Genomic DNA, 42586 nt, shown 5'->3' with positions numbered 1-42586 from the left:
TTTCGGCCGCCGCCCACGCGGCGGCCGAAAACCAGGTCGGCGGACGAAGGCCGAGAGCAGAGCCTTCTTTTATCTATGACAGCACTAATTGAGACACGAGGAGAACCCCATGTTCGCTTTCCGGGAGGCTTCGGCCATGCTGCTGGCCTTCGGAGCCGCGCTGTCGGGGTGTTCGGCGGACGAACAGGCCCTGACGGCCCCGTCGACGCCCGTCGCCGCCCGCACGCCCGCCTCCGACATGACCCTGGACCAGTATCTGCAAAGCCATGCCGTGTCGGTCCAGGCGCTGACGCCTGCGGACGACAGCACGCTGCGCGTCTCGCTGCAGCAGCCGTCCGGATGGCTTGCCTACGACGGCCAGCAAATACCCAACACCTACGTGGTTCTCACCAATAGGCGGGCGATCGACCAGAGCTTCGCGCCGAACGCGGTCGTCATCGTCCACAAGCTGAACGGGGACTTCGATCAGAGGGCGGCCATTCTGCGCGGCTTCGTGGACACGGAGAAATACAAGGACTTCAGAAGATCGAACGCGTCCTTGGACGATTTCGACGGCCACCCCTCTGCGGTCATCGAGGGCTCCTACAACGACGACAAGGGCCGGGCGCTCCACGTGCTCAACCGGTACACCATCGCAGGCTCCGGCGACCGCCAGTTCATCGTCTTGCTCTCCGTCACCACCACCGAGGGGCAGGCAGGCCAGCTTGCGGGCGACCTCAAAGCGCTGGACCAAGGACTGCGGGTCGGCGTGCGATGATCCGTGGCGGCAGGATATTTGTGGTTGTGGACGCCGAGGAGGGCAGGCGCCTGCCCCGGCTGTGTGCTCCTTCCTGCCGCACAGGAACGCCGAGAGACAAGTAGGTTCGTCGATATGGCCGCCTCTTCCATGCCGGACAGCCTCCGCGCGTACTTGACGCAGTTGCTGTGGCAGTTGGCGCCGTCGCTGGCGGTGTATTTCGGACTGCGGGCCTTCGGAGTCGCGGCGTATATCGCGATCCTTGCCGCTGTGGTGTTCGGAATAGCGCAGGCGGTGGCCGACGTCGCCCGCGGCAAGGCCGTGGACGGCTTCGTCGTAGTCGGTTTCGTCTTCTTCGGCGCGGTCGCGATCCTCATTCTTCTGACGAAGAACCCCAGGTACGGACAGCTCGCCAGCCTCGTGCCCGGAGTCGTCGGCGCGCTCGCGCTCCTCGTCAGCGCGCTCATCGGGAAGCCGCTGACACAGGCCGTCACCGCCAATTACAACCCTGGTCTCGCCCTGGGCGAGCTGCCCGGCAGGGGATGGGGCCCGGAAGACGTGGTGCGCTACACGGCGATGCACCGCAAGTCGAGCCTGGTGTGCGGCCTCCTGCTCGCGGCGCAGATGGGTCTTTTCGTCTTCGTCCTGCGCACGTGCTCGGTCGACGTCACGCAGCTGGTCTTCGATGTTCTCGGCGGGGGTTTCTCTTTTCTCATCGTCGTCTACGCGGTCCGGCAGGTTCGGCATTTCATCAAGACGACCGATGTCGCCCCGGCTTCGGGGCCGGGCCGAGAAGCAACCGCAGCGGCTCGTCATTCGCCCGCCTGGGACAACTCGACGGGCCCGCGCGTGCTCTAACGCCCGGCGGGGGCACAGGAGCCGTGGAAGCCGTGCGGCACGCGCGCCGGGAGGTGGACCGTCGCGACGGTCTCCAGCGTGCCCGCGTCGAGGATTTCCAGGTCGCTGCGGCCGGTGGCGCGGTCGTAGACGAGCCCCATCAGCACGCCCTCGTCTTCGCCCGCGTCCGGGCTCGCGGGCTCGAACACGAACTCGCCCGCCGCTTTGCCGGGGCCGAACGAGCGGGCCTGGGTCGTGCCGTTCGCCACGTCGTGTTTGAGGATGGCGCCGCTCGGGCCGTCGTCGGGGTCGAGAAGGGGGCGCGCGGTGTAGCCGCCGGGGAGCGTGCCGTCGAAGTCGCAGCCGTCGATGGTGTCGAGCTCCTTGGTGAGCTCGGTGCGGACGGGGCCGGGGTTCTGTTCGAGGAACTGGTTGCTCATGGCCGGACGGTTCATACTCTATTGATTGAGTAGACACTCAAATAACAGAGTATCAATCATTCGGTGACAAGATGCGATGTCCAAGGTCGCGGTGATTGGAGGTCGTGATGGCGCTGCGGCACGCCGTGCTCGCCGCGCTGCTCGACGTCGATGCGTCCGCATACCGGCTGACTAAAGTCTTCGACGCCTCGGTCTCGAATTTCTGGGCGGCGGTCCCGCAGCAGATCTACGCGGAGCTGCCCAAGCTCGAGGAGGCGGGGTTCGTCGCCGGGGTCGAAGTCGTCCAGCGCGACCGCCCGAACAAGCGGGTGTACTCGATCACCGGGGAGGGCCGCGCCGAGCTCTCCCGCTTCCTCCAGTCGGCGGGCAAGCCGGGCGTGGTGCGCGACGACCTCGTCGTCAAGGTTTACGCGCTCGGGGACGACCCGCAGGACGTCGAGGCGGTCGCGCGGCAGCTCGACGCGCGCGCGGCCGGCGCGCGCGAGAAGGCCGAGCTGTTCGCGCAGTTGTGCGCGGGCATGCTGGCGGGCCGCGCCGAGACGGTCTATTTGGCGGAGGCCGCCCGCGTGGGGCCGTATCTGACCTGTCGGCGGGGCCTCGAGTTCGAACGGGAGAACGCGCGGTCGTGCGCCTGGGCGGCGAAGGTTTTGCGGGCGCGGTCGCGGGGCGAGTCCATCCCTCGGCCGCCGGACGGCGCGGGCGGCGCTACGCGGGAGTGAGCCGGATGATGGGAATGGTGCGGCCCGCGGTTTTCGCGCGGTCGCGGTAGTCGGCGAAGAGCGGCCAGACGCGGTCGGCGAGCGCCCAGAGCCGGTCCCGCTCGGCGAGGTCGGCGACCTCGTGGGCGAGCATGGGGGTCCCGTCGCCGGATTTGGCGATGGCGACGTGCGGGTCCTTGCGGATGTTGTGGTACCAGCCGGGATGGCTGTCGCGCCCGTAGCTGGAGGCGATGACCACGACCGCGTCGCCGTCGTGGAAGTAGAACACCGGGTTGACGCGCGTGGCCCCGCTCTTCGCGCCGGTCGTGGTCAGCAGCGCGGTCGGCATCGCCACTCCCGAGGTCAAGCGCCCCCCGCTGGCCCGGAGGAGCCACGGGTCGATCTTCGGGGAGAGGTTGATGCTGGCCCATCTGCCCGGCTTGGTGCGAAGGATCGGGGCGTAGAGCCGGGACCAGAAGCCGGGGGCGGTCGGGTCGACGCGGGGGAGGGGCTGCGTGGGGGGCATGTGGTTCTCCGATCTCGGACGCGCGCGGCGGGACACAGCCCGTCGAATGCTCAAATAATAGACTAGTCGATGGGGCGGCGCGGGTTTTCCTGGCCCGCGCCGGTGGTTCGTCCGCCACGGACGGCCGCGCCGTCGAGCAGGATGTCGACCAGGCGCTCGGGCAGGTCCTCGGGGATCGGGTCGTCGGTGAGCAGGACGCGGGCGTGCAGAGGCGCCATCAGCGCCTCCAGCACGATTCGCGGGTCGGTTTCGGCGGGCAGGTCCCCGCGCGCGACCGCGCGGTCGACGACGGGCGAGAGCGCCCTGATCCGGCTCTGCCAGAACGCCGTGCGGGCGGTGTTGTACGCGTCGTCGGCTTTCAGCGTCGCCGCGTGGAGCGCGGTCCTCCCGACCGGGGAGTCCAGGTAGGCGGCCCCAGCACGGGTGAGGGCCAAGAAGTCGTCTCGCGTCGACCCGGTGTCGGCGGGGGGGATCGCGTCGGAGCTGCGCGCCGTCATGGCGTCGAAGAGCAGGTTCTCCCGCGTGGTCCAGCGCCGGTAGATCGTGGTCGCGTGGACCCCGCAGCGGCGTGCCACGCCCGCGACCGTCATATTCGCGACCCCGTTTTCGACCAGCTCCTGGAATGCCGCGTCCAGCACGACCCGGCGGACGTGCTCCCCTCTGCGGTGGGGAGCTGGAGATGCCACCCGTCAATTCTATCGCAACTTCTCTTGCGTACTTGTCCGTGCGCGTTGTAGTATCGCAACTGAAGTTGCGATAGCGGGGTGGGCGTGCCGCGAGCTTCGTCGGGGAGGGGGCGTGGACGGGTCGTCGTCGCGGCAGTCGCCGCACACGAGGGGTGGTGACGACTCGTCCACGTTCGTCGGCGGGGACATCGTCGACAACGCGATGCTCGAACGCTATCCGAATCGGCTCAACCCCGGCGTGTTCTGGATGAGCGCCGTCGCGCTCTGCCGCTGAGCCGTCCCGGCCCGGCCGGCTAGATCTTGATCGCGGGCATCAGCCGGGTGAGGCTCCAGAGCCGGTCCCGACGTGCGGAGAGCGAGGTGACCGCCAGTCCGCCGACCAGGATGCAGGCGAGCGTGATGACCGCCTGCCAGAGCCGGAAATCGACGCCGCCCAAGATGAGCTGGCGCAGCCCGTCCACGCCGTAGGTCATCGGGTCGTAGTGGTGCAGGGCCTGGAACGGCTTCGACGTGGTCTCCACGGGATACATGCCGCCCGCGCTGACGAGCTGCAGCATGAGCAGGGCCATGATGAGCACCCGGCCGACGGCGGGCCCGACGAACGCGTTGACCGCCTGCGTCGCGGCGACGAAGGCGAAGGAGACCAGGACCATGAACGCCAGCATCGCGACAGGGTGCGCAGCGTGCATCCCGAGGGCGAAGCGCACCACGCAATACAGGATGACCGCCTGGAAGATCCCGATCGTCGCGGCGGGCAGGTAGCTGGCGAGCGCCACGCGCAGGGCAGGCACCTCCGCCGCGACCGCCCGGCTTTGCAGCGGGCGCAGCACCATCCACAGCACGAGCGCGCCGAAGAACAGGGCGAGGGTGACGAAGAACGGCGCCATGCCGGTGCCGAAGTTGGGGGCCGCGTTCTTATGCGTGGCTTGCAGGTGGACGGGGCCGCCGATGGTGTCGGCGATCGAGTCTTTCTGCTGCGAGGTCCAGTCGGGGACTTTGCCCGCCCCCTCGGCGAGCTTCGTCGCGAGCTCGGAGGACCCCGCCCGCAGCTGCGCGGTGCCGGACTGCAGCTGCTTGGCGCCGTCGCGCAGCGCGACGAGCTTGTTCGTGAGCTCCTGCCCCTTGCTGCCGATCTGGTCGAGGCCGGAGTGCAACGGGCTGCCCGGCGAGCGCAGCGCCTCGGTCATCGCGATCGCCGCGTTCTCCCCGTCGGTGAGCTGCTGGCGGATCTGCGGGGTGAGCTGGTGCTCGCGGAGCTGGTTCTGGACGTCGCGCAGGGCGTCGGCGGAGTCGCGCGCGGCGGGGTCGTCGCTCGCCCGGAGCCGGTCGATCACCGACGCGAGCGAGGCGGCCGCCGCGTCCTGCGCCTTCGCGATGCCGCCGATCTGGTCGTTGGCCTGCCGCAGCGCGGCCGTGCCCTGTTGCAGCTGGTCGGTGTTCCCGCCGAGCGACGCGGTCGCCTTGGTGACGGCGAGCAGCGGCTCGGCGGCGGCGGCGATCCCGTCGGAGAGCTGCTTGGCCCCGTCGTCGACCTGCGCCGAGCCGCCCGCGAGCAGCTGGGCTCCGTCGGCTGCCTGTTTGATCCCCGCGCCCGAGGAGACGACAACGGACAGCACCTGGTTGACCGCCTGCCCGGAGATCCGGGTGGAGACGGCGCCGAGCACCTGGTCGACGGCGGTGCGCCCGATGCTGGAGGAGATGTAGTTGTTCGCGTCGTTGTACACGGCCACCAGGTCCGCCTTCTTCGGCTGCCCGGTCAGCGGCGAGGCGATCGCCTCGCTGAAATTCGGCGGCAGCTCCAGCATGAAGTAGTACTTGCCGTGGTCGACCCCGTCGCGCGCCTCCGCCTCGCTCACGACGTGCCAGTCGAGGCTGTGGTCGTCGGTCAGGCTCTTGGCGACCTCGGCCCCGGCGTCCACCCGCTGCCCGGAGACGATGGCGCCCCGGTCGGCGTTGACCAGCGCCACGGGCATTTTGTTCACATGGCCGAAGGGGTCCCAGTACGCCCACAGGTACAGCGCGCCGTACACCAGCGGCAACAAGGCGAGCACCACGACAGCCGCGCGGGTCAGCCTGCTGCGGCCAAAACGTTTGATCTCCGAGCCGAATGCGAGCCCAGCCAGCATGGTCAGTCCTTTCCGGTCAGGATGCGATGGTCGTGCAGATTGTGCTCGGGGGCGGCCTCGCCGAGCGGGTTGGTCACGCCGACGACGACGGTGCGCCGTTTGGCGATCTCGCCGAGCCGGTCTGCCGCGACGGCGCGCCGCCCGTTGTCGCGGACCTGTTCGAGGTCGCCGACCACCAGGATCGGGCGGTCGGGCAAGAGGGCGAGGGAGACGCGCAGCAGGAACAGCTCCAAATCGGTCAGATCGGTGACATAGGCGGCCGCCGGGGGCACGGGGACCTCGCCGAACACATCGGCCAGCACGGCTTCGGCGGCGCCGAGCGGCGCGGAGGAGTACCACGGCGCGAGCCATCGGCGTTGCTCGGCGAGCACGGTCCGCACGGTCACCGCCCCTTCCAGCTCGTCGATGTCGGCGAAGGCCGCGATCGAGGAGTGCTTGCGGATCGTGCCCGATCGCGTGTCGCCGAGCACGGACAGCGTGCCGCGATGGGGCTTGAGCCGCCCCGCGAGGGTCAGCAAGAGCGCGCTCTGCCCGGTCCCGCCGGGCATCTGGACAGCGTGGAAGCCGGGGCCGAGCTCGAGGTCGACTCCCGAGAACAGGGGTCCGTGCTCGCCGTCAACGCCCAGCCCCGAGGCCGCGATCAGCGGCGGTTCGGAGGTGGGCGGGTCTGCTTCTCGCGGCGCGTCGTCGGGCCGATCGTCTGACTCCATGACCGCACAGTCTAGAGGCTCCCGAACGGCGGCAGGCGGGCGTTTGGTCAGATGTACATCGCGGGGTCGATGTAGGTCGTCGGATCCACCCCGGGCTCGCGCTGCTTCTCGGTGCGGGGGCGCACGACGGCGGGGATGCCGGTCGCGGTCGAATCCGGGGGCACGTCGCGGGTGACCACGGCGTTCGCTCCGATGGCGCTGTCGTCGCCGATGCGCAGCGGGCCGAGGACTTTCGCCCCGGCCCCGACGGTGACCCGGTTGCCGATCGTGGGATGGCGCTTGCCCGCGTTCAGGGACCGCCCGCCGAGCGTGACGCCGTGGTACACCATGACGTCGTCGCCGATCTCGGTGGTCTCCCCGATGACAACGCCCATGCCGTGGTCGATGAAGAACCTGCGCCCGATGGTCGCCCCCGGATGGATCTCGATGCCGGTGAAGAACCGGGCGGTCTGGGACAGCACCCTGGCGGGCCCGCGCAGGGCGGGTCTGGCCCACAGGCGGTGGGCGAGCCGGTAGGACCAGATCGCGTGCAGGCCCGAGTACACGAGGGCGTTCTCGAAGTCGCCGCGCGCCGCGGGGTCGTGGCCGCGCGCGTTCTGCAAGTCCTCGCGGAGCGTGGACCAGATGGAAGCCGTATCGCGCAGTGTGGACAGGACGGACATCGCGGCGGTCAGTCCCGGAGGTGCTCGAAGAGCGGGGTGGAGATGTAGCGCTCGCCGAAGTCGGGGACGACCGCGACGATGAGCTTCCCGGCGTTCTCCTCGCGCTTCGCGAGTTCGAGCGCGGCCCAGACGTTCGCGCCCGCCGAGATGCCCCCGAGGATGCCCTCTTCGGTGCCCAGCGCCCTGGCGACCCGGATCGCGTCGTCGAACCCGACGTCGACGATCTCGTCGTAGACGCCCCGGTCGAGCACCTCGGGGACGAAGTTCGCGCCGATCCCTTGGATCTTGTGGGGGCCAGCTTCGCCGCCGTTGAGGATCGGGGAGTCCTTGGGCTCGACGCCGACGATCCGCACGCCGGGCTTGCGGGCCTTGAGGGCCTGCCCGACTCCGGTCAGCGTTCCGCCGGTCCCGATGCCCGCCACGAAGACGTCGACGGCCCCGTCGGTGTCGGCCCAGATCTCCTCGGCAGTGGTGGCGCGGTGGATCGCCGGGTTGGCGGGATTGGCGAACTGGTCGGCCGCCACGGCGTTGTGGGTGTCGGCGATGATCTGTTTGGCCTTCGCCACGGCCCCGGCCATGCCCTCCGAGCCGGGGGTCAGCACGATCTCGGCCCCGAACGCGCGCAGGATCACCCGGCGCTCGACGGACATCGTGTCCGGCATCGTGAGGATCACCTTGTACCCTCGGGCGGCGCCGACCATCGCGAGCGCGATGCCGGTGTTGCCGCTGGTGGCCTCGACGATGGTGCCGCCGGGGCGCAGCTCTCCCGAGCGCTCCGCCGCGTCGATGATCGCCACCCCGATGCGGTCTTTGACGCTGTTGGCGGGGTTGTAGAACTCGAGTTTGACCACGACTTCGGCGACCAGCCCGGCGGTCAACCGGTTCAGCCGGACGAGGGGCGTGCGCCCGACCAGATCGCTGACGTTCTCGTAGATGTTGCTCATCGCTGACCCTTCTCGTGGAGCGGCGTCACCAGTGCCTCGCCTGACTCACAGTACGGTACTTGCCGCCGCGCTGTTCCCTGCGCCCGCCGCCGGGGCGGAGGCCCGGTCCGGGGAAAAAGATCAACGTGGCCGCCCGCGCGGCGGCCCGTGCCGAAGAAATCTCACAGATTCGAGATCGAGCCTGGACGAAGCCGCGGGGCGGCGGTCCTGCCCAGCGCTAGACCCGTGTCTCGTCGAGCTGGGCGGCGGACAAGGGGGCCAGGATGTCGTGCGCGGGGCGGCGGTAGGTCTCGATCAACGGCGGCAGGCCCTTGAGCGGCCAACCGAGGCGCAGCACGATCTGCGGGTGCAGCCCGCCGGTCACGCGCTCGCGGATCTGGTCCCTGGTGTCCCGCAGCTCCAAGGCCTCCGAGAGCGGACAGGCGGCGAGCCCGCTCGAAGCCGCTTCGAGCAGCACCGCGCTCATCGCCTCGCCCGCGCGCAATTGCGCCGAGCGGTCGTCCTCCGTCGTGCTCAAGGTCAAAAGCTCGCCCCCGGCTTTCTCCGCCCCCTGCGGCGAAGCCCCCCAAAGCCACGGGTTGGAGAACCGGCGGCCCGGTATGCCGCCCGCTCCGGGCGTGACCGGCGGGGTGTTCGCGGCGGGCACGCCCTCGTCCGCGAAATGCTTGCCGCTCCACCGGGCGAGCTCGCATCGGTAAGAGGGGTCGTTCAGATGCCGTTGCGCGGCCCGCAGCGTGGCGGCGACCAGCTCGCCGCAGCCTGCCTCGTCGGCGACTTGCAGCACGGCCCCGTGCGCCGCCGCGCGGCGGGCGAGCGATTCGAGCAGGAAGGCGTCGACCGGCTCGGGCGAATAGGCGCGGCGGTCTGAGCGGCGCGCCGAGATGGCGGCGCTGAGCCCGACCTCGACCGAGGTCGGCTGGTGGCGGTGGAGCGTGATCGTCGCGAGGTGGTCCGGCTTCGCGGGATTGGGCAGCCTGCGAGTCTCCGAGCTCCAGCCGAGCGCGGCGAACGCGACTTGGCAGTGGTGCAGCGCTGCTCCGCAGCTGAGCAGCAGGTCCCGGCCGTCGGGGTCGGCTTCGACGAGCCGCCGCGCGGGGTCCGCGTCGAGGCGCACGCTTTCTCGGCCTGCGCGCCACAGCCAGGGCTGCGTGTTGTGCACGGACGGGGCCCGCGCGGCAAGGGACACGGCGGTTGTGACGGTGTGCTCGTCGGGGAAGGTCCGGCTCATCGCGAACTCCTTTGCTGGGTCGACAGTTCCAAGCTGCCGGCCTCCCTGCCGTTGCCCTAGGGGCGAAGGTCTTCGGCCAGGGGGACTTTCGGCCATTCCCTGTGCCGCCCGCCGCCGGGGCCGCTCAACGGGGCAGCGGGGCGCTCCACACGAGGCGGGCGCCGCCGTTCGGCCCTGGGCCCGCCGTGAAATCGCCGCCCAGTTCGGCGGCGCGCTCGGCCAAGTTGCGCAAACCGCTTCGGGCGACGCCCTCGGGGATCCCGTCGCCGTTGTCCAGCACGTCGACCACGAAGTTGTCGTCGACCGAGACGGCGACCGAGAGCTCTGTGGCGTTGGCGTGGCGGACCGCGTTGCTCACCGCCTCGCGCACGACGGCCTCGGCGTGCTGGGCGATCTCGGCGGGAGTCACGTCCAACGGCCCGGTCATCCGCACGGCGACGCGGATGGCGGCGTCGTCGGTGAGCGCGGCGACGACGTCGCGCAGCACTTTCCGCAAAGACGCCTCTGCCTGATTGGAGGAGTGCAGGTCGAAGATGGCCGTCCGGATGTCCTGGATGACGTTGTGCAGCTGGTCGATGTGCTCGGCCAGCCGCGTCGCCACGGCGGGGAGCTTCTCGGACCGGCGGTGGGTGCCCTGCATGCCGAGGCCGATGGCGAACAGCTGCTGGATGACGTGGTCGTGCAGGTCGCGGGCGATCCGGTCCCGGTCGGCGAGCACGTCCAGCTCGTGCTTGGCCGAGCGGATCTCCGCCTGCTCCAAGGCGAGGGCGGCCTGGTCGGCGAACGAGGCGACGCTGCCCAGCTGGTCGTCGTCGAACGTCGCGCCGCCTTTGCCCCGGACCAGGAGCAGCACTCCTGCGACGGCCTTGGCGCTGCGCAACGGCAGCACCAGCGCCGGGCCGAATGCCACGTCCGTCTTGGCGCTGAGGTCGAGGGCCAGCTGCGAGACGTTGCGCGGGGTGTGGTCGCGGAACACCGCGCCCGAGGTGGAGCCCGCGACGGGGATGGCCGCGCCTGCCGTCGACCGCTCGTCCAGCCCGGCGCAGACGACCACGCGGAGCTCTGCGGCCTCCTCGGGCTCGGCGGCGATGTCGTCGGGAAGCGCGATCAAGGCGTAGTCCGCGTCCACGAGGCCCGCCGCCCGGACCGCGATCAGGCGCAACGCCGTCGTCGGGTCCGTGCCGCGCAACAGCTCGGCGGTGATCTCGGCCGTCGCCTGCAGCCGCTGCTGGCGGCTGCGGGCCTGCTCGTAGAGCCGCGCGTTCTCCACCGCGATGCCCGCCGCGCCCGCCAACGTCCGCACGACGACCTCGTCGTCCTCGGTGAACTGCTGGCCGCCGCGCTTCTCCGCGAGGTACAGCCTGCCGAACACTTTTCCGCGCACCTGCACGGGGACGCCGAGGAAGGATCGCATCGGCGGATGGTTCGGCGGGAATCCGATCGACGCGGGATGGTCCGCGATGTTCTCAAGGCGCAGGGGCTTCGCCTCGTCGATCACCACGCCGAGCACGCCGTGGCCGGTGGGCAGCGGCCCGATGAGCTTGCGGGTGGTCTCGTCGATGCCCTCGTGCACGAATTCGGTGAGCGACCCGTCCCTGCCGAGCACCCCGAGCGCTCCGTAGTGCGCGTCTACCAGTGTGATCGCGGCCTGGACGATTTTGCGCAGCGTCGCGTCGAGCTCGAGGCCGGAGCTCACCGCGACCACCGCGTCGAGGAGCCCGTCCATACGGTTCTGCGTTTCGGCGACGATCTGCTCGATCCGCCCTTGGATCTCGGCGAGCAGTTCGCGAAGCTGCGCTTGTGCGAGCCCTTCGGTCGCCCGGCGTTCGGTCACGGCTTCATTATCGCTCGTGTCCGACGCGCCGCGCAGTCACTCCGTGGCCAGGCGGTGGCGCTCCCGCTCGTGCAGGCTGGTGACCAGGACGGCGGCCTGGGTGCGGCGCTCCAGGTCGAGTTTGACCAGCAGCCGCGACACGTAGTTCTTGATGGTCTTCTCGGCGAGGAACATGCGCTCCGCGATCTGCCGGTTCGTCAGCCCCTCGCCGATGAGCTCGAGGAGCGTGCGCTCCTGCTCGCTGAGCCCGGCGAGCGGCGAATGCTGGTCGGCGGGGGCCCGCAGCCGGTTCATGAGCGCCGAAGCGGCCCGGTTGTCGAGCATGGACTTCCCGGATCCGACGGTGCGCACGGCGGCGATGAGCTCCATGCCCTTGATGTCTTTGATCACGTAGCCGCCCGCCCCGGCCAGGATGGCGTCGAGCATGGCGTGCTCGTCGGTGTAGGAGGTGAGCATGAGGCAGTTCAGGCCGGGCAGTTTGGAGCGCAGCTCCCGGCACAGCTCGACGCCGTTGCCGTCGGGCAGGCGCATGTCGAGCACGGCGACGTCCGGCTGGGCGGCGGGTATCCGGGCCAGCGCCTCGGCGACGGAGGCGGCCTGGCCGACGACGGTCAGCCCCTCGTCCTCCTCCAGCAGGTCTGCGACGCCGCGGCGCACCACTTCGTGGTCGTCGACGAGGAACACAGTGATCATGCGCTCGCTCCCTTCAGGGTCGAGTTCCAGTGTGGCGCCTCGGGCGGGTCTTGGCCATCATGCCTTGTCCTTCCGGGAGGCGTGCGGCCGGACGACGAGGACCGGGCAGTGCGCGTGATGGATGAGCGCGCGTCCGGTCGAGCCGAGCAGCGCGCCGACGAGCTCGCCCCGGCCCCTGCTGCCGACGACGACGAGCTGGGCCTTCTTGGAGTGCCGGACGAGGGTGTCCTTCGGCGACCAGCTGACGATCTCGCGACGCACCTGGACGTCCGGGTATTTCTCCTGCCAGCCCGCGAGCCGCTCGGCGAGGATCTCCTCGTGCCGGTTCTTCGCGTCGTCCCAGTCCGCGAGATACTCGGTCCCGTAGGTGTAGATGGTCGGCGAGGGCAGCTCCGCCCAGGCGTGCATCGCGACGAGCTCGGCCCCGAGGAACGAAGCCTCCTCGAAGGCCCACGCGACGGCCTCTTCGCTGCTCGGCGAGCCGTCGACGCCGACGACCACAGGCCCGTCGGCGTGGGAAGCCCCGCCCTCTTCCGCCTCTCGCACGACCACCACCGGGCTGTGCGCCCGCGCCGCGAGGTCGATGGCGACCGATCCGGCGAGCAATTCGGCGAAACCGCCCGTGCCCCTCGCCCCGACGACGGTGAGCAGAGCCTCTTTGGACAGCTCGACGAGCGTCGCCGCAGGCGGCCCGGACAGCTGTTTGCTGTGGATCTCTGCCTTCGGCGCGATGGCGCGGGCTGTGCGCTCGGCCTCGGCGAGGAAGGCCGTGGTGCTGTTCTCCATGGCGTCGAAGAAGCTCTGCGAGAAGCCGAGGTTGTAGCCGAACGCGATGCCGGTGTAGTCCACCGAGTGGGCGAGGCAGAGCGGCGCGTTGCGCCGCACGGCCTCAGCCGCGGCCCAGGCGACCGCCTGGAGGGCTGTGGCCGACCCGTCGACTCCGGCGACGATGCTGCGGGGTTCGTGCGCGGTGCTCATTGCTGATCTCTTCCTTCCGGGGTTGACGAGGCCGGTCGGCGCCTGGCCGCCTGCGTTCATGCGGGGAGTTCGCTGCTTTCGAGGTTGAGGAGCTTCACGGCGGTCACGCCGGGAATCGAGTCGACGAGCGCGGTGACGACCATGGGGTCCTCGGCGGCGCTGATACGGCCTTCGACTGCGACGGTCCCGTTGTTGATCTCGACGGCCCACTGCTGGGCCCCGGCGTAATGCGACAACCGGGCGCGCACGTCGCGCAAGATCGCCCGCTCGTCGCGGGAGAGCGCTTTGAGCAGGTCGCGGCGGGTGACGATCCCGACGACATAGCGGTCTTGCAGGACCGGGACGCAGCGCGCGCCCTCTTCGGCGAGCAAGGCCGCCAGCTCCGAGGCCGGGCTCCACAGGCTCGCGCCCGCGCTCTGGACCCGCATCGCGGATTCCACGGTCGAGGCGACCGGGTGGTCGCTGAGGGAGGCCTGCACGCGCATCAGCTCGTCCTCGCCGACCATGCCGACGAGGTGCTTGTCCTTGTCGACCACGGGCAGGCTGGTGAATCCCCGCGCGGCCAACACGGCGGTCGCCTCGTGGATCGACGTGTCCGGCGTGACGGTGACGACCGGACTGCTCATGATGTCGCGGGCCCGCATCTCGCTCTCCTCGTCGCTGGTGTTCCGCCCGATCGTTTCGGACACCTTCGACGCTATGCCGCGCGAGAACTCCGGAATATGGCCGAAAGTCCTCAGCCCGCCGGGACTTCGGGCACCGACAAGCCCAGTCCGGCCCGCTAGGCCCGGGCGGGCCTGGCCGTCGGCCCGCTCGCCGCGAGGGATTTCAGCCCCGTCTCACAGCCTGCCGAGCAGCTCCGTCTTCTTCGCGGCGAACTCTTCGTCGGTGAGGACGCCGCGCTGGTGCAGCCCGGCGAGCGACTCGATGGCCGCGATGATGGCGCCGTGGTCTCCAGGCGCAGGGGGAGCAGGCTCGGGCGGCTGCGGCTGCGGCTGCGGCGGTGACTGCGGCGCGAAGTGCGGCGCGAAGTGCGGCGCGGGGTCGGCGAGGTGCTGCGGGGCGGGAGCCGGAGCGGAGGCCTCGGCCGCGTGTTGCGCGCCGAGCTCGCGCAGGCTCGACACGTCGAAGGTGCCGAACTGGCTGGTGAAGCTGACCGTGCCCGTGCTGCCGCCCTGTTGCTGCTGCACGCCGCCGATCTGATGGTCGCCGGTGTCGAAAATCCTTGTCGCCCCGCCCGCCTGGACCGCCAGCCGCCGGGCGCCCGGGAAGATCGCGTAGCGCGCGTCGTTCTGCCCGCCTGTCGAGCTCGGGACGCCGAGATCGGCGGGCCACCAGTTGGCCGAGGCGAACGCGCCCGGAGCGGCTGCGGGGAACACCGTGGTGCTCGCGAGCAGTTGGGACAGCTCGCCGCACAGCGAATCGACGCGCGCTTTGAGCGTGTAGTTGAACATGTCCCCGACCATCGTCATGCCGCCCTGCATCCATTGCCCGGACCCGCCGAGCTCGGGGATGGCGAACTGCGCCATAGTGCCGCCGCCCGCGTTGACGGCGAGCAGCATGGCCAGCACTGCCTCGCGGCTGAGCCCGTGGCGGTTGGCGATGTCGGCGATGGCGTTCTCGGCCGCGGGGGTGACCGTTGCCTGCATGGTCTGCACCTTTCGTCGCGTTGATGCTACGCCGAGACTGCGCAGCCCGCGCGGAGTCCGGCAGCCGAGCGCTCAGGCGGGCGGTTCGGGCAGCGACCATCGTCCGCCGAGCCGGGGTCGGAGATAGCAGCGGTAGTACAGCGCGCCGAGCACGAGCATCCCCGCGCTCATCGCGACGGGCGTCCAATTCGCCCGGACGGCGCTCCAGGCGATGAGCGCCATCGCGGCAATGACGACCAGCGGGGGCAGCGGCCACCACGGCATCGAGTATCCGCCGTTCCTCGGCTGCTTCCGCACGAGCAGCGCGGCGGCTGCCACGACGGTGTACAGGGGGATCAGGCTCGTCCCGGTGGCGACGACGAGCCAGGGCAGCGGCACCGCCGCCGCGATCGAGGCGGCCGCCCCGCCCACCGCCAGCGTCGCCGCCACCGGCGTGCGCGTGCGGCGCGACACCCGGGAAAGCGCCGCGTCCATGCCGAGCGGCCAGCTTCCGTCGCGCGCGGAGCTGAACAAGAGCCGGGCCATTTGCAGGACCAGGGCGATGACGGCGTTGATGATGGCGACCGCGACGCCGAGGCTGACCACGACGCTCGCCGTATGCCCGGCCCGGGTTTCGAGGACGTAGCTCATCGGGGCGGCGCTGTGGAGCAGGTCCGCCATCGACGGCGCGCCGACGACGACCGCCGCGAGCGGGGCGACCTCGATCACGACAGCCGCGGCGAGGCACGCCAGGACGATTTTCCCGATGACCCGGCTCGCGTCCCTGGTCTCTTCGGCGTAGTAGACGGCGGAGCCGTAGCCGTTGTAGGAGAACAGCGCCACCGGTATCGCCGCGACCACCATGACGAGCCGCGCGTCTGCGATTGCCGCCCCGTCCGCCATGGTCGCGCGCAGGAATTCCCCCGGGCCGCGCGCCGGGTGGGCGAAGCCGACGACGGTCAGGACCGCGATGGCGGCCACCTCCACGAGGAGGAATGCCCCGGTGACCCATGCGTTGGCCCGGATGTGGGCCAACGCGAGGACGGTCGTCGCCGCGATGACCGCGACGCCGATCCATTTCCCGCCCAATCCGGGGACGGCCACACCGAGGTAGTCGCCCGCGCCGAGCGCCACGACGGCGATGACGAGCAGCCCGGTCGACATCGTCAGCACGAACGCGGCGAAGCCTGCGGTCCGGCCCAGCAGTCGAGCCGCCCAGGTGTACTCGCCGCCCGCGATGGGGTAACGGGCGGCGAGCTCGGCGTAGCACAGGCCGACCGCGACGCAGAGCCCGGCGGCGGCGAGCATCACGAGAACGGAAGCCCCGCCCGCCGCGAGCAGGACCGAGGGCACGATGACGAACACGCTCGACGCGGGGGTGATCGCGGAGAGCGTGATGAGCACCGCGTCGCGCGCGGTCAAGCTCCGAGACAGCTCCTGGACGTAGGCTTCTGGCGCGACCGGGCCGGAGGCGGCGCCACGAGCGTTGCCTATTTCTTCATTCATAATGAAATCTTTGACTATAAGTGCTGCTTGTATAGATTTTTCTCGAAAACATTATGTTAATCTCGAATCAGATAAAGGAGATGCGATGGCGCGAAGGAAAAACCAAGAAGAAGCCCGCGGGGCTTTGCTCGCCGCCGCGCTCGCCGCAGTCGGCACATCGGGTCCGGACGGATTGCAGATCAGGGACGTGGCCCGGGCGGCCAACGTCACCACGGGAACGGTGCACTACTACTTCGACGACCGGGCGACGTTGCTCCGCGCCGTGCACGCGGCGGCTTCCGACCGTTTCTTCGCCGCGCGCCTCGAGCTGGCCACTTCCATCGCGGACGGCAGGGAGAAGATCGAAGCGCTCATCGAGTCGGGCCTTCCGTCCGCGGGCGGGGACCCGTTGGTCGCCTCGTTGTACCGATTGGCCGCCTATCGGGCTTCGAGCGCGGAGCACGGGGAGCTGCTCGGCGCGCTGCACGACAAACAGGTCGCCGTCTACGCGGTCGCGCTTGAGGCAGGCGTCGCCCAGGGCGTGTTCGCGCCCATCGCCCCGACGCTCACCATCGCCCGCCACCTCGTCGCGCTCGAAGACGCGTACGGGTTGCACATTGTCGGCGGCAATCGAACGTTGACCAGGGCCGACGCGATCGAGCTGATCTCCGCGTACGCGCGGATGGCGACCCGATGCGCGGACATCCATCGCCGCGACCACGAGGGGGCGGCGCTATGACGGCCCCGCCCGCCGGTCCCGCAGGCTTCTCGCCGACGGGCAGGCCCCGTGCCCGAGCGCTCGGCTGGGCGCCGGAGGGCGTCCCCGGGCCGTGGAACGCGATCACCGACGTCCCGGGGGTCGAAGTCGGCTACCGCACCTTGGTCTCGGGGTCCGGTCCCCTCGTCGTCGGCGAGGGCCCGGTGCGCACCGGCGTCACCGCCATCTTCCCCCGTGGACGGGACGGGACAGGCCGTCCCGTGGCGGCGGGCCTGCACACGCTCAACGGCAACGGCGAGATGACCGGAGCCGCGTGGATCGGGGAGACGGGACAGGCGGCGCTGCCGATCACGATCTCCAGCACGCACGCGGTCGGAGCCTGCCACACCGGGACGATCCGGTGGATCAACCGGCGCCACCCGGCTTTGGCGCGCGAGTGGTTGTTGCCGGTGTGCGCGGAGACCTGGGACGGCTACTTGCACGATATCAACGGCGAGCATGTCTCGCCGGACGACGCTGTCGCGGCGCTCGACGGGGCGGCGCGCGGACCGCTCGAAGAAGGATCGGTGGGCGGCGGCACGGGCATGAACTGCTATGGCTTCAAGGGCGGCAGCGGGACGGCCTCGCGCCTGGTGCCGTTCGGCGGGGCGGACTACACGGTCGGCGTGTTCCTGCAGGCCAACTTCGGCTCGCGGCACGAGCTCGTGATCCGTGGCCGGAACGTCGGCACGCTGCTGGACGTCCCCAACCCGATGGAGGAGGGCGACTGGGCCCATGGCGCGGCGAGCGCTCCGGGGGGAGCCGGGTCGGTGATCGTTGTCGTCGCGACAGACGCGCCGTTGACGGGGCACCAATGCGCGGCCCTCGCCCGTCGGGTGCCGCTCGGCCTGGCCCGCACCGGAACCTCGGGCAGCGTGTTCTCCGGCGATCTGTTCCTCGCGTTCTCGGTGGCGAACGACCGCCCCTCGGACACCGGTTTCCCGACCGGCAGCCCGAGCGAGGCGGAGCTGGTCGCGTCGGTCGCCCTGCCGTGGAACCGGATCGACGCGCTGCACGCGGCCACGGTGCAGGCCGTCGAGGAGGCGGTGCTCAACGCCTTGGTCGCGGCCGACACCATGGTCGGGCGCGACGGGCACGTCTCGTACGGGCTCCCGGTTGGCGAGGTGGGCGCGCTCTTGGGCTCCGGCGGGGGAGCCTGAGCGGGGCGATCAGTCCTGCTCGCCCCGCAGGCCGAGCGACTCGGCCTTGGCGATGAGCGCTGTGGCGCGGTGCAGCCGGGGCAGGTCGCTGCCGTCCGCGGGCTTGCCGCCGCTGCTGTTGAACTGCTCGACGAACTCTTCGGCCCACCGCACGTCTTCGGCGGACGGGCTGAGGCCCGCGTTGATGGCCGGGGCTTGGGCGGGGTCGAGCGCGAGCTTGCCGGTCATGCCCATCGTCTTGGTGAGGGCGACAGCCTCGGCGAGCCCGTCCGCGCCGCGCGTCGGCCCGTCGATCGGGCCCGGCAGATGCGCCGCGCGGGAGGCGACGACCAGCTGGGAGCGGCTGTACGCCAAGGCGAGCGGATCGTTCGCCGCCCCGATGTCGAGCGTGTAGTCGTTCACGCCGAACGCGATCCGGAAACACGGCCTGGCCCCGGCGATGTCGTGCACGCGGGCGAGGCCGCGCGCGGTCTCGACGAGCGCGACGACCGGCACGTCGCCGAGCCGGGCGGCGGTGTCCCACACGTGGTTCCCGCCCTCCGTCTTCGCGAGCACGACCCCTTTGAGCCCGCCGGCGCCCGCCAGCTCGCGGCAGTCGGCGGACCAGAACTCGCTGGAAGCGTCGTTGATCCGGACCCACGCCCGGTTGCCCGCGTTCAAGAACTCGACCACGCGGCGGCGGGCGGATTCTTTCTCGCTCGGGGCGACCGCGTCTTCGAGGTCGAGGATGACCTCGTCGGCGGCGGAGGCGAGCGCGGGCTCGAAAGCCGCCTCGGCCCCTGCGTTCACCAGCAACCACGACCGCGAGACTTCCGACGCTATCGGCACGGCCTCCATGCTAGTGCGTGCCGGTTCCCATCGCGACGGGAAGGGCCGGGCCATCCGCCCCGCTGCGGCGGATCGCGTTGTCCGCCCGGACGATCAACGGGTAGACCGCGACGAGCACGGCGACCGTGAGCGGCCAGCCCATGACGAGCCGGGCGGCGGCGAGCCACCCGACGTGCCCGGCGCGGTAGAGGCTTTGCTGCACGGCGAAGCGCGCGAGATGGACGAGGACGGTCGCCCCGGTGGCCCAGCTGAACGCCCGGACCGCCTCGTCCGCCCGCCGCCACGCGAGGCCGTGGCCCAGCGCCCACCCCCAGAGGTAGCCCATGAGCGGGCGGCGGGCCGCTATCGACGCGAGCCCGGCCACGGCGACTCCGAGGCTCGTCCATATCCCGATCGCGTAGAAGTCTTCGGCTTTGCCGGTGTTGAGGGCCAAGCACAGCGACACGACGAGCAGGACGAGCCCGAGGAGCGCGGGCCGGGCGGGCAGGCCGAGCGCGGCCCGGCCCGCCACGACCGCGATTCCCGCTCCGGCGGCCGCGACAGCAGCGGGAGCGAGTCCTGCTGTCGCCGAGACCACGGCGAACACGGCGGTCGGGGCGACGGCTTGGACGAGCGCGGGCGCCCCGCCCAGCCGGTCCGCCGCGACCCGCCACGGCGCGGCGGAGTCCGCCGGGCCTTCCGCGTCCCGCTCAGGCGGCCGAGGAGGCAAGGGGCTTGGGGGTGTCGATGACGGAGTACTCCGAGGCGTCGCCCGCGACGACGCGGCTTTGCTCGCCCGAGGCGTTGGCCGGGACGTCGCCCGCGAGGGTGACGCGGCGCATGACCCTGCGGTGGTCGCCGTAGTCGGAGACGGCGTAGTGCTGGGTGGCGCGGTTGTCCCACATCGCCACGTCGCCGGGCGCCCAGTTCCAGCGGATGGTGTTCTCCAGCCGGGTGGTCCGGTCGTGGAACGACCGGAGGAGCGCCTGGGACTCCTCGGCCGAGACGCCGAGGATCCGTTTGGCGAACGCGCCGAGCAGCAGGGCGCGCTCGCCGGTCTCGGGGTGCGTGCGCACCACCGGATGCTCGGTCTCGAACCGGACCGAGGCGAACTTGGCCGCTGCGCCGCCTGCCATGCTCCGCGCGAGCGCCTGCTGCTCGACGGAGAGCGCCGCGTAGTCGAACTCGTTGGTGTGCACGGCCCACAGCCCGTCGGCGAGGGCCCGCAACGAGGCGGGCAGCTGCTCGTAGGCGGTGGCGGTGTTGGCCCAGCAGGTGCTGCCGCCGTACGGGGGGAGCGTGACCGCGCGCAGGATCGAGGCCTTGGGCGGGCGGTCGCAGAACGTCACGTCGGTGTGCCACCGGTTGGCCCGCCCGCCTTCCTCGGAGTCGAGCGCGAGCACTTTGACGTCGGCGGACCGCAACGTCGGATGCGCGGAGGTGGGGACGCCCATGCGTTCGGCGAACGCGTACTGCGCGTCGTCGTCGAGATGGTGCTGGCCACGGAAGAAGACGACTTTGTGCTCCAGCCACGCCCGGTGGACAATTTCGAGGGCCTTCGGGTCCATGTCGCCCCCGAGCCGGACCCCGTCGACGCGCGCCCCGATGTGCTCGCCCAGTTTGGTCACACTGACCCCAGTGTCCATAATGTCGTTCCTTTCCTGGTCAGCGATAGCGTTCTCTTGCATGTAGTCAATTGACTACGGGTGGTGGATGCTAGTGTACACGAATGACTACAGACGCTGGTGCGACGAGTGCCTCGCGCGGCCCGAAGCCGGTCGGCAAGGAGGAGGTCGTCGAGGCGGTGCTGTCGGCCGCCGCGTCGCTGTTCGCGGAGAAGGGCCCCCGCGCGACGTCCGTCCGCGAGGTCGCGGCCCTTGCCGGGGTGAACCACGGACTGGTGCACCGGCATTTCGGCAGCAAGGACCGCCTTCTCGGCGCGACGTTGCAGCATTTGGCCGACACGGCGACGGCGGCCCGCGAGTCCGGCGCGGGTCCGGAAGGGGCCAGAGCGGTCGGGGAGCTGCACATGCGGCTGATGCTGCGGGCGATCCTCGACGGCTACCCCGTGGCCGAGCTGCAGGAGCGCAAGCCCGGCCTGCAGTCCTTCCTCGGCCAGGTGCTGCCCGAGTTCGAGGACGAGCGCCAGGCCCGGCTCGCCGCCGGGCACGCGGTGGCCCTGCAGCTCGGATGGCGCCTCCTCGGGCCGTTCCTCCGCGCGGGCCTCGGGCTCGACGATCTCGCCGACGAGGAGCTTTGGGAGGCGGTGAACGCGGAGGTCCGCCGCATCACCACAGCGGGCTGAGCGGGTCTGGACGGGCGAGGAAGAACTCTCCCCGCCACTCTCAGTATAGGGCCCGCAGGGGGGCTTGCAGCAAGGCCCGACCGGGGGGCATACTCGCTGGCCGAGCGCAGAATCTGCGCAGAGAGGGAGTGTCGAATGACGGAGACCGATGTGGCCGATGTGATCGTCGTCGGCGCGGGGCCGACCGGCCTGATGCTGGCTGGCGAGCTGCGCCTGGCGGGAGTCCGGACCGTGGTGCTGGACCGGCTGCCGCAGATCCGGCCGGTGGCGAGGGCCGGGGGCCTTGGCGGGCGGATCTTGGACCTGTTGCGCTACCGGGGCCTGTTGGAGCGCTTCGAGGCCGCCTCGCCGAGGCCGCGCCCGACGCCCCGTTTCCCCTTCGGCGGGCTGCACATCGACTTCACACCGCTCGAGCAGCCGCCCATGGCGGCGGTCTCGCTCCCGCAGCCGCAGCTTGAGGAGCTGTTCGGCGAGTACGTCCGCGAGCAGGGCGCCGAGCTGCGGCGCGGGCACGAGGTGGTCGGGCTGAGCCAGGAGGAGGGCTCCGTGACGGCCCATGTGCGCGGGCCGCAGGGCGTCTACCAGGCAAGCGCGCAGTACCTGGTGGGCTGCGACGGCGTGCACAGCCGGATCCGCGAGATGGCCGGGATCGCCTTCCCCGGCGTCACGTGTCCGGAGGTCGAACGGCTCGCGTCGACCACGATGCCGAGCTCGGTGACGCTGCGCGCGGACGGCGACTACGACGTCGAGGGCTACGGCAGGCTCCGCTCGGGCTACACCCAGACTGAGGGCGGCGTCTTCGCCGTCGCGTCGTACGGGCCGGGCGACTTCGGCGTGTACACCAGCGAGAACGAAGACCACGAGCACGACGACGACGTCCCGATGACCCTGGACGAGCTTCGGGGGAGCATCCGCCGCGTGCTCGGCGCGGAACTGCCGCTCGGGGAGCCGACCCGCCTGACCCGCTTCACGTTCGGGGCGCGCAACGCCGAGCGGTACCGGGCCGGGCGGGTCCTCGTCGCGGGCGACGCCGCGCACCAGTTCCCCTCCGGCGGCGTGGCGCTCGGCGCGGGGATGCTCGACGCGGCCAACCTCGGCTGGAAGCTGGCCGCCGAGATCGCGGGCTGGGCCCCCGACGGGTTGCTGGACACGTATCACGACGAGCGGCATTTCGCTGGCGAGCGGACATTGCTGCACACCCAGGCCCAGGCGGCGCTGCGGCGCGGGCACGACCCGGCCTCGGCGGCGCTGCGGGAGCTTTTCCTCGAGCTCGTCACCGCCGACGAGGCCGCGTTGCGGCGGATCGGCTCCCTCATCGCGGGCTCCGACATCCGCTACCCGGCGCCTGGTTCGCGGCACCCGCTGGCCGGAGCCTTCGCGCCCGACCTCGCGCTGCGCGCCGATTCTGGCCCGACCAGCGTCGCGGAGCTCATGCGCGCGGGCAGGCCGGTCTTCCTCGACCTGGCGGGCCGCGCGGATCTTCGCGAGGTCGCGGCGCAGTGGCAGGGCCGGGTCGAGACGCGCGAGCTGGTCGCGGACGGCCCGCCCGCCGACGCGCTGCTGATCCGTCCGGACGCCCATATCGCCTGGGCCGCCGAGCCGGGGGAGCCCGCCGAGACTGCCGCGCCCGCGTTGCGCGGCGCGCTCGCCCGCTGGTTCGGCTCCCCCTCGGCGACGGCCCCGCCTGCTGGGCTAGAAAGGTAAACTGCCGAGGGCTCGTCCCGCCATGCGCGGGCGGGCGGAGCACCTGAGGAAAGGCCGGGCATGACAACGACGACTCGGGGCCCTCTGCGTCTTCCCAACATCGGCAGGATCAGCCTCTTGGTGCTTGTCGTCGTGTTGCTCGCGGCGGGAAGCGTCTCGCTGTACTGGGCCGAGCGGGATAAAAGGGACCAGGCGACCGTCCTCGGCGACAGCACCGCGCCCGACCAGGCGGGGATCCTCGTCCTCGTCCAGAAGATCGACCCGAAGACGGCGACGGTCAGCGCGCAAGTGCGGCTGCTCGGGGCGGGCTTCCTCATGGACGAGGGCAAGCATGCCTTGAAGGAAGACGTGACCATCCTCAGCAACGCGGTCGCGAACTCCACCGTGACGTTCAAGGCGGGCGAGCGCCCGGAGTTCGTCTCGGTCAAATTCGGCCTCTTCAACGGGGTCCTCACGGACTACCCCTTCGACAGCTACACCACGAACTTCGTCTTCCAGGCATTCTCTGGGACGGCGCCGAACCTGCGCCCGATCCCGCTCCACATCGTCTTCACCAACATCGACTCGTTCTTCCAGCTGGCGCCGCAGCAGGAGCAGAGCATCCGGCTGCCCCAGGGGCTTGGGAACATCAAAACGATCACGCCGCCCGAGGGGACGTTCGTCGCGGCGGCGACAGTGGAGCGCTCGACGAGCACGGTCGTGTTCGCCGTGTTCATCATGGTGTTCATGTGGAGCCTGACCATCGCGGCGCTCATCGCCGCCTGGTACGTCGGCAGCGGCAGGCTCGGGCTGTTCTGGTCCGGGCTCGGCTTCCTCGGCACGCTGCTCTTCGCGCTCATCCCGCTGCGCAACGCCGTCCCGGGCGACCCGCCGATCGGCTCGCTCATCGACTTCGCGGCGTTCTTCATCGCCGAGGGCGTGGTGTCGATCTCGATGATCGTCACCGTGCTCCACGGCTACCACATCGAGGCGAAGAAGAAGCAGCAGGAGATCCTCGACTAGTCCGTCGAGGCGTGCTTCCGGGACGAGGCCGGGGTTGCATCGTGCGCGCCGCGCCGCGCCCGGAGCAGCCGGTCAAGGGACCAGCGGGGCAGCCGGTCAAGGGACCAGCGGGTCTCTGGGGCGAATGCGAGGAGGAGGAACGCCCAGCAGTAGACGGCGGCGAACGCTCCGCCGTTCTCCAGGGGCTCCCAGTTCCAATGCTCGGGCAGATGCGTGAAGAAGTACGCGTATGCCATCGTGCCGGCGCCGAGGATCGCGAAGAGCCTGGTTCTGAGTCCGACGACAAGTGCTGTGCCGATGGCGATCTCGAAGATCCCCGCCCACCAGTACGGCCAGTTCAAGAAGGGCTCAGGGTGGCCGGAGCCGGTCGGGGAGCCGCTCCACCACCCGAAGATCTTCTGCGTGCCCTCCAACCAGAAGATAAAGCCGAAGACGATGCGGGACAGCGTGGGGACAAGCTGGCTAAAAACCGTTTTCATATCGCTCATGGCTGACAGATTAGGGCGGCCTTGCCGCCGACCGGGGGATTTTTCGGCTTGCGGAGAGCGTTGTCACGCCGTGGAACACAGGGGCCGGAGCGGGCAGCGGCCGAGTCGTCGCGGGATGTCGGGCTTCCCCAAGTTCCCGCCCGGACGGAGGTCACCGGTCGTTCGACGGCCCGACCAGCCCGGAGACCCGATCGCCGCGCACCGCCGCTTCGAGGACCTGGCGCACGCCGGTCGCGGTCTGGGACCAGCTGAACTCCCGGGCCCGCCTGCGGGCCTTCTCGCCCAAGGACTCGCGCAGCCGGTGGTCGCAGACCAGGCCGCGCACGGCGGGGGCGAGGGCGTCCTGCCCGTCGACGAGCAGCCCGGTCACGCCGTCGAGGATGGAGTCGGTCAGCCCGCCGCTGCCGCTGTAGCCGACCGTCGGCACGCCGTGCAGCGCGGCTTCGATCACGGCGAGCCCCCATCCCTCGGCCATCGACGGCATGACGTGCACCCAGGCCCGGGAGAGCACTTCGTGTTTGCGCTCCTCGTCGACTCTGCCGTGGAACACGACCGCGTCCGCGACGCCGAGCTCGCGCGCCCGGCGTTTGAGATTGCCCGCCCACCAGCCGTCCCCGACGACGTCGAGGCGCAGCTCGGCGAGCCCGTCCGCGCGCAGCGCCGCCAGCGTTTCCAGCACGTCCTCCACGCGCTTGTGCGGCACGAGCCGGGTGAGGACGCACAAGGTCGGGCGGGGATCCCGCGTCGCGGGGCCGCCGACGGGGGAGCCCTCGGGGGGGTGGTCGACCCCGGCGCGGACCACGGCGGCCCGCTCGCGCGCAACGCCGAGCCGCACCAGCCCTTCGAGCGAGGGGAGCGAGACGGTGAGGTACTGGGCTCGGCGATGGACCCATGGCGAGGCCGTGGACTCCAACCACCAGCCGAGCTTGCCGAGCAGCTTGCCCGCCACCGGCCATTGCTCCTTGTGGCAGTGGTGCACCAGCACCACCACCGGCGCGCGGGTCGCCAGTTTGGCGAAAAAGCCCATGCCGTTGTGGGTGTCCACGACGACGTCCGGGCGGAAACCCGCGAGGCCGCCGATCCCGAACCGGGCCAGGGCCAGCGCGGCCAACGCCCGGGGATACACGGTGAGCCTGCCGCCGCCCCTGGAGAAGCGCATGCCCGCGCGCGTCTCGGCGCGCGTCGAGCCGGGGTGTCGCGCGGTGCGGACGACGACCTCGACGCCCTCCTCGGCGAGCAGCTCGCCGACCCGCTCCAAGTACTGCTCGCTGCCCCCGCCTTGCGGATGGGTGGTATCCCGCCAGCTCAAGAGCAGGACTTGGGTAAGCTGAGCCATAATGGTCACCGAGCCTAACGCAAAGACCTGGCAGCGCGCTGTCAGGTCGGCCCTGGCAGAGGGCGCGACGCTGCGCAGATCCCTCGGCCTCTTGCGGGCCTTCCGATTCGAATCCTCCGACCCCGACCAGTTCTACGACCCGCTCGCGCAGGACTGGGTGCGGATCCTGCTCGCGTCGTGGCGGGCCTGGCGCCCGGAAGCCGGCCCCTCGACGCTGCGCGCGTTGGACGTCGGCGGCGCGGAAGGCCGCTCGGCCGTGGCGCTCGCCGGGATCGTGGAGCGCTCGGCGCTCGTGGACGCCGATCCCGAGGGCTGCCGAGAGGCGCTGGCTGTGGGCGTGCTCGCGGTCCAGGGGGACGGGCAGCGCTTGCCGTTCGCGGACAACACGTTCGACCTCGTCGCCTCCTCGAACGTCGGCGAGCACGTCCCCGAGCCGTGGCGGCTCGCGGACGAGCTGCTGCGCGTCGCCCGTCCCGGCGGGATGGTCGTCTTCTCGTACACGGTGTGGCTCGGCCCGTTCGGCGGGCATGAGACCGGGCGGTGGCACTGGCTGGGCGGGCGGTACGCCGCCCGGAGGTACGCCCGCGCGCACGGGCACGCGCCGAAAAACCTGTTCGGGACTTCGTTGTTCGCGGTGAGCGCCGCCGCCGGGCTGGATTGGGCGAGGCGGCTGCCGCCCGGCGCGACGCTGCTCGCGGCGCTGCCCAGGTACCACCCCCGCTGGGCGTGGTGGATGGTGCGGCTGCCGTGGCTGCGGGAAGTGTTTGTGAGCAATCTGCTCCTCGTGGTCGGCAAGAAGTCGGACGGCCTTGCGCCTGGACCTGGGGCTGCGCGCTCTGGCCCGTCCAGATAGAATGGCCCCCGGAGGTCTCTTCGCGAAGACTAACGCAACGCGTCCGGCTTGAGGAGGCGTTGCTTCGTGAAGAACCTCCCGATACTTACTCGTCCACGTCCTACACATGGGGGCACCTTGTACGACACGCGCGCGGCCCGAAGGTCCTTCGACATCGGCATTCTTTCTTTGGGCATCCCCATCGACGGCCAGGAAGCCCCGAGGGACCTCGCCCACGCCCGCAAGGCCTTCGAGCTGGCCTCGCGGCAGGACCCGACGATGAGCGACGCGTGGCTCGGACTTGCCGCCATGCTGGCCGAGGCGAAGGAGGTCGCCACCCCCGAGGTCGTCAACCGGCTCTATGAGAACGGCGACCGCAGTCTGTTCGCAGAGCACCGCCGCCTCGGCCTGCCGCCCCGCACGCTCGGCGGGCGGTTCCCCACCGGCCTGTACATCGACTACCCGCTCTCGGACTGGAACGAGATCCAGATGGCGAAGGCCTCCCTCTTGATCCGGGAGCAGAGCTTCGACCAGGCGGAGCAGTTGCTCAGGGATTTGCGCGAGCGCACGGGCGGCAAGTTCCCCATCGTCGACTACATCACCGGCTTCCTGTACTACGGCACGCAGCTGTGGCCGGACGTGCTGGTGGCGTTGCGCGAGTCCTCAGGCTGGACGGACCAGTTCCTCGCGTCGGGCGCGCATCTCATGGTCGGCTCCTCCTGCGCCCAGCTGGGCCTGTTCAGCCAGGCGGAGCAGCGGTTGGAGCGGGCCGAGGCGGGCGTGATCCCGGCGGCGCGGATCGCCGCGAAGTACAGCCGGGGCCTGGTGTTGCGCGAGCAGGGCGAGGCGGAGAAGGCGCGCGCGATCTTCGAGGGGATCTATGCCGAGGCTCCGGAGTTCGAGGCGAACAAGCGGGCCATGCAGGAGACGACCTTCCGCATCGTGACCACCAACCCGGAGCGCATCGCGCTGCGGACCAACCGGTGGGACCCCGCGTCCGCGCCCTCCGAGGAGGAGATCAAGAAGCAGGAGGACGCGGAGGCCGAGGAGAAGCGTTCCGCGGACAACGAGATCCTGCTCGCCGAGGCGCAGCAGGAGCTCGACCTGCAGATCGGCATGACCGAGGTCAAGCGGCAGGTCGCGCGGCTGCAGGCCACCGTGCAGATGGCGCGGTTGCGCGCCGAGAAGGGCCTCGGCGGCGGCCAGGCCAAGAGCCAGCACCTCGCCTTCACCGGCCCTCCCGGGACGGGCAAGACCACCATCGCGCGGGTGGTCGCGAAGATCTACTGCGGCCTCGGCCTGCTCAAGACGTCGAACGTCTTGGAGACCAGCCGTAAAGACTTCGTCGGCGAGCACCTCGGCTCCACGGCGATCAAGACCACGGCCCTGATCGACCGGGCGATGGACGGCGTGCTGTTCATCGACGAGGCGTACACCCTGCTCCAGAGCGGCCTGTCCGGCGGCGACGCGTTCGGCAAGGAGGCCATCGACACGCTCCTGGCCCGGATGGAGAACGACCGCGACCGGCTCGTCGTGATCATCGCCGGGTACGACAACGAGATCGACCGCTTCCTCGCCGGGAACGAGGGTCTCGCCTCCCGGTTCGCCAAGCGCATCCAGTTCGAGTCGTACACCCCGGACGAGCTGGGGAAGATCGCCGAGTTCCAGGCGAAGCGCCGCGACTCGATCATCACGCCCGAGGCGATGCGGGAGTTCATCACGCAGACCCAGCGCCTCTACGACCAGACGAAGATCGCTTCGAGCGGCCAAGAGATGCGTCTGGTCGACCTCGCGGGCAACGGTCGTTTCGTCCGCAACGTCATCGAGGCGGCGGAGGAGGAGCGCGAGTTCCGGCTCACCCAGGGCGATATCGACCCGGCGGATCTGACCGAGGAGGCCCTGATGAGCATCACCGCCGAGGACTTGCGGACCGCTGTGTCGAGCGTGGTCTCCGCCAACCGCTTGTAGTCACACCGCGCGGCGCAGCTCGTACCAGCGCATGCTGCCCTGCCGTTGCAACGGCCCGTGCGGGCCGACGCCCGAGTCGACGAGCGCCCAGTCCTGTCCGAGGGCGCGCAGCAGCTCGGCCTGGCCGATCCCGCGCACCGGGCCGCCTTCCCCCGGCAGGAAGCCGACGAGCAGCAGCGTGCCGCCAGGGGCGGCGAGCGCGGTGACTTCGCGGGCGTACCCCGCCCTGGTCTCGTCGTCCGTCCCATGCAGCAGGCCGAAATCGAGGACGAGGTCGAAACCGGGCGTGAGCCCGGCCTCGCGCAGTTCGGCCACATCGGATCGGACGAAGTCGACGTCCGCGCCTGCGGCTGCCGCCTTCCGGCGGGCTTTCTCAAGCGCTTTCGGGGTGAAGTCCACACCGGTGACGCGCCAGCCGTGCTGGGCGAGATAGATCGCAGCGTCGCCGGTGCCGCAGCCCACGTCGAGCGCCCGGCCCGGGGGAAGCGCGCTACCGCCTTCGACGAGGCTCGTCAGCCGGTCGGGCCGGAGATGGCCGTCCCATGGCGTGAAGCCGACGAAGTACATGGCCCGAAACAGCAGCTGATGGTAAGCCATGTCACAATTTTAGCCCGTGCGGGCGGAACGGCTTCGAAAAAGACTGGCTATTTTTTAAAGCCGAGCTGCAGGCCCTCGTCGATGGTCTTGATGTCGTCCGCGAGCTGGGGGGTCTGCGCGTCGGTGACCGTGACCTGGAGCTGGACGAGGAACTTGTCGTCGCCGGCGACGGCGATGACGTAGCGGTTGAGCACGTGCAGTTTCAGGTCGCCGACCGGCTGCTGGGGGTCGGGAGTCTGGCCGCTCTGGCGCAGTTGCTCGTCGAGCTGGGCTTTGAACTCTTTGCGCTGCTGCTCGTCCTGGACGTACGTGTACTCGATGAGGTCGGAGGGGAAATTGTCGAAATCGTCGAGCGAGTCGCGGATCTTCTGGAAGCCCTTGGCCTGCGCGAGGCCTGCGCTTCCGCGCAAGATGGCCTGCTTCGGGTCGAAGTTCCCGGCGAGTTTGGCGATTCTGAGGAAGGCGTTCGGGTGGAACTCCGGCGAGTTGGCCTTCGGGTTCTGCAGGAGCAGGTAGAGGCCCGGAACCCCCTGGGACGCGGACCAATGCGAGGGGAGCCGCACCGAGACGTTCAGCGGGAAGTCGTCCACGGCCGTCAGCAGCTCTTGCGTCACCCCGTGGTCGGTCAGGTACTTCGCGATGTCCATGTCCGAGACGGGCGTGGCCTTGGGCGCGGCGGGCGCGGGTTTGGGGTCCTCCGAGCAGCCTGCGACGAGGGGCATGGCGGCGAGCAGGGCGACGGCGGCGAGGCGTAGGACGGACACGGACACTCCTTGGCTGGGATGTTCTCTTGATGTTGTGGTCGAGGGCTCCGGCATGTTTGTGGCCGCAGTCCATTGGACTGCGGCCACAAACATACGCTTCGTGCTAGACGGTGCCGAAGGTGGTGCCGATCGTCGTGCCGTCAGCCGCGTTGAAACCGCCGAGGGCTCCACCCGCCACCAGGCCGATGCCGCTGCCGAGGGCAGTGCCGATGGCGCCGCCGAGCGCGCCGAGGCCGGTCGCGGTGCCGATGTTCGCGCCGACCGTCCCGCCGTTCTGAGCGCCTGCGGTGGCTCCGGAGACGATGCCGCCGAGCGTGTTGACCGGGATGGAGACGATGCCGCTGAGGCCGAGCTGGGTGCCGAGCTTGCCGCCCGCGACTCCGGCGGTCGCGGTGTTCTTCACCGCGGCGTCGAGACCGAACGCGCTGGTCGTGCCTGCCGGAGCGCCAAGCGCGGTGCCAGTGCCGCCGACAGTGCTCTTGGTGAGGCCGTTGAAGGCTCCGACCGCCGTGCCGACCGCCGTGACGCCGAGTCCGAGGCCAAGGCCGATGGCGCCGCCAGCGACCGCGCCGAGCGGGCCGCCTGCCGCGAAACCAGCCTGCGCGCCAGAAATCGTGGTGCCGATGGTGCCGTAGAAGCCGCCGACCGCGCCGCCGATCGCGCCGCCGATCGCGCCGCCGACTGTTCCAGCGGGCCCGGTCAGGTTGACCAGGGCGCCGCCGATGTTGCCGATGGCGGTGCCGAGCTGGGCCCCGGTGGCCGCGGTGTTCACCGTGGTGTGGACGGCCTGTCCGAGGCCGAACGGGTCCGCGCCGGTCGTTGCGCTCGTGCCAGCAGTGGTGCTGGACGTGCTCGGGCTGGTGGTGCCAGCGGTGGTGGTGCCGGTGGTGCTCGGGCTGGTGGTGCCAGCGGTGGTGGTGCCGGTGGTGCTCGGGCTGGTGGTGCCAGTGGAGGTGGTGCCGGTGGTGCTCGGGCTGGTGGTGCCAGTGGAGGTGGTGCCGGTGGTGCTCGGGCTGGTGGTGCCAGCAGTCGAGCCGACGGAAGCAGCGCCGCCAGCCGCGCTCTCAGCAGCGCTCACGCCGCTGCCGGAAGAGCTGCCGCCGAAGGCGGAGGTGCCGCCTGTGGTCGAGCCCGTGGAACCGCTCGTGCTCGTGCCGGAAGTCGTGCCGGTCGAAGTCGTGCCGGTCGAGGTGGTGCCGGTCGAAGTCGTGCCGGTGGTGCCGGTCGAGGTGGTGCCTGCGGTGCTCGGGCTGCTGGTGCCGGAGGTGGAACCCGTGGAGGTGCCGGAGGTCGAGCCGCTGGTGCTGCCCGCGCCGGTCGAGGCGGAGCCGCTGGTGCCGGAGGTCGAACCCGCGCCGGTGGAGGCGGAGCCGCTGGTGCTGCCCGCGCCGGTCGAGGTGGAGCCGCTGGTGCCGGAGGTGGAGCCGCTGGTGCTGCCCGCGCCGGTCGAGGCGGAGCCGCTGGTGCCGGAGGTCGAACCCGTGGAGGTCGAGCCGCTGGTGCTGCCCGCGCCGGTGGAGGCGGAGCCGCTGGTGCCGGAGGTCGAACCCGCGCCGGTGGAGCCAGAGCCGCTCGACGACGAGCTGCCGCCGGTGGAGCCGGAGGCCGAGCCGCTGGAGCCGCTCGAAGACGAGCCGCCGCCGGTGGAGCCGGAAGAGGACCCGCCCGAGCTCGACCCGCCGCCGGAGGCCGACCCGCCGCCGCTGCTCTGGTCGACGAACTGGAACGAGCGGCTGTTCGCGCCCTTGTCGCTGCCGAAGACCGGGAGCGTGGCGGTGGACGGGAGCGCCGTGTTGGCGTGCAGGGCCTGAGCGCCGCCCGCCTCGGTGAAGGAGGCGAGGCCGACGGTCAGGGCGGTGATGGCCGACAGGACGCCCGCGGCGCCGCCGACGAGGGCGGGACGAGCCTTCGCGGCCTTGATCAGCGACGAAGAGTCGTGGTTTTGACTCGAAAGGGACATGAAAATACTCCAAAAGGTGTTGTGCGAGGCGAGTTTCCCTCCGCCTCGGATTCTGCGTGGTGGCGTTGACAAGTCAGTCGGGAGATATTGAGCCCCCGATTTCGGATGTTCAGGCGAGTATGTCGTTGGCTCGCGGGCTACAGCTCTCGCGGAACGAGAACGCTGTGTATGCGCAGAGCGTCAATGGCACCACGGCTCCTTGGAAGATGCTGACGCATGGGGCTGGTCTGGAAGCCGAAAATCACTTTCCGGCGGTTCGAAATATTACAGTTTCCTAACGGTCCAGGCAAGGGCGCAGCGCTGAATTTTGTATGACTTCTTCAGTCCTGTGTGTGACATCTCAGTGAACTCAGGCTATCCACCCAGGCTCTGGCGGCCTCGTCCGACGGGGGCGGAACCCCGATGGGGCGCCCTGGCGTTCCGCCGAAAGACTCGCATGACCAGGAGCCGAGGTAGAAGACCTCGGTGGAATGCTGGCGGAGCGACTTCAGCGCCTCGGCGACGACCGGGTCGTCCAAATGGCCGACGAAGTCCAGGAAGAACCAATACGGCTCAGGTTGATTGCGGGTGGGCCGCGACTCGATACGGATCAAGTCGAGGTCGCGCAACGCGAGCTGGTTCATCGCGTTGGCGAGCGAGCCCGGCGAGTGGGCCAAGCGCAGCGCCACGGCGGTCCGGTCCGACCCGGTGCGGGGGAGCGGGGCGCGGGGCTCGCCGACCAAGACGAACCGGGTTTTCGCCCCGGGGTAGTCCGCGACCTCGCTCCCGGCCACGCGCAGGTCGAGACCTTCGCGGATCAGGCGTTGCGCCATGATCGGGGTCGTGACCGCCGCGTCGGCCCGGCCCGCTGCCGCGTCCAAGGCGGCGGCGGAGTTCGACCCTGCGGGGACGACGGACGCGTCGGGCCAGCGGCCTGCGAGCCAGGACCGCACTTGCGCGGCTGCCACCGGGTATGCGGCGACCGTGGCGACATTGTCCGGGTCTGCCCCCGGGGCGAGGAGCACGGAGAAACTCACCACGAGCTGGGTTTCGGCGAGGACCTGCACAGGAGTGCCCGCCACCAGCCCGTCGAGCGTCGGCGCGACGGAGCCGTCCACGGTGCTCTCGATCGGCACGCAACCGTGGCTGGCCGTTCCTCGCCGCACCGCGTCGATGACGTCCTGCTGGCTGCCGAGGGGGAGCAGATCCGTCTCGGGGACGAGTCCGCGCTCGACGAAATCATGCAGCGCCGCCTCGGTGAACGTCCCAGAAGGCCCGAAATACGCGATGGTCATTGCTTGTCGTCGCCTTCGGCGAATTGCGCGCGCTTGTGGTCGTGGAACGGCTCGTCGCGCTCGCGAACTGCCTCGCGGAACCCCGCTGTCATCGAGCGCAGCTGGAACGCGTAGCCCTCGCGGGTGTGCCGGGAGACTCCGTCGAAGACGGTGGAGATCATGGTCGAGGTCGCCGTGCCTTGGGCGAGGAGCGCGCTGTTGAGCGCGAGCTTGACCATCATGAGCTGATTGATCGGCAATTTGGCGATCCGCTCCACGAGGTCCTCGGCGCGTTCGTCCAACTGGTCCGGCTCGGGGGCCTCGATCGCGAGCCCCCACTGTTCGGCCTGTTTGCCGCTGATGCAGTCGCCGGTCAGCAGCAGCCGCTTGGCGCGCTGGTCCCCGAGGCGGTGCGCCCACATGCCTGCCGCTGGGACGCCCCAGACTCGGGTGGGGGGGTAGCCGATCTTCGTGTCGGAGGCGCAGATGATCTGATCCGCGTACAAGGCGATGTCGGTGCCGCCGGCGACGCAGAACCCGTGGAGTTTGGCGACGACGGGCTTGTTCGCGTGCAGCAGGCTGGCGAAACCCCGGTTGAAGCGGCTCATCATCGCGTAGTCGAGCATCGGGTCCCACGTGCCCCACGGATTGTGGTTGATCGCCTGCGCGACCGGGTCCAGCGCGGTCCCGGTCCGGTCGAAGCCCGGCGCGGCGCCCGCGCCGGCGTTCTCCGCGCCTGCGTTCTCCGCGAACATGTCGAGGTCGTAGCCGCCGCAGAAGCCCTTGCCGCGACCGGAGAGGAGGACGACGTGGACGGCGGGGTCGAGGTCGGCGCGCTCCACCGCGTGGGCGAGCTCGACGGGGGTGTCGGGGGTGATGGCGTTGCCCCGCTCGGGCCGGTTGAAGACGATCCGAGCGATCCGTCCGGTCGTCTCATAGGTGAGCGTCCGGTAGTCCACGTCCTCGCCGCCGGGCGCAGGACGATCGGCGAAAGGAGCGCCGGGCCCCTCGGCCCAGCCCTCCCGCCACGCGGCTGGCCGCTGGCCGCTGTGCGCCCTGTCGTTCATGCCCGTGATCCTATCAGCGGCGCATTCATGCAGGTCTGCGCGGTATGGTACCCGGCATGGGTCATATCGAGGACGCGCGGCGAGCAGGACCGGAGCGGGTTCGCGAAAAGCCGCTCCGGGTCGAGCTGGCCGTGGTCTTGCTGGTCACGTTCGGAGCCAGCGCGCTCTCCGCCGTCCTCAGCCTTGCGGACGCCAGCCTCTCGGCGGGCGGCATCGGGGCGCAGCGGGTGACGCTGAACGCCCCGGCGCTGCATATCGCGGTCCTCGACATCGGCCGGGATCTGGTGTACGCGGCGCATCTCGCCGCCTTCGCTGGACTGGCGCTCGTGCTGCTGGCCAGGGACGCGGCGGCCCCGAGCCTGCTGGAAGCCCTCGACCGGATCGGGCTGCGCTGGGAGCGTTCGCGCGGCGCCGCGCGCGACCTCGGCTCGGGCGCGGGCCTCGCCGCGCTCATCGGCGTGCCCGGTCTCGTGCTGTATCTCCTCGCGCACCGGTTCGGCCTCGCTCCGACGGTCGCCCCGGCGCAGGGCTACCCGTGGTGGCGTGCTCCGGAGCTCGTGCTGCTCGCCTTCGCCAACGGCCTCGCCGAGGAAGTGGTGGTGGTGGGCTACCTCGTCACACGGCTGCGCCAGCTCCGTGTCTCGCCGTGCGCCGCGCTGTGCGCGAGCGCGCTCCTGCGAGGGTGCTACCACCTGTACCAAGGCGTGCCCGCAGGGCTCGGCAACGTGGCCATGGGCCTGCTCTTCGGCTGGGCATGGCTTCGCTGGGGACGGCTTGTCCCGCTCGTCGTCGCGCACACGCTCATCGACTCCGTGGCGTTCGTCGGCTACCCGCTCCTGCACGGCCACGTCTCGTGGCTGCCGTGACTCGCGGGCTCCGGCCAGCCCGTGCTGAACGGCCAGCCCGTGCTGAACGGCCAGCCCGTGCTTAACGGCCAGGGAAGAGGCGCAGGACTTTCAGCAGCGGCGGGATGAGGCGGCGCAGCAGCGTGACCGGGAACCAGCGCTCGCCGGAGAGGCTGACGAACTGCTGCGTCACGAGACCCTGCGTCTCGGTGTACTTGAGCAGGCCCTCGGCCCCGTTCCGCCTGCCGACGCCGGACTCGCGGGTGCCGCCGCACGGGGCCTCGTGCGAGGCCCACGCGCCGAATCCCTCGTTCACGTTCACCGAGCCCGAGTAGATCTGACGGCCGATCTCCTGGCCTTCGCGCCAGGTGCCCGCCCAAACGCTGGAGTTGAGGCCGTAGCGGGTGTCGTTCGCCCGCTCGATGGCCTCGTCCACCGTCTTGACCGGGTAGATGCTCACGACCGGGCCGAACGTCTCCTCCTTGTGGAGGGTCATGCTCTCGGTCACGCCGGTGAGGATGGTCGGCTCGTAGAAGCACGGCCCGAGGTCGGGCCGCGCCTTGCCGCCGAAGCGGACGGTCGCGCCCTTGCTGACCGCGTCGGTGACGTGGTTGTCCACCGTCTTGAGCTGGCCCTCGGAGATGAGCGAGCCCATGTCGATGTCGGCCTCGTAGCCCGGCGCGAGGCGCATCGCCTTGGTCTGGGCGACGAACTCGTTCGTGAACTGCTCGAACACCTGCTCTTGCACGTAGATGCGCTCGATGGAGATGCAGAGCTGGCCGGAGTTCGCGAAACACGCCCGAGTGGCGCCGAGCGCCGCGCGGCGGATGTTCGCCGTGGCGGTCACGATCATGGGGTTCTTGCCGCCGAGCTCGCCGGAGAAGCCGATGAGCCTGCGGCCGCACAGCTCGGCGAGGCTCTTGCCGGTGGCGGTGGAGCCGGTGAACATGAGGTAGTCGACGTTCTCGGCGAGCAGGTTGCCCACCACCTGGCCGGATCCGGGCAGGGTCTGCAGCACGTCGCGAGGCAGGCCCGCCTCGTACAGCAGCTCGGTCAGCGCGAGCGTGGAGAAGGGGGTCTGGCTGTCCGGCTTCATGATCACCGCGTTGCCCGCGAGCCACGCGGGGTTCGCGTCCTGGACCGACAGCGCCATCGGGTAGTTCCACGGCGAGATCACGCCGACCACTCCCTTGGGCAGGTGCCGGACCTTCGCGTCCATCAGGAGCGGGAAGCCGGGCTGCACGCGCTTCTCCTTGAGGATCTTCGGGCCGTGCGCCGCGTACCAGCCTGCGGCCGTCGCCACGAACAGGATCTCCTCGGCCGCGCTCGGGCGGGCCTTGCCCGTCTCCGCCTGGACGATGTCCGCCAGGTCGTCGAGCCTCTCGAAGACGAGCGTCTGGAACCGGCGCAGAATCGCCGCGCGGGACTGCAGCGAGGTCTTCGCCCACTCCTTCTGGGCGACGCGGGCGCGGGCGAGGGCGGTCTCGACGTCCTCCGCGGTCCCGATCGGGACCTGGCCGAGCTCCTTGCCCGTGAACACTTCGGCGATCGTGCGCGACGACCGCTCGGCGGGCTTGTCGATGGCGATGAATTGGGCCAGACGGGCGAATGTGGAGGCGGGAGGCACAGGCATAACAAAATTCTAGTCCGTGGTGGGGCAGGGCACAAGGGCGAGTCCGCTGTGCTGGTTTCGGCGCATGCCGCGCAGAAACTTTTCGCCTGTGCTTAGCTATGGCATGGCTTATTCCGGCCGTTTCGGCAACCTCAGCGACACCATGTTCCGCCTGAAGCCGCCCGTCGACATCATGGTGCCCCTCGACGGGGGCGCTCCGGGCGACGGGCACGGCGTCGGCCTCAAACGCACGTTGTCGATTTGGCAGCTCGCCGCGATCGGCATCGCCTGCACGGTGGGGACCGGCATCTTCGTGACGTTCTCGCAGGTCGTGCCTGCCGCTGGGCCCGGCGTGCTCATCTCCTTCGTGATCGCGGGCGTCACGGCGGGGCTCACCGCGCTCTGCTACGCGGAGGTCTCCTCCAAGATCCCGCTGGCGGGGTCGAGCTACAGCTACACCTATGCGAGCCTCGGCGAGATCGCCGCCTATTTGGTGGGCTGGTGCCTCCTGCTGGAGTATTCCGTCTCCACCGCCGCCGTCGCCTCGGGGTGGAGCGGCTATTTGAACCAGCTTCTGAGCGACTTGGGCCTGGTCAACCTCCCGGACTGGATGAGCCACGCCCCGGCGGCGGGGCAGGGCTTCGGCGTGAACCTGCCCGCCGTCGTGCTGGTCGGGCTCTGCGCCCTGCTGCTGATCAAAGGCACCTCCGAATCGGCGCGGACGAACGCGATCATGACCGCGATCAAGCTCACGGTCCTGCTCTTCTTCGCCGCCATCGCGTTCCTCGGCTTCCACGCCTCGAATCTGCATCCCTTCGCCCCGCACGGCGTCGCAGGGATCGGGACCGCGGCGGGCATGGTCTTCTTCAGCTATATCGGCATGGACGCGGTGTCCACGGCGGCCGAAGAGGTGGAGAACCCGCGCAAAGCGCTGCCAAAGGCGTTGATCCTGGCGCTGGCCATCGTCACCGGCATCTACCTGCTGGTGGCGCTCGCCGCGATCGGGGCGCGGCGGGCGAGCCAATTCGATCCGAACGAGAACGCCCCGCTCGCCGTGATCCTGCACGAGGTGACGGGGTGGACCTGGACGTCCGCCCTGCTCTCCGCCGCCGCCGTGATCTCGATCTTCTCGGTCACCCTCGTGACGCTGTACGGCCAGACCCGTGTGCTGCACTCGATGTCGAGCGACGGGCTGGTGCCGAAGATCTTCTCCAACGTCAACCCGAGGACGCGGACCCCGATCGGCGGCACCGTCATCGTCGCGGTCTTCGTCGCCGTGCTGACGGGCCTGGTGCCCCTCGACATCCTCGCGGACTTCGTGAGCCTGGGGACCTTGGTCGCCTTCGCGGTGGTGTCCGGGACCGTCATCATTCTGCGCAGGCGCCGCCAAGGGGACCAGGACAGCTTCCAAGTCCCGTTCTATCCCGCGCTCCCGGTCGCCTCGATCGGAGCCTGCTTCTATTTGATGTACACACTGGCCGATTCCGACCACGGATGGCTGACCTACAGCATGTTCGGGATCTGGATGACGATCGCGGTCGTCGTGTATTTCACGTACGCCCGGCACCACGCGGTCCTCGCCGAGCGCGAACCAGCGTCAGAGACGTTGACTTCTTGATCTTCCTATAGGATCAGCGGAATGCTCCCCTGCGACGACGTGGACGCCCTGCTGAAGGACATTGGCGAGTTCATCGCCTACTTCGGCATGGCCGCGCGCGGTCCTGGCGCCCCTGCGGTCGATTGGGCGGGCAGGGTGGGTTTCACCAGCGGCGATGTGAAGCTCGCGCTGGTCACAGGCGACTCGGTCGACGAAGTCTGGACCGAGGGCGACGACGAGGAGACCGCCCGCAGTTTCTCCGCCTTCCCGCTCGCCGGGAAATGCGTTTGGTTCGACCTGCTCAGCGGCATGCTCGACGAAGAAGACGGCTACGAGCACTACCAGCAGTGGATCCACCGGCCCCCGTCCTCGGACGTCGGGATGTCCAACGACAAGACGGGGCCCAACAACAAAAGGGTCCAGCAGCTCTACGTCAAAAGCGCCCCGAACATCACCTACCCGGTCGACCCCGACGACCAGGACACGAATGCCGAGATCGCGCACATCATGGCCGCGAGCTACAAGGAGATCTGGGAGACGGTCGCCCGGAAGTTCACCGAGGAGCAGCTCCACGCCTTCGGCCCGTTGCCGAAGATCGTCGAGCACCGGCACGCGGGCGCGGGCAAGGCCAGAAAAGACGGCAAGGACGGCGAGGCCGCAGGGGAAGCCGAAAAGCTCAGCCACCCGGACACCGGTGCGCTGCTGCGCGACCTCGGCGAATTCCTCGGCTCGATGGGCGCGGTGCTCACCGCCGCGCAGCAGCGCGGCGGCGGAGCCGGATTCGTCCGCGCGGGCGTCGGCCCGGTCGGCACGGTCGTGTTCAACAGCCCGAGCATTCCCGAGCTGCTCCGGGTCCGCGAGAAGAGCCTTGTGCTGCTGCGCAAGGTGCAGGGCGAGCTGCTGCCGGGGCCCTCGTTCTCGGGGTTCGATGTCGCGGGCAAATACTGCCTCGTCCACTACGGCGACCGATTGCGCGCCAGCCTCGAAAAGCCGAGCGTGCTCGACGGTTGGTACGCCAAGGGCCAGCATCCGCAAACGGTCTTCGAGGAGTCGGGCCCGCACGCGGTGCGGGTCGTGGACAAGAACGACCCGGACCGCCACGCCGTGGTGCACCCGCTCGAGGCGACATTGGCGAGCCAGCTGCTGCACGCCGATTACGAGGAGCTGCTCGCCGGTTTGCTCGACGGGCTGCCGGAGCCGAGAAAGGGCGCCGGCCCGATCAAGACCCCGTGGGGCGAGCTCTGAGCTAGTGCAGCGCGGCCACGCGGTCGTTGAGCTGGTCCTCGGTCAGCAGGTCGCCGAATTTCACCATGTCCACGTTGCCGCTCGACGAGACGAAGGCGAACGCGGGCTGCCAGGTGACGCCGAACTTGCCCCAGATCTCGCCGCTGGAGTCGTCGATCTGCGGGAAGTCGAGGCCGTACTTGTTCACGAAGTCGTTCATCGCGCCCGCGTCGCTGCGCGAGGCCACGCCGACGAACGGCACGCCCGGATGCTGGGCGGCCACCTTGCCGACGAAGGGGCCTTCTTGGTTGCAGAACGGGCACCACGGCGCCCAGAACCAGAACACGGCGGGTTTGCCCGCGTAGCTCGCTCCGGCGATGTCCCGCCCGTCCAATGTGGTGGCGGAGAACTGGAGCTGTTCGGGGGCGTCGGCGCGGGCTGGCGCGGAAACTGCGGCGAAGCCCGTTGTCAGAGCGAGCGCGGCGACCAGAATTTGGAAGAGACGGATGAGTCGCATAGCAACCTCCTGAGGTCGGGCCCTCGACGTTGAAGGCCGTTCTCGATCATCGTAACGCAAAATGAATTGTGCGCAATGCTTCTATCAAATTGCGGCTTCCCCGCTTGCCTAGTATGCTGTCCTAGCTCGCGTCGTAGACGCGGCGTGGCGGGCGTAGCTCAGTTGGTAGAGCACCTGATTGTGGTTCAGGTGGTCGCGGGTTCAAGTCCCGTCGTTCGCCCCAGGGGGACCCTATCCGATGCTGAAGGGGGGTCCCCAGATGGTCACCCAGGCCATGGTCGTCGAATTCTTCACGCGGACTTTTGTGAACGCGCGCGCCTGGGCGTAGCCCGCGCAGCCGTCCACTTGGAACGTCACGTCCGTGTAGGTGATGCCGCCGTGGTTGCCCCCGAACACGAAGTAGTTGTCGAAGGACTGGTTGCCGTAGTCGTCCGGCTCCTCGATGCTGAGCATGTTGACGCTCGCCGACTGCCCCGGGCCGATCGAGAACCCGATGGCGCCCTCCGGCAGGTACGGCTGGAGGGCGGGCACCACGGCGTTGCCCACTCCCTGCGCCCCGTTCAAGATGGCCGCGGGGATGCTTTGCGGCGACGTGATCGAGCCCGCCGCGCTGCCGATGGCGCTCAACGCGCTGATCCCGACGCCCGCGTTCAGGTCGGTGCCGGGACTGGAGGCTCCGCCGTTGAACTGGCCGCCTGCCTGGGCTCCGAAGGTGAACTGGCAGCCGACGATGTAGCCGGGGGTGATGCGGCCCTCGACGATGTCTCCCTCGACGTCCACCCGGACCGTCCCGTTCGCCCACATGTTGCGGCTGGTCTGCACCGCCACCATCGCGGGCGAAATAATCGCGTACTGGTCCCGCACCGACAGCGTCACCACCGTCCCGTCCGGCAAGGTCTGCGTGATCGAGTCGTCCGGCAAGTCCACCGTCGTGTCGGCGTACGCCGTGCCGGTCGAGGACACGAGAGCTCCCCAGGCGCCGAGACAGGCCGCCAACGCATTGGCCGCAGACCGCTTTTTCGACCAGAGCATCCCGTTTTCCTCACATCCGCAGGCGGATCGATTGAAGTATTCATATCTTTGAATACACCTTATCGATATCGAATAGATACCTAGGTTACTAGAGCTTGTACAGTTCTGCCATTCGAGCGTCCGGGGCGCTGAGCGCGGGGCGACCGCGCCCCGTCCGCCGCCTGCTATCATCGATTCGCCCTCGTGAAGCGGCATGGTGGGGAAGAGCCCCAGGCGGAGCGCGTTATCGCTGCTCCCTCGTGGAACGAGCGGGAGAAAGCCCCATTGGTCGCGGGTCAAGCCTCGCGGCCCGCCCAGAAGACATGTGACACAAGGAGACGATCATGCCGAAGTCCAAGGTCCGGAAGAAGACTGACTTCACGATCAATCCTGGCGCCCTCGGCGCGGGCCAGGTCCGCACCGCTCCGTCCAGCACGTGGTACGTGGCGCTCATGCTCGGCCTCATGATCGCCGGGCTCATCTGGCTCGTGGTGTACTACGTGGCCGCCGCCGACGTCCCCGCTTTGAAATGGATGGCCGAGCTCGAGGTGTGGAACTTCGCCATCGGCTTCGGCCTCATGGTCGCAGGCCTCCTCATGACCATGAAGTGGCACTAACCCACGCCCGAGCCTCAGATGGCGATCTGCTGCGTTGTCGGCTCCTCGCGCACCGTGCTCGTTCCTCGCTTCTATGTACGCGTCGTCGCCTGCCGCCTTACGTCTCATCCATCTGAATCCTCGGGGGCCTGGGCAGAATCTCTGAGGTTTTTTCCCCATGCTGAGCACGTACAATAGGCTCATGGCAGCCCGTGTTCTCGTCGTCGACAACTACGACAGCTTCGTCTTCAACCTCGTGCAGTACCTGCGCCAGCTTGAGGCGGAAGTGTCGGTGTGGCGCAACGACGACCCCCGGCTCGCCGACCCGGACGCGGCCATCGCCGAGTACGACGGGGTCCTCGTCAGCCCCGGGCCCAGCTCGCCGGAGAAGGCCGGAGCGAGCATCCCCGTGGTGCTCGCCGCCGCCCGGCAGGCGAAGCCGTTGCTCGGGGTGTGCCTCGGGCATCAGGCGATCGGCGTCGCCTTCGGCGGCGTCGTCGGCCGCGCCCCCGAGCTGCTGCACGGCAAGACCAGCAAGATCACGCATACCGACAGCGGCGTCTTCGCCGGACTCCCGCAAGGGTTCACCGCCACTCGCTACCACTCCCTTTCGATCCAAGAGGACACGTTGCCCGAGTCGTTGGCGGTGACGGCGCGGAGCGAGAGCGGTGTGATCATGGGCGTCGCCCACCGCGAGCTCCCGATGCAGGGCGTGCAATTCCACCCGGAGTCCATCCTCACCGAAGGCGGGCACCGCATGCTCGCGAACTGGCTCGCCGACTGCGGCAGGCCGGTGGACGACGCGTTGGTGCTCGAACTCGCATCGCACGTTTTGCCTGCGTAACGTCGGGAACGGTCTCGGAAGGCCGTGGAATTACATGCGTGGAATTCAATCCACATGTGTGCACAAGCCTGTGGATAAGCAGCCATGAGAAACAGTTGTGGCCGGGCGAAGACATCTTCGCCCGGCCAC

At 69.8% G+C, this 42586-nt stretch carries 43 protein-coding genes, 1 tRNA gene and 1 pseudogene; 18 read left to right on the top strand and 27 right to left on the bottom strand.

Annotation, left to right across the window (positions count from 1 at the left end):
- Positions 1-109: 109 nt before the first annotated feature.
- Together ACRC20_RS02595 and ACRC20_RS02590 are read left to right on the top strand one after the other, a co-directional pair.
- A complete protein-coding gene (locus ACRC20_RS02595; protein ID WP_438684777.1) occupies positions 110-757 on the top strand; it encodes an LpqN/LpqT family lipoprotein in 648 nt (215 codons plus the stop codon).
- Between the two features lie 114 nt (positions 758-871).
- Positions 872-1594: a VC0807 family protein gene (locus ACRC20_RS02590; RefSeq protein ID WP_438684776.1), complete on the top strand. Its 723-nt coding sequence runs from the start codon at positions 872-874 to the stop codon at positions 1592-1594.
- Here ACRC20_RS02590 and ACRC20_RS02585 read toward each other — a convergent pair.
- Positions 1591-1860 (bottom strand): annotated as a pseudogene (locus ACRC20_RS02585) (carotenoid oxygenase family protein); the annotation flags it as partial. The gene ACRC20_RS02590 and the pseudogene ACRC20_RS02585 sit on opposite strands and share 4 nt — an antisense overlap.
- A 260-nt stretch (positions 1861-2120) precedes the next feature.
- On the opposite strand from ACRC20_RS02585, the gene ACRC20_RS02580 reads away from it, so the two are divergent.
- A complete protein-coding gene (locus ACRC20_RS02580) occupies positions 2121-2732 on the top strand; it encodes a PadR family transcriptional regulator (protein ID WP_438684775.1) in 612 nt (203 codons plus the stop codon).
- Here the strand turns inward: ACRC20_RS02580 and ACRC20_RS02575 are convergent.
- On the bottom strand, positions 2719-3237 hold the full coding sequence (locus ACRC20_RS02575) for a nitroreductase/quinone reductase family protein (RefSeq protein WP_438684774.1): 519 nt from the start codon (positions 3235-3237) through the stop codon (positions 2719-2721). The two genes, ACRC20_RS02580 and ACRC20_RS02575, sit on opposite strands and share 14 nt — an antisense overlap.
- A gap of 62 nt (positions 3238-3299) precedes the next feature.
- Complete coding sequence (locus ACRC20_RS02570) at positions 3300-3923, bottom strand: TetR/AcrR family transcriptional regulator (protein WP_438684773.1); 624 nt, start codon at positions 3921-3923, stop codon at positions 3300-3302.
- Between the two features lie 112 nt (positions 3924-4035).
- Between ACRC20_RS02570 and ACRC20_RS02565 the strand changes: the two genes are divergently transcribed.
- On the top strand, positions 4036-4197 hold the full coding sequence (locus tag ACRC20_RS02565; RefSeq protein WP_438684772.1) for a hypothetical protein: 162 nt from the start codon (positions 4036-4038) through the stop codon (positions 4195-4197).
- A gap of 19 nt (positions 4198-4216) precedes the next feature.
- On the opposite strand, the gene ACRC20_RS02560 is transcribed toward ACRC20_RS02565, so the two are convergent.
- From ACRC20_RS02560 to ACRC20_RS02510, 11 genes are all read right to left on the bottom strand, one after another.
- Entirely contained in the window at positions 4217-6049 is a 1833-nt protein-coding gene (locus ACRC20_RS02560; RefSeq protein ID WP_438684771.1) for a YhgE/Pip family protein, read from the bottom strand.
- A 2-nt stretch (positions 6050-6051) separates the two neighbouring features.
- Complete coding sequence (locus tag ACRC20_RS02555; protein WP_438684770.1) at positions 6052-6759, bottom strand: hypothetical protein; 708 nt, start codon at positions 6757-6759, stop codon at positions 6052-6054.
- A gap of 47 nt (positions 6760-6806) precedes the next feature.
- Positions 6807-7421 (bottom strand): serine O-acetyltransferase EpsC, encoded by a 615-nt coding sequence (gene epsC / locus ACRC20_RS02550; RefSeq protein ID WP_438684769.1) that lies wholly within the window; start codon positions 7419-7421, stop codon positions 6807-6809.
- An 8-nt stretch (positions 7422-7429) separates the two neighbouring features.
- Positions 7430-8365 carry a cysteine synthase A gene (gene cysK / locus ACRC20_RS02545; RefSeq protein WP_438684768.1) on the bottom strand — a complete coding sequence of 312 codons (936 nt, stop codon included), beginning with the start codon at positions 8363-8365 and terminating at the stop codon, positions 7430-7432.
- A 217-nt stretch (positions 8366-8582) separates the two neighbouring features.
- On the bottom strand, positions 8583-9593 hold the full coding sequence (locus tag ACRC20_RS02540) for an Acg family FMN-binding oxidoreductase (RefSeq protein WP_438684767.1): 1011 nt from the start codon (positions 9591-9593) through the stop codon (positions 8583-8585).
- A 124-nt stretch (positions 9594-9717) separates the two neighbouring features.
- Positions 9718-11427, bottom strand: a complete 1710-nt coding sequence (locus ACRC20_RS02535) for a sensor histidine kinase (RefSeq protein WP_438684766.1) — start codon at positions 11425-11427, stop codon at positions 9718-9720.
- A 36-nt stretch (positions 11428-11463) separates the two neighbouring features.
- Positions 11464-12120, bottom strand: a complete 657-nt coding sequence (locus ACRC20_RS02530) for a response regulator transcription factor (RefSeq protein ID WP_438684765.1) — start codon at positions 12118-12120, stop codon at positions 11464-11466.
- A 57-nt stretch (positions 12121-12177) separates the two neighbouring features.
- A complete protein-coding gene (locus ACRC20_RS02525) occupies positions 12178-13098 on the bottom strand; it encodes a universal stress protein (RefSeq protein WP_438684764.1) in 921 nt (306 codons plus the stop codon).
- A 56-nt stretch (positions 13099-13154) separates the two neighbouring features.
- A complete protein-coding gene (locus ACRC20_RS02520) occupies positions 13155-13787 on the bottom strand; it encodes a CBS domain-containing protein (protein WP_438684763.1) in 633 nt (210 codons plus the stop codon).
- A 150-nt stretch (positions 13788-13937) separates the two neighbouring features.
- Complete coding sequence (locus ACRC20_RS02515; RefSeq protein WP_438684762.1) at positions 13938-14747, bottom strand: SHOCT domain-containing protein; 810 nt, start codon at positions 14745-14747, stop codon at positions 13938-13940.
- A 72-nt stretch (positions 14748-14819) separates the two neighbouring features.
- Complete coding sequence (locus ACRC20_RS02510; RefSeq protein WP_438684761.1) at positions 14820-16232, bottom strand: APC family permease; 1413 nt, start codon at positions 16230-16232, stop codon at positions 14820-14822.
- A gap of 85 nt (positions 16233-16317) precedes the next feature.
- On the opposite strand from ACRC20_RS02510, the gene ACRC20_RS02505 reads away from it, so the two are divergent.
- Positions 16318-16950, top strand: a complete 633-nt coding sequence (locus tag ACRC20_RS02505) for a TetR/AcrR family transcriptional regulator (RefSeq protein ID WP_438684760.1) — start codon at positions 16318-16320, stop codon at positions 16948-16950.
- Positions 16947-18128, top strand: coding sequence for a DmpA family aminopeptidase (locus ACRC20_RS02500; protein ID WP_438684759.1), 1182 nt, complete (start codon positions 16947-16949; stop codon positions 18126-18128). Before ACRC20_RS02505 ends, ACRC20_RS02500 begins: the two co-directional genes overlap by 4 nt.
- Positions 18129-18137: 9 nt before the next feature.
- Here the strand turns inward: ACRC20_RS02500 and ACRC20_RS02495 are convergent, their stop codons facing one another.
- From ACRC20_RS02495 to ACRC20_RS02485, 3 genes are read right to left on the bottom strand one after another with little or no spacing between them, the layout of a single operon-like run.
- Positions 18138-18965, bottom strand: coding sequence for an HpcH/HpaI aldolase/citrate lyase family protein (locus ACRC20_RS02495; protein WP_438684758.1), 828 nt, complete (start codon positions 18963-18965; stop codon positions 18138-18140).
- A 1-nt stretch (position 18966) separates the two neighbouring features.
- The gene (locus ACRC20_RS02490; RefSeq protein WP_438684757.1) at positions 18967-19665 is read right to left on the bottom strand and encodes a DUF3159 domain-containing protein; all 699 of its coding nucleotides are present in this window, start codon (positions 19663-19665) and stop codon (positions 18967-18969) included.
- Complete coding sequence (locus ACRC20_RS02485) at positions 19646-20581, bottom strand: TauD/TfdA dioxygenase family protein (protein WP_438684756.1); 936 nt, start codon at positions 20579-20581, stop codon at positions 19646-19648. The genes ACRC20_RS02490 and ACRC20_RS02485 overlap by 20 nt, the downstream gene beginning before the upstream one ends.
- Positions 20582-20664: 83 nt before the next feature.
- Here ACRC20_RS02485 and ACRC20_RS02480 point away from each other — a divergent pair, with 83 nt between their 5' ends.
- The 3 genes from ACRC20_RS02480 to ACRC20_RS02470 all read left to right on the top strand — a co-directional run bounded on the left by ACRC20_RS02480 (position 20665) and on the right by ACRC20_RS02470 (position 23946).
- Positions 20665-21240 carry a TetR/AcrR family transcriptional regulator gene (locus ACRC20_RS02480; protein ID WP_438684755.1) on the top strand — a complete coding sequence of 192 codons (576 nt, stop codon included), beginning with the start codon at positions 20665-20667 and terminating at the stop codon, positions 21238-21240.
- Between the two features lie 135 nt (positions 21241-21375).
- Positions 21376-22944 carry an FAD-dependent monooxygenase gene (locus ACRC20_RS02475; RefSeq protein ID WP_438684754.1) on the top strand — a complete coding sequence of 523 codons (1569 nt, stop codon included), beginning with the start codon at positions 21376-21378 and terminating at the stop codon, positions 22942-22944.
- Positions 22945-23004: 60 nt separating this feature from the next.
- Positions 23005-23946, top strand: coding sequence for a DUF4436 family protein (locus tag ACRC20_RS02470; RefSeq protein WP_438684753.1), 942 nt, complete (start codon positions 23005-23007; stop codon positions 23944-23946).
- On the opposite strand, the gene ACRC20_RS02465 is transcribed toward ACRC20_RS02470, so the two are convergent.
- Together ACRC20_RS02465 and ACRC20_RS02460 are read right to left on the bottom strand one after the other, a co-directional pair.
- Complete coding sequence (locus ACRC20_RS02465) at positions 23943-24425, bottom strand: DoxX family protein (RefSeq protein ID WP_438684779.1); 483 nt, start codon at positions 24423-24425, stop codon at positions 23943-23945. The two genes, ACRC20_RS02470 and ACRC20_RS02465, sit on opposite strands and share 4 nt — an antisense overlap.
- Positions 24426-24585: 160 nt before the next feature.
- On the bottom strand, positions 24586-25770 hold the full coding sequence (locus ACRC20_RS02460) for a glycosyltransferase family 4 protein (protein ID WP_438684752.1): 1185 nt from the start codon (positions 25768-25770) through the stop codon (positions 24586-24588).
- A 1-nt stretch (position 25771) separates the two neighbouring features.
- Between ACRC20_RS02460 and ACRC20_RS02455 the strand changes: the two genes are divergently transcribed.
- Both ACRC20_RS02455 and eccA read left to right on the top strand, forming a co-directional pair.
- Positions 25772-26623, top strand: a complete 852-nt coding sequence (locus ACRC20_RS02455) for a class I SAM-dependent methyltransferase (RefSeq protein ID WP_438684751.1) — start codon at positions 25772-25774, stop codon at positions 26621-26623.
- A gap of 117 nt (positions 26624-26740) precedes the next feature.
- Complete coding sequence (gene eccA, locus ACRC20_RS02450; protein ID WP_438684750.1) at positions 26741-28570, top strand: type VII secretion AAA-ATPase EccA; 1830 nt, start codon at positions 26741-26743, stop codon at positions 28568-28570.
- Here the strand turns inward: eccA and ACRC20_RS02445 are convergent, their stop codons facing one another.
- The 3 genes from ACRC20_RS02445 to ACRC20_RS02435 all read right to left on the bottom strand — a co-directional run bounded on the left by ACRC20_RS02445 (position 28571) and on the right by ACRC20_RS02435 (position 30703).
- Positions 28571-29167 carry a class I SAM-dependent methyltransferase gene (locus ACRC20_RS02445; protein ID WP_438684749.1) on the bottom strand — a complete coding sequence of 199 codons (597 nt, stop codon included), beginning with the start codon at positions 29165-29167 and terminating at the stop codon, positions 28571-28573.
- A 47-nt stretch (positions 29168-29214) separates the two neighbouring features.
- Entirely contained in the window at positions 29215-29931 is a 717-nt protein-coding gene (locus tag ACRC20_RS02440; protein WP_438684748.1) for an LpqN/LpqT family lipoprotein, read from the bottom strand.
- 103 nt (positions 29932-30034) lie between these two features.
- On the bottom strand, positions 30035-30703 hold the full coding sequence (locus ACRC20_RS02435; protein WP_438684747.1) for a hypothetical protein: 669 nt from the start codon (positions 30701-30703) through the stop codon (positions 30035-30037).
- Between ACRC20_RS02435 and ACRC20_RS02430 the strand changes: the two genes are divergently transcribed.
- Positions 30663-31742: a hypothetical protein gene (locus ACRC20_RS02430; protein ID WP_438684746.1), complete on the top strand. Its 1080-nt coding sequence runs from the start codon at positions 30663-30665 to the stop codon at positions 31740-31742. The genes ACRC20_RS02435 and ACRC20_RS02430 overlap by 41 nt on opposite strands.
- Before the next feature lie 469 nt (positions 31743-32211).
- Here ACRC20_RS02430 and pheA read toward each other — a convergent pair whose 3' ends face one another.
- Both pheA and ACRC20_RS02420 read right to left on the bottom strand, forming a co-directional pair.
- Positions 32212-33165 carry a prephenate dehydratase gene (pheA, locus tag ACRC20_RS02425; protein WP_438684745.1) on the bottom strand — a complete coding sequence of 318 codons (954 nt, stop codon included), beginning with the start codon at positions 33163-33165 and terminating at the stop codon, positions 32212-32214.
- Positions 33162-34211 carry a crotonase/enoyl-CoA hydratase family protein gene (locus ACRC20_RS02420; RefSeq protein ID WP_438684744.1) on the bottom strand — a complete coding sequence of 350 codons (1050 nt, stop codon included), beginning with the start codon at positions 34209-34211 and terminating at the stop codon, positions 33162-33164. Before ACRC20_RS02420 ends, pheA begins: the two co-directional genes overlap by 4 nt.
- A 56-nt stretch (positions 34212-34267) precedes the next feature.
- Between ACRC20_RS02420 and ACRC20_RS02415 the strand changes: the two genes are divergently transcribed.
- On the top strand, positions 34268-35077 hold the full coding sequence (locus ACRC20_RS02415; protein WP_438684743.1) for a CPBP family intramembrane glutamic endopeptidase: 810 nt from the start codon (positions 34268-34270) through the stop codon (positions 35075-35077).
- Positions 35078-35138: 61 nt separating this feature from the next.
- Here the strand turns inward: ACRC20_RS02415 and ACRC20_RS02410 are convergent, their stop codons facing one another.
- Entirely contained in the window at positions 35139-36689 is a 1551-nt protein-coding gene (locus ACRC20_RS02410) for a succinic semialdehyde dehydrogenase (protein ID WP_438684742.1), read from the bottom strand.
- A gap of 142 nt (positions 36690-36831) precedes the next feature.
- Here ACRC20_RS02410 and ACRC20_RS02405 point away from each other — a divergent pair, with 142 nt between their 5' ends.
- The gene (locus ACRC20_RS02405) at positions 36832-38286 is read left to right on the top strand and encodes an APC family permease (protein WP_438684778.1); all 1455 of its coding nucleotides are present in this window, start codon (positions 36832-36834) and stop codon (positions 38284-38286) included.
- Positions 38287-38307: 21 nt separating this feature from the next.
- Positions 38308-39510 carry a hypothetical protein gene (locus ACRC20_RS02400; protein WP_438684741.1) on the top strand — a complete coding sequence of 401 codons (1203 nt, stop codon included), beginning with the start codon at positions 38308-38310 and terminating at the stop codon, positions 39508-39510.
- Between the two features lies 1 nt (position 39511).
- Here ACRC20_RS02400 and ACRC20_RS02395 read toward each other — a convergent pair whose 3' ends face one another.
- Positions 39512-40006, bottom strand: a complete 495-nt coding sequence (locus ACRC20_RS02395; protein WP_438684740.1) for a redoxin family protein — start codon at positions 40004-40006, stop codon at positions 39512-39514.
- A 147-nt stretch (positions 40007-40153) separates the two neighbouring features.
- Here ACRC20_RS02395 and ACRC20_RS02390 point away from each other — a divergent pair.
- Positions 40154-40229, top strand: a tRNA-His gene (locus ACRC20_RS02390).
- A gap of 8 nt (positions 40230-40237) precedes the next feature.
- On the opposite strand, the gene ACRC20_RS02385 is transcribed toward ACRC20_RS02390, so the two are convergent.
- Entirely contained in the window at positions 40238-41038 is an 801-nt protein-coding gene (locus ACRC20_RS02385; protein ID WP_438684739.1) for an MspA family porin, read from the bottom strand.
- A 323-nt stretch (positions 41039-41361) separates the two neighbouring features.
- Between ACRC20_RS02385 and crgA the strand changes: the two genes are divergently transcribed.
- Positions 41362-41634 (top strand): cell division protein CrgA, encoded by a 273-nt coding sequence (crgA, locus tag ACRC20_RS02380; protein WP_438684738.1) that lies wholly within the window; start codon positions 41362-41364, stop codon positions 41632-41634.
- A gap of 181 nt (positions 41635-41815) precedes the next feature.
- Positions 41816-42457, top strand: coding sequence for an aminodeoxychorismate/anthranilate synthase component II (locus tag ACRC20_RS02375; protein ID WP_438684737.1), 642 nt, complete (start codon positions 41816-41818; stop codon positions 42455-42457).
- Positions 42458-42586: the final 129 nt, after the last annotated feature.

Origin of the sequence: Segniliparus sp. (assembly GCF_051660745.1) — a bacterium.
Classification (GTDB): Bacteria; Actinomycetota; Actinomycetes; order Mycobacteriales; family Mycobacteriaceae; genus Segniliparus.
The sequence above is the reverse complement of the archived record's forward strand: the minus strand, read 5'-3'. Positions and strand labels throughout refer to the sequence as shown.

Excerpts from the sequence above, each read along its gene's own strand:
- ACRC20_RS02475 (WP_438684754.1), top strand. The coding sequence starts at position 21,376 with ATGACGGAGACCGATGTGGCCGATGTGATCGTCGTCGGCGCGGGGCCG.
- pheA (WP_438684745.1), bottom strand. The coding sequence starts at position 33,165 with ATGACCATCGCGTATTTCGGGCCTTCTGGGACGTTCACCGAGGCGGCG.
- ACRC20_RS02470 (WP_438684753.1), top strand. The coding sequence starts at position 23,005 with ATGACAACGACGACTCGGGGCCCTCTGCGTCTTCCCAACATCGGCAGG.
- ACRC20_RS02495 (WP_438684758.1), bottom strand. The coding sequence starts at position 18,965 with ATGGAGGCCGTGCCGATAGCGTCGGAAGTCTCGCGGTCGTGGTTGCTG.
- ACRC20_RS02560 (WP_438684771.1), bottom strand. The coding sequence starts at position 6,049 with ATGCTGGCTGGGCTCGCATTCGGCTCGGAGATCAAACGTTTTGGCCGC.
- ACRC20_RS02430 (WP_438684746.1), top strand. The coding sequence starts at position 30,663 with ATGGCGGTGCCGAGCTGGGCCCCGGTGGCCGCGGTGTTCACCGTGGTG.
- ACRC20_RS02375 (WP_438684737.1), top strand. The coding sequence starts at position 41,816 with ATGGCAGCCCGTGTTCTCGTCGTCGACAACTACGACAGCTTCGTCTTC.
- ACRC20_RS02445 (WP_438684749.1), bottom strand. The coding sequence starts at position 29,167 with ATGGCTTACCATCAGCTGCTGTTTCGGGCCATGTACTTCGTCGGCTTC.
- ACRC20_RS02525 (WP_438684764.1), bottom strand. The coding sequence starts at position 13,098 with ATGAGCACCGCGCACGAACCCCGCAGCATCGTCGCCGGAGTCGACGGG.
- crgA (WP_438684738.1), top strand. The coding sequence starts at position 41,362 with ATGCCGAAGTCCAAGGTCCGGAAGAAGACTGACTTCACGATCAATCCT.
- ACRC20_RS02385 (WP_438684739.1), bottom strand. The coding sequence starts at position 41,038 with ATGCTCTGGTCGAAAAAGCGGTCTGCGGCCAATGCGTTGGCGGCCTGT.
- ACRC20_RS02410 (WP_438684742.1), bottom strand. The coding sequence starts at position 36,689 with ATGCCTGTGCCTCCCGCCTCCACATTCGCCCGTCTGGCCCAATTCATC.
- ACRC20_RS02395 (WP_438684740.1), bottom strand. The coding sequence starts at position 40,006 with ATGCGACTCATCCGTCTCTTCCAAATTCTGGTCGCCGCGCTCGCTCTG.
- ACRC20_RS02480 (WP_438684755.1), top strand. The coding sequence starts at position 20,665 with ATGACTACAGACGCTGGTGCGACGAGTGCCTCGCGCGGCCCGAAGCCG.
- ACRC20_RS02510 (WP_438684761.1), bottom strand. The coding sequence starts at position 16,232 with ATGAATGAAGAAATAGGCAACGCTCGTGGCGCCGCCTCCGGCCCGGTC.
- ACRC20_RS02465 (WP_438684779.1), bottom strand. The coding sequence starts at position 24,425 with ATGAAAACGGTTTTTAGCCAGCTTGTCCCCACGCTGTCCCGCATCGTC.
- ACRC20_RS02540 (WP_438684767.1), bottom strand. The coding sequence starts at position 9,593 with ATGAGCCGGACCTTCCCCGACGAGCACACCGTCACAACCGCCGTGTCC.
- ACRC20_RS02555 (WP_438684770.1), bottom strand. The coding sequence starts at position 6,759 with ATGGAGTCAGACGATCGGCCCGACGACGCGCCGCGAGAAGCAGACCCG.
- ACRC20_RS02485 (WP_438684756.1), bottom strand. The coding sequence starts at position 20,581 with ATGGACACTGGGGTCAGTGTGACCAAACTGGGCGAGCACATCGGGGCG.
- ACRC20_RS02530 (WP_438684765.1), bottom strand. The coding sequence starts at position 12,120 with ATGATCACTGTGTTCCTCGTCGACGACCACGAAGTGGTGCGCCGCGGC.
- ACRC20_RS02460 (WP_438684752.1), bottom strand. The coding sequence starts at position 25,770 with ATGGCTCAGCTTACCCAAGTCCTGCTCTTGAGCTGGCGGGATACCACC.
- ACRC20_RS02575 (WP_438684774.1), bottom strand. The coding sequence starts at position 3,237 with ATGCCCCCCACGCAGCCCCTCCCCCGCGTCGACCCGACCGCCCCCGGC.
- ACRC20_RS02415 (WP_438684743.1), top strand. The coding sequence starts at position 34,268 with ATGGGTCATATCGAGGACGCGCGGCGAGCAGGACCGGAGCGGGTTCGC.
- ACRC20_RS02505 (WP_438684760.1), top strand. The coding sequence starts at position 16,318 with ATGGCGCGAAGGAAAAACCAAGAAGAAGCCCGCGGGGCTTTGCTCGCC.
- ACRC20_RS02590 (WP_438684776.1), top strand. The coding sequence starts at position 872 with ATGGCCGCCTCTTCCATGCCGGACAGCCTCCGCGCGTACTTGACGCAG.
- ACRC20_RS02405 (WP_438684778.1), top strand. The coding sequence starts at position 36,832 with ATGTTCCGCCTGAAGCCGCCCGTCGACATCATGGTGCCCCTCGACGGG.
- ACRC20_RS02500 (WP_438684759.1), top strand. The coding sequence starts at position 16,947 with ATGACGGCCCCGCCCGCCGGTCCCGCAGGCTTCTCGCCGACGGGCAGG.
- ACRC20_RS02595 (WP_438684777.1), top strand. The coding sequence starts at position 110 with ATGTTCGCTTTCCGGGAGGCTTCGGCCATGCTGCTGGCCTTCGGAGCC.
- epsC (WP_438684769.1), bottom strand. The coding sequence starts at position 7,421 with ATGTCCGTCCTGTCCACACTGCGCGATACGGCTTCCATCTGGTCCACG.
- ACRC20_RS02400 (WP_438684741.1), top strand. The coding sequence starts at position 38,308 with ATGCTCCCCTGCGACGACGTGGACGCCCTGCTGAAGGACATTGGCGAG.
- ACRC20_RS02515 (WP_438684762.1), bottom strand. The coding sequence starts at position 14,747 with ATGCAGGCAACGGTCACCCCCGCGGCCGAGAACGCCATCGCCGACATC.
- ACRC20_RS02580 (WP_438684775.1), top strand. The coding sequence starts at position 2,121 with ATGGCGCTGCGGCACGCCGTGCTCGCCGCGCTGCTCGACGTCGATGCG.
- ACRC20_RS02420 (WP_438684744.1), bottom strand. The coding sequence starts at position 34,211 with ATGAACGACAGGGCGCACAGCGGCCAGCGGCCAGCCGCGTGGCGGGAG.
- cysK (WP_438684768.1), bottom strand. The coding sequence starts at position 8,365 with ATGAGCAACATCTACGAGAACGTCAGCGATCTGGTCGGGCGCACGCCC.
- ACRC20_RS02455 (WP_438684751.1), top strand. The coding sequence starts at position 25,772 with ATGGTCACCGAGCCTAACGCAAAGACCTGGCAGCGCGCTGTCAGGTCG.